Origin of the sequence: Guyparkeria halophila (assembly GCF_034479635.1) — a bacterium.
Lineage (GTDB): Bacteria > Pseudomonadota > Gammaproteobacteria > Halothiobacillales > Halothiobacillaceae > Guyparkeria > Guyparkeria halophila.
On the sequence record NZ_CP140153.1, the window covers coordinates 2003014 to 2060684 of the forward strand.

Below are 57671 nucleotides of genomic sequence, written 5' to 3' on the forward strand. Positions count from 1 at the left end.
AATCGGCACGTCGCGGGGCGCGGCCAACGGCGCGGCCAGTACGCGACCGACCGACTCGAGCACGGGCACCCGTTCGACCTCTGCCAGTGGCTCGATCCAGTCGGCCAACCGTTTGATGACGTCCTCGACGGATTCCACGCAACCTTCTCCTCAATCGAAATCGGCAAACCAGCGCCGACGGGCCGCCTCATCGCTCTCGCGAGCATCCACCCAGCGGGTGTTGCCCTCGGGATCGACCTCCTTCTTCCAGAACGGCGCGTGGGTCTTGAGATAGTCCATCACGAAGGTGCAGGCCTCGAGGGCATCGCCGCGGTGGGCGCTGGCGACCGCGACCAGCACGATCTGATCAGTGGGCCGGAGGTGACCGACGCGGTGAACGATGCTCACGCCGGCCAAGGGCCAACGCGATATCGCCTCATCGGCCACGCGTTCGAGCGCCCGCTCGGTCATGCCGGGATAATGTTCGAGGACGAGATCACTGACTTCCAGGTCGTCGTTGATGTCGCGCACGGTGCCGAGAAAACTGACGACCGCCCCGACATGGGCGCATTGCGAGCGCAATTCGCCGAGGACATTGCCGATGTCGAAATCGGCCTTTTGGACACGGATGGAACGGTACACGGTGAAGGTCACTGCCCTGCTGGATATTTCCAACAAACTATAACGACCCAGGTGCCTCGCGCCAAGGCTGACACAGCCGAAGCGCGCGCGGGCGCGTTCCTTCTAACACTCGGGTCCAGGCGAACCGATGGGGCTGATACCCCATTAAATGTTCGAACCCGCATCCAGTTGTTAATTAGAACCCGCTGATGTAGATTGCTGCCGGTTCAATTTTTTGATCGGGCCATCGACCAGAGAACCCGGTTCGGATTGACCCGGCTCGAAGAGCCATGAACAATAGCGGGTCATTGTCGACATCGGCGAGCCGCCGGCCTGTCCTCAAAAACACGCGTCTTTCGGTTGTCGGAGAACCGGGGGGCACGGAATGGATCGAACCTACGTTGATCCGACCAATTGCCTACGATGCAGGAGTGAGCAATGTCAGAAACCACACTTGATCAGACGCCGCAGAGCGATGCCCGCGAGGGCGTGGCTTCCAGCGACCGTCGCAAATTCCTCCGCAAGAGCGTCGCGCTCGCGGCAACCGGTGCTGCCGCTGCAGCCGCCGGCAATGCCTACGGCGACGTCGACCTGGAGACCGTCACCGAGCCGCTGGAGATCAACCCGACCCGGAATATTCTCGGTCGTGGCGTCGTGTCCGTTCCTTACGGCATGCCGTCCAAGTTCGAGAAGGACGTGGTGCGCCGCAACGTCAGCTGGCTGACCGCCGACACCGTCGCGTCGATCAGCTTCACCCCGTGGCAGGACCTCAACGGCATCATCACGCCGAACGGTCTGCACTTCGAGCGTCACCACGCTGGCGCCGTCGACATCGATCCGGAGACCCACCAGCTGGTCATCCACGGCATGGTCGACAAGCCGATGATCTTCTCCATGGACGATCTGAAGCGCATGCCGTCGCACACCGCGATCCACTTCCTCGAGTGCCCGGCCAACGGTGCAATGGAGTGGCGCGGCGTCCAGATGGATTCCATGCAGTTCACCCACGGCATGATGAGCTGCTCCGAGTGGACCGGCGTCAAGCTGACCGACCTGATGGAATACGTCGGCGTCGATCCGAAGTCGACCTGGCTGTACGCCGAAGGTGCCGACGGCTCGGCCCTGCAGCGCTCCATCCCGATGGAAGGCGCCAAGGACCAGTTCGGCGAGCCGATCCCGGCCGACAGCTGCGAGATGTACAAGGACGCAATGATTGCCTACGCCCAGAACGGCGAAGCGCTGCGTCCGGAAAACGGCTACCCGATCCGCTTCCTGCTCCCGGGCTGCGAAGCGAACATGTCGATCAAGTGGCTGCGCCGCATCAAGTTCGTCGACAAGCCGCTGGTCACCTATCAGGAAACTCGTCACTACATCGAGCCGCTGCCGGATGGCACCATCCGTCAGTTCTCGCTGGTCAACGAAGCCAACTCGGTCATCAACTACCCGTGCCCGGACTACCAGATGAAGGGCAAGGGTGCTTACGAGATCCGTGGCATCGCTTGGTCCGGTCGCGGCAAGGTCGCTCACGTCGACGTCTCCATTGATGGCGGCAAGAACTGGCAAGAGGCCGAGCTGGTCGAGCCCGTACTGAGCAAGTGCGTGACCAAGTTCAAGCTCCCGTTCGAGTGGAAGGGTGGCGAGCACCTGATCATGAGCCGCGTTACCGACGAGACCGGCTACGTTCAGCCGACTCTGATGCAGATGCGGAAGGTGCGTGGCTTTAACAGCATCTACCACAAGAACTCCATTCAGGCCTGGAAAATCGAGAAGACCGGCGAGGTGAAGAATGTCCAAATTGAAAACTTCTAAGTTCGGGCTGGGTCTCGCGGCCGGTGCCATGGCCCTTGGCCTGAGCACCGCCGGCATCGCAGCCGAGCACGCCAGTGGCTTCAACGGCATTGGTAAGAACATCACCGACAAGGCCATCGAGCCGTGGGACATCAGTGTGTTCTACGACGGCACCAACCTGCCGGAAGGTTCCGGTAGCGTTCAAGCGGGTCAAGATCCGTACGACGCGCAGTGCGCCATGTGCCACGGCGCGTTCGGTGAAGGGGCCGAGGGCTACCCGAAGATGGCCAGCGATCCGATGCCGGCATTCATCAAGTCCCTCAAGCAGGGCCTTGATGGCGTGGGCAACCGTGCGGTCAACAACGCCTGGGGCCACGCCCCGACGCTGTTCGACATGATCAAGCGCCACATGCCGTTTTACGCACCAGGCACCATGGGTGTTGACGAGTCCTACGCCGTCACCTGCTACGTGCTGAACCTGGGCATGATCGTCGACTCGGACTTCGTCTGCAGCGACGAGACGCTGGCCGATGTGGACATGCCGGCGCGTGATTACTACGTGACCGACACCCGCCCGGACGTCAAGAACGAGCGTTGCATGAGCGACTGCTATGACGCCGAGCCGAAGGTCGTTGGCGCCGTGGTTACCGGTGTAAGCCAGTAAGCAACAGGCACCAAACCTAGCGTTATCAAGCCCCGCTTCGGCGGGGCTTTTTTGTGCCTGTCCAAACCAGGATGATCTGCAGCCGGTGGCACACGACGACTGAGGCCAGCAGCCAGCGCCCTTGGACGAGAAGGTTGAGGAGCCCGCGGCCACACGAGCGCACATGACGACGCTCTGGCTGCCTGCCTTGTCGCCCTCCTTGTCGCCCTCCTTGCTGCCTCCCTTGTCTCCTTCCGGGGCGCCCCACCCCGAAACGCAAAAGACCCCGCCGAGGCGGGGTCTTTTGTTCAGCGCCGGTTGTCGAACCGGGCTTACTTCATGAAACCCAGGATCGCGTTGCGCACCGAGTCGAGATCGGCATCGATGGTCACCATCGTGGCCTTCTCGACGCCCGGCATCTCGCCGGTGCACTGGCCGATGGCCGTGTCCGGATCCTTGAGGCCGTTGCCGGTCAGCGTCAGGACGATACTCGAACCGTCCTGGATCTTGCCGGCCTCGAGATCGTTGATCAGGCCGGCCAGCGAGGCGGCCGAGGCCGGCTCGCAGAAGATACCCTCGTGCTGGGTCAGCATGCGCTGGGCGGCGAGGATCTCGGCGTCCGTGACCTCGGCGAACCAGCCACCGGATTCCTCCATCACCTTCCAGGCACGGTCCCAGCTCTGCGGGTGGCCGATGCGGATGGCCGTGGCGACCGTGTCCGGATCGTCGACCATCTCGCCGCGCATGAACGGTGCCGAGCCGGTCGCCTGGTAACCGACCATCTTGGGTCGATTACCGCCCGAGCCGCCGCCGGCGAACGGGCACTTGCCGTTGCAGTAGGCGCAGGATTCGGTCACGTGGTCTCCCGAGGTGGCCGAAAACTCGCAATAGCCGATCCAGTGCGCGGTGATGTTGCCCGCATTGCCTACCGGCAGGCAGTGGTAATCCGGCGCGCGCCCCAGCTCCTCGATGATCTCGAAGGCGGCGGTCTTCTGGCCCTGCAGGCGGTACGGGTTGACGGAGTTGACGATGGTGACCGGTGCCTCCTCGGCGACTTCCTTGACCAGGCGCATGCCGTCGTCGAAGTTGCCGCGGATCTGCAGGATGGTCGCCCCGTACATCATCGCCTGGGCCATCTTGCCCATCGCGATCTTGCCGTCGGGGATGATGACGAAGGCGGTGATCCCGGCGCGCGCCGCGTAGGCCGCGGCCGCTGCCGAGGTGTTGCCGGTCGAGGCGCAGATGATGGCCTTGGAGCCCTCTTCCACCGCCTTGGTCACCGCCATGGTCATGCCACGGTCCTTGAACGAGCCGGTGGGGTTGAGCCCCTCGTACTTGACGTAGATGTCCACCGAACGGCCCAACACCTTGGGCAGGTTGTGCAGCCGAATCAGCGGGGTGGCACCCTCGCCCAGGCTGATCAGACGGGTGTCGTCGGACAGCGGCAGGCGGTCACGGTACCGATCCAGCAGACCGGTGTAGCGGCTTTGATGCGTCATGGGAATCTCACTTGGAATGACGCGCCGCCCGACCGGACCCGATTATCCGGGCCACGGCCTGGCGGCGAGCAGATGATTTGCGGGCATTTTACCCTGCCTGCCGGCAACTGTCAGGGGGCGCGCCGGCGATGGATACCCCCGGCAACGCGAGGGCCGCCCGTCACCGGGGCGAGGCCAGCCCCGGGCCTGGTGGGAGACCTGCCCCTAGCCCACCTTGGTTCGGCAGAGCATCTGATCCTCGCCGCTGAGGATCTGCTTGAGGATCCGGCGCGCGTGGCGCATCGAGGTGGCAAGCGTCTTCTCGATTTCCTTCATCGAGACCGTCTCGCCGTCATGCACCCCGGCCGCCCAGTTGGCGACGACATTCAGGCTGGCGTAGTCGATGCCGGCCTCGCGTGCCAGCACCGCCTCGGGCATGCCAGTCATGCCGACCACGTCGCAACCGTCACGCTCCAGCCGCCGGATCTCGGCGGCCGTCTCGAGGCGCGGCCCCTGGGTGGCGCCATAGGTGCCCCCATCGATGATGGGCAGGTCCAGCGCCCGGCCGGCCGAAAGAAACGCCTCGCGCAGGGAGGCATCGTAGGGGTAGGTGAAGTCGACGTGGGTAACCGAGTCGAGGTCACCTTCATAGAAGGTCGACGGGCGCCCCCAGGTGTAATCAATCAGCTGGTCGGGCACCACCAGCGACCCCGGACCCATATCGGGATGAATCCCGCCGACGGCCGCCACGGCCAGGACGCGACTCACCTTGAGCTCGCGCAGCGCCCAGATATTCGCGCGGTAATTGACCTGGTGCGGCGGGATGCGGTGGTTGTAGCCATGCCGCGGCAGGAACACCACGTCGCACCCCTGCATCCGGCCGATGGTCACCGGCCCGGACGGCTCACCGAATGGCGTGGGAACCACCTGGTGACGCACCTCGTCGATCCCCTCGATCTGGGACAGCCCCGTCCCGCCGATGATTGCCAGATGCACGTCAGTCCTCCCGTCGATTCAAGTCACCCGCCGGCTCACTCCCCCTCGGGAAGGACATGAATGCCGGGCAGGTTGCGAAAGTAGCCATGGTAATCCATGCCCTCGCCGAAGATGTAGCGATCGGGCACCGACACACCGCAGAAGTCCGCGGTCAGCCCCGGCACCTTGCGATCATGCTGCTTGTCGGTCGCCACCGCGATCCACACGCGGGCCGCCCCCGCGTCGATGCACCATTCGCGTACCGCCGCCAGCGTGGTCCCCTCGTCGAGGATATCGTCGACCAGCAGCACCTCGCGCCCGGCCAGCTCGATGTCCGGTTGGGCGAGCCACTTGAGCGCCCCGCCGGTGGTCGCTCCCCGGTAGCGTGTGGCGTGCAGGTAGGAAAGCTCCAGCGGAAACGCCAATCGAGGCAGGAGTTGCCCGGCACTGATCAATCCGCCATTCATCACGGCAAGCACCACCGGCAGGTGCCCGGCGAGTCGCTGATTGATTTCCCCGGCCAGGCGCGCATAGGCCGTCTGCATGGCCTCGGCGGTGACCAGGCACTCGCAGCGCGCCAGCAAGGCATCAAGCTGATCGGACTGCTGGCGAAGGTTGTCGCTCACTTGCATGACGCTCTCCGGTGGACGGGGTTCAGGCCCGATCGGGAAACAGGTCCGGCTCGTCCACGCCCAGCCGTTCGATCCATCGCAGGGCCGCGGCGTAACGCGGCGAGTGCGTCAGCTTGGCTTCGCTCGGCACCGGGCCGTGCCCGAACATCCGGGCCAGCCGCGCCTCGCGCTGGGGACTGGCTGCAAACGCCAGCGACTGCTGCACCCGGTCGACCAGTTCGGGGTGGTTGCAGATCAGCGCCATGTCGACCCCGGCCGCCAGGCATTGCTCGACGCGCTCCTCGATCTCGCCAACGGCCGAGGCGGCCGCCATGGTGAGATCGTCGCTGAATACCGCCCCCTCGTAGCCCCACTGTTGACGCAGGATCTCGCGCACCCAGACCGGCGAGAAACCGGCCGGCCGCGCGTCCACTTCCGGGTAGACCACATGCGAGACCATCAGGCCGGGGATCAGGCGATCCGCCATCGCCCGGAACGGGCGCAGATCGGTCTTCTCGATGGTCGCGAGCGGGCGCGGATCGACCGGGTGGGCGATGTGCGAGTCGGCCGCGACCGCACCATGCCCGGGATAGTGCTTGCCCACGGCAGCCATGCCGGCATCCTGCATCCCGCCGGTCCAGGCGATCGCCAGCGCGATCACCGCCTCGGGGCGTTCGTCGAAGGCCCGGTCACCGATCACGCCGCTGATGCCGCGGTCGAGGTCGAGGACCGGGGCGAAGCTCAGGTCCACCCCGACCTCGCGCAGCTGCACCGCCATCAGCCAGCCCAGCGAGCGGGCCGCTTCCAGGCCGGCCTGACGATCCTCGTCGAAGAGATCGCCCAGACGCCCCATCGCCGGCAAGGCCACGAAGCCGTCACCCTTGAAACGCTGTACGCGCCCGCCTTCCTGGTCGACGGCGATCAGCAGGTGCGGCCGTCGCAGGGCCCGGATCTCGGCGATCAGCTCGGCAAGCGGCTCCCATCCTTCGAAATGACGGGCGAACAGGATCACCCCGCCCGTGGAAGGGTGCTGCAGTCGACGCCGGTCGGCCGGGGTGATTTCCGGGCCGGCCAGATCGATCATCAAGGGGCCGAGTGCGGTCATACCGGTTTCCTTCCGTGGGATGGGTCAGTGGTCACGCCGATTGCGCACGTTGCGCCAGCGTCGACTGCGGCCATTGTTGCCCAGCAAGGCCGCCTCGGCGAGTGCGCCGAGGTACACGTACAGGCCCAGCGCCACCAGCAGGGCCGCTGCGGCGAACACCATCAGGGTAGCCACCGTTCCCTGATCCGAGTAGCCCATCGACACCTTGAACATGGTCAACAGACCTTCGATCAGGATGGCAACCAGGATGGCCGCGACAAAGCGCGTCATGGTTCGTCTCACGGTGCTGTGGCGATGGACATCCTTCTCCATCAGCACCTCTTCCTCGAACACCGTCTTGGCCAGATCGAAGATGGCCATGGCCAATGTCAGGACGACGATCACCTCGAATGGCTTGAGTCGCAGCTCAGCCGCCCAGCCGGGTTCCATCAAGGCGTGGACCAACTCGCTCATGCTGCTGTAGAAAAGCACGCCGGCCACCATCAGCATCGCCGCGGCGAACAAACCGTAGAGCGCGCGAAAGAATGGCTCGATACGGCGACGCAGGGTGTCACCAAGCAGGAAGCTGATCATCGCCTCGAGGTCGACGTCGATGACCAGGTAACCCACCCGTCCCTGGTGTTCGATCTGCAGGGTCGCCGAGATGCACAGATCCCGCGAGGCGGAGGACAGATACGGCTCGGTCAGGTGGACGTACTCCCCCTCCTGGAAGAACTTGAAATACGGTCGTTGACTGCGATCGGTGCCCTTGCCTCGCCCCATTGCCCGATTGACATAGCCGGTCTCGTCAGCACCGTACTCGGCGACCTGAACCCCCTCCTCGTCCAGCAGGTAGACCAGATCGACAAAGGGATAGAGATCGATCAGCTTCTCGGTCACCGAATGCAGGGCCGCCTGGTCGGTGAGCAGCCGCGGCTCGCCGATCCCGGTGATGATCGATTCGATCAGTTCACGAATCGAGCGCGATTGCTCGTGATAGCGATCGATGGTGCTGATGTAATTGGCCGAATGCATGATGTCCTTGGCTGGCAAAGAAAATGGGTTGGGCGACGGCCCAGGCGGGCAGTTTAACCCGAGCGGACCGGCCATGTAGCGGGCAAAAAGAGGCGCCCACGAGGGGCGCCCAGGAAGGAGGAGTCAAAGAGCACCAAACGGGGCGCGCCGGAACCGATGAAGGACGACGCGTCGTGTTGGCAAACCACTAACAGCGAGAAGCATGCCAGCGGTTTGTGACGCGCGGATGGCAAGGGGCTATCCGCGCCATGACGCGGTTTCTCCGCGACGACCGGCCAAGACCGAGGGCCCGCCCAAACGGCCCCGGCGGCAAACATCTGCCCCTTCGCGGTGCAACGCGACCGACAACGCCCCAGCCTGGATCGGGGCTCAGCCCAGTTTGTCCGCGAAGAAATCGAGCGTCTTCGCCATCGAATCGCGGTCAGCGCTCTCGTCGTAGGAAAGCGGCAGGCCGAACTTCGCGGCCTTCTCGTCGGCACCCGGATTGGTGAAGGCATGACTGACCCCGGGATAGCGGGTGACCTGCACCTGGGCGCCGGCCTCGCGCATCTCGTCGGCGACGCGCTCGACCACCTGCGGGTCGGCCATCGGGTCATCCTCACCGGTGAAGATCCAGGTGGGCGTGTCGATGGTCCCGGCAATCGGTGCCAGGCCGCTGATGCCGGCATGGAAGGTCGCCAGCGCGTCGTGATGCACGCCCTGGCGGGCCATGCTCAAGCCCACCGAGCCGCCGAAGCAGTACCCGATCGCCGCAAGCCGCTCGGCATCGACGGCATCATGGCGCTTGATCGCCTCGATCGCGAGCCGATAACGGGTTTTCAACGCCTCGAAATCTGCCAGGGCCTGATTCATCAGCTCGGTGGCCTCGCCGGCGTCCTCGGTGACGCGGCCATCGCCATAGAGGTCGATGGCGAAACCGACATAACCGGCCTCGGCCATGTCGCGTGCGCGCTTTTCCATGTAGGCGGTCCGGCCCCAGAACTCCGGCACCACCAGCACCGCCGGTCGCGGTCCGGCGGCATTGGCATCATAGGCGACCAGGCCCTTCATGGTCAGGTCGTCGGAACGATACTCGAGTTCTTCGGTCTTGATTTCTGCAGCCATCTCTCTCTCCTTGTCCCCTGTGAACCGGTATGTCAGGCCGATCGGACTGTACCGCCACGCGCACCCAGGCCGGGGGCGTGACGTCGACTGAATCGGCAAACGTCCTGGCCGGAATCAGCCGGCCGCCTCAGCGGCCGGTTCCGGCGAGCGGGCGGCCTGGGCAGCCTGGGCGGCACGGGCCCGTCGCGACGAGCGTTGGTCGATCGCCTGCTTGAAGGCCACCAGCAACGCCAGGCCGATGAACGCCCCCGGCGGCATCAGGGCCAGCAGGAAGGTCATCTGCTCGGGGAGAATCCGCACGCCCCAGTCGATCGCGATCGGCCCGAACAGCTGATCCGCGCCATCGAGCAGGGTGCCGAAACCGATCAGCTCGCGCATGCCCCCCAGCACCACCAGCACCAGACCGAACCCCAGGCCCATCATCAGGCCGTCGAACAGCGACACCCCGAACCCGTGGCGCGAGGCAAAGCCTTCGGCCCGGGCAATGATGATGCAGTTGGTCACGATCAGCGGGATGAAGATGCCGAGCGTGTTGTAGAGCTCGTGGAAGTGGGCGTTCATGATCAGTTCGATGATGGTGACCACCGAGGCAATCACCATCACGTAGACCGGCAGGCGCACCTCGGCGCGGACCCAGTCACGGATCAGGGACACCACGCCGTTGGAGACCAACAGGGTCACCAGCGTGGCGATCGCCAGCCCGAGCGCGTTGACCGTGGTGTTGGAAATGGCGAGCAAGGGGCACAGGCCGAGCACCTGTACCAGCGCGGGGTTGTTCTTCCACAGCCCGTCGAGGGCCAGTTCGGATAGACGCGGGTCATTCATGCTCGTCTTCCTCTGCCGTTGTCGTCGGCGGCTCGTCGAACAGCAACGGGTGGTGGCGGTCGACGTACTCCAGCACGTCCTTGACCGCCCCCACCACGGCGCGGGGCGAGACCGTCGCGCCGGTGAACTGGTCGAAGATGCCGCCATCCTTCTTCACCGCCCAGTCCTCGGCCGGGGGATCACCCAACCGACGCCCGGAGAAACCCTGTATCCAGTCGGTCTTGTCCGCCTTGATCTTGTCACCGAGGCCCGGGGTCTCCCGCTGCTCGAGCACGCGCACGCCGGCGATTTCACCATCGATCGTCACGCCCACCAGCAAGCGGATATCGCCACTGTAACCGCGATGGGTGACCACCGGGATGGCCACCGCCACCACCTCGCCATCCTCGCGGGCACGAAACCCCAGTTGGCCGGCACGCATCGCCCGCTCGCGCTGCTCGACCGACAGCGTCGTCGGCAGCACGTCGTCCGCGGCCGGCCGGATCACCGGCTCACCCAGCTCGAGTGCCTCGGGATCGGGCAGCAGAAAGGCCTCCTCGGCCGGATTGTTGTCGTGCGTCTGGCCCTGCAGCACCGCCATGATCTGGCCGAGCAGCACGGCCTGGCGATTCATCTCTATCTGGTCGGCGGTCTTCTGCTGGGTATAGGCGACAAACCCCACGCCCAGACCGAAGAACATGGCCAACACCACCGCGGTGATCACCACGCGACGCAGTTCCAGGTTGATCACGTCAGCGGCCCTCCGTATCGGTACCGACGCGATCCTTGCGACCGAAGACCGGCGGCTGGGTGTAGTAATCGATCAAGGGGACGGCCAGGTTCATCAGCAGGATGGCAAAGGCCACCCCATCCGGGTAGTTGCCGAAACTGCGAATCAGCACCGCCAGCACGCCGATACCGAAGCCGAACACCAATCGCCCCCGCGGGGTGGTGGAGGCGGTGACCGGGTCCGTGGCGACAAACAGCGCCCCGAAAATCACCCCACCGGTGACCAGGTGGAACAGGGGGTCGGCAAAACGCTCCGGATCGATCCCCCACAGCAACGCGGCCGTCAGCAGCACCCCGGCCACCATCGCGACCGGGATATGCCATCGAATCGCGCCGCGATAGAACATCCAGGCGCCGCCCGCGAGAAAGGCCAGGTTGAGCCAGACCGACCACGCCCCGCCCTGCCAGATCGAGAGGCCCGCCCCGGTGACCTCACCGCCCTGGGTCACCACCATCCGCCATTGGTCCAGGGGAGTGGCCTGGCTCAGGGCGTCGAAGCCGGTGGCGCCCGGCAGCACGCCGAAGAAGGTCCATTGCGCGGCTTCGGCCAGCGTCAGGCTCGCCGCCCCGCCCTCGATCGGTGCGCCCCAGCGGGTCATCGCCTCGGGGAAGGAGACCAGCAGTACCACGTAGCCGACCATCGCCGGATTGAACAGGTTGTAGCCGATGCCGCCGTAAAGCTGCTTGGCGACGACCACCGCGAAGACCGCGCCCACCACCGGCAACCACCAGGGGGCCAGGTTGGGCAGGCACAGCGCGAGTATCCAGCCGGTAATCAAGACCGATCGATCACTCAGCGCCGGCTGGAACGGCCGCGCCCGCAGCCACAGCATCAGGGCCTCGGTCAGCCAGGCCGCGCCGACGGCCAGCGCCACGTTGAACAACACGCCCCAGCCCAACAGCCAAGTCGCCACGACAGTGCCGGGCACCAGCGCCCACAGCACCACCGTCATCACGTCGGCCACGTTGGAGCGGGCCTCGACGTGTGGCGAGGTCTGGACCGGAAACTTCATGACGACCCTCCCGGCCGTTCGGTGGATTCATCCGACGGGGGTGCGGCACCATCCGGCTCACCCGGCTCACCCGGCTCACCCGGCTCACCCTGGCCACGCGGCCCCTGCTGCACGCGCGCCTTGCGCTCCTTGGCCCGGGCGCGGGCGGCCTCGATACTCATCGAGGCGGCGGATTTGCCATCGTCGGCCGACGTCGTCGCGCTCTTGCGGCCCTCCCCGTTGGCGTTGGCGGGGGCGTCGGCCTCCTGGGCGTCCTTTTTTGCCGCCTTTTCCTGGGCGGCCTTGATGGCAGCACGCTTTTTCGCCAGCGCCGCCTCCCGTTCGGCCTTTTGGCGCTCGATACGCTCGTTGTGGAACTCGAACCGTCGCCGGGCGTGCTCGGCCTTGGCCTTCTCGCGCTCGGCCGACCAGATCTCGGTCTTGGCGTGGCGGAAATACTGCACCAGCGGAATGTGCGACGGGCAGACCGCCGAGCAGACCCCGCACTCGATGCAGTCGAACAGGTGATAGTCGTGGCTGCGCTCGAACTGCTGGGCGCGCGCGTACCAGTAGAGCTGCTGCGGCAGCAGGTCGGCCGGGCAGGCCTCCGAGCAGCGCGAACAGCGGATGCAGGGCTGCGGCGGTGGGGTCGGATCGCGATCGACCGGCCGCATGGCGAGCAGGCAGTTGGTCGCCTTGACCACCGGCACGGCATCCTCATGCAGGGCAAAGCCCATCATCGGCCCGCCCATCAGCAATCGGTCGACGCCCTGGGTATAACCGCCGGCCGCCTCGATCACCTTCGCCATCGGTGTACCGACACGTACCCGCAGATTGCGCGGCTCGGCCACCCCGCCGCCGGTGACGGTGACGACCCGCTCGGTCAGTGCGCGGCCCTCGACCACCGCATGCCAACTGTTGGCCACGGTGCCGACGTTCAGGCACAGCAACCGGTAATCGGTGACGTGCCGATTGCGCGGCACCTCGATGCCGGTGAGCGTACGGATCAGCTGCTTCTCGCCACCGGCCGGGTAGATGCTCGGCACCACCTTGATCTCGAAGCGTCGTTCGTCCTCGTCGGCCGCGAGCCGGTCGATCACCGCCTGCAGGGCCTCGATCGCCCGCGGCTTGTTGTCCTCGATCCCGATCAGGCACCGCGAGGCACCGACGGCATGCAGCATCATCTGCGCGCCTCGCAGGATGGGCTCGGGCGCCTCCTGCATCAGTCGGTCGTCACAGGAAATGAAGGGTTCGCATTCCGCGCCGTTGAGCACCAGCGTCTCGACCCCGCCGGGGTTGGCGGTGGCGAGCTTAACCGCGGTAGGGAACACCGCGCCACCCAGGCCGACGATGCCGGCCTCGCGCAGCCGTGCCCGGATCTCGACGGGGCTCCTGTTTTGGTAATCGGGCCAGGGCTCGAGCGGCTCGGCCTCGCGGTCCTCGCCGTCGGCGGCCAGCACGATGCTCTGCGCGGACAGGCCGCCCGGGTGCGGCAGGCCGCGCGGCTCGATCGCCTGGATCACGCCCGAGGTGGGCGCGTGGATGGCCGCGGAGATGAAATCGTCCGGGCGGGCCAGCAACTGGCCGCGACGGACGTGGTCACCGACCGCGACCACCGGGATGGCCGGCGCGCCGATATGCATGTGCAACGGCAGGACGTACTCGTCGACCAGCGGCATCTCGCCGATCGGGCGATCACAGGCCGGCGCCTTGTGATAATCGAGATCCAGCCCGCCGTGGAAGCCGTGCAGCCCCGGCGAGATCGTGGCGCGCGCCTCAGGCATTGGCCAGACCCTCGCCCAGGCCCTCGCTCCGGGCAGCCGCCCCACGCGTGGGCACCGGATGGGCGGATTCGGGCATCGGGAAACGGTAGGCCTCGACACCCTCCTCGATCGGCACCATGTCGATGCAGTCCACCGGGCAGGGCTCGACGCAGAGTTCGCAACCGGTGCACTCGTCCTCGATCACGGTGTGCATCTGCTTGGCCGCGCCCAGAATCGCATCGACCGGACACGCCTGGATGCACTTGGTGCAGCCGATGCAGACCTCCTCGTCGATGATCGCGAGCGTCTTGACCTCCTGGACCTCGAGCTCGTCGTCCAGCGGCTTGAAGTCGACCTCAAGCAGGTCGGCGAGATTGCGGATGGTCGACTCGCCACCGGGCGGGCAGCGGTTGATATCCGCATCGCCCTTGGCCATCGCCTCGGCATACGGCTTGCAGCCGGGGTAGCCGCACTGGCCGCATTGGGTCTGCGGCAACAGCTCGTCGATGCGCTCGGCGAGCGGGTTGCCCTCGACCCGGAAGAACTGCGCGGCCAGCCCCAGCAGCACACCGAAGAAGATCGCCAGCCCGACGGCAAGAAGAATCGCGAGCCACATCAGACGGTCACCATCCCGGCAAAGCCCATGAAACCGAGTGCCATCAGCCCGGCAGTGACCAGGGCGATCGGCACGCCGTCGAAGGCCGCCGGCACGTCGGCCGCGGCCAGTCGCTCACGCAGAGCGGAAAACAGGATCAGCACCATCGAGAAGCCCACCGAGGCGCCGAAACCGTACAGCGCCGACTCGACAAAGCTGTTGGCCTGCTGGACGTTGAGCAGCGCCACGCCCAGCACGGCGCAGTTGGTGGTAATCAGCGGCAGGTAGATGCCCAGCACGTTGTGCAGCAGCGGGCTGGTCTTTCGCACCATCATCTCGGTGAAGTTGACCACCACCGCGATCACCACGATGAACATGATCGTGCGCAGATAGCCCAGCCCCAGCGGCTCGAGCAGCCAGGCATGCGTGACGTAGCTCGCGATCGCCGAGAGTGTCAGCACGAAGGTGGTCGCCAACGACATGCCGATGGCGGTCTCGACCTTGTTCGATACCCCGAGAAACGGGCACAGGCCGAGGAACTTCACCAGCACGAAGTTGTTGACCAGGATGGTGCTGATCAGGATGAGGATGTATTCCGTCAAGGCCACCTACCGGAGTGATGCGAAACCGCGCCCGCGAGGCCGGCTCTAGGGAAACTCTGCACGAATCGGATACCGCTCTGCGCGCGAATGGTAGCAAGGATGTGCCGGCACCGACGAACCGGTATGTTCAATCATACCATTCGCCGGTTTCAACCCGGGACGTGCCCGCCAGCCGACGCGGTGACCGCAATCAGGAACCGATTGCCGGCCACTCGAACGCCTCGTCCGCCTTCCGGAGACGTTCGACCCACTCGGCGTGCGCGTCGGCGGCATCGGGCTCGGCGGCAATCACGCGCAGTCGCGGCCGATCGCTGCGGATCGTGCCCAGCGCCGCCTGCCCCCCGGTCGCCGTCTCGGCCGGGCTTTCGAACGTCAGGTCCCACTGTCCGCCGGTCAGGGCCAGATAGACGTCGGCAAGGATCTCGGAGTCCAGCAGTGCGCCGTGCAAGGTCCGGTCGGAGTTGTCGATCTGGTAGCGGCGGCACAGGGCATCGAGGCTGTTGCGCTGCCCCGGGTGCTTGTGCCGGGCGATGGCCAGCGAATCGGTGACGAGATCCACGTGCTCGGCCAGCGGCGGGAAGCCGGCGCGCTTGAGCTCGGCATCGAGAAAGCCGACGTCGAACGCCGCGTTGTGGATGATCAACTCGGCGCCGCGGACGTAATCGAGGAATTCCGCGGCCACCTCGGCGAAATGCGGCTTGTTCTCCAGAAAGTCGTTCGACAGGCCGTGCACGGCGAAGGCGCCAGCGTCGACCGCACGCTGGGGATTGAGGTACTGGTGATAGTTGCGATGCGTCAGACGACGCTCGACCAATTCGACCGCACCAATCTCGATCAACCGGTGGCCTTCCTCGACCGGCATGCCGGTGGTCTCGGTATCCAGGATGATCTGTCGCAGGGTCATGGCTTGTTCTCACGTTGGTACTGGTTCAGCCAGCGTTCCAGCGCGCTGGCGAAGGCCTGCTTGTCTTTCGGCCCCAGCGGCGGCGGACCGCCGGTGGCCACGCCCGACTCGCGCAGCGTCTGCATGAACTCGCGCTGGACCTGACGGCCACGAATGGATTCGTTGGAAAACGCCTCGCCGCGCGGACCGATGACGGCCACGCCCTTGGCGAGCGCGTCGGCGGCCAGCTCGATGTCCGCGGAGATCACCAGATCCCCCGCCTCGGCGGCCTCGACGATGGCATTGTCGGCGACATCGAAGCCCGGCGCCACCTGCATGAAACTCACCCGCTTGGAGCGCGGCACCGCCAGTGGGTGATTGGCCACCAGCACCACGTCCACGCCGACGCGGTCGGCGGCGCGGAAGAGCATCTGCTTGATGGGGACGGGGCAGGCGTCGGCGTCGACCCAGATGGTCATGTCGTTTTCCGTGGTGGGATGAGGTGGAGAGTTTCGCATGCCGAGTGCATGGCACGGAACGGGGCGCCGATCCGGACGGGGTGGAGGTTTTCGCACGCCAAGCTCGTGGAGAGGCACGGATTAGCCACCGTGCGTGGCGCGCGAGCCCCTTTTCTTGCTTGCCCAAGAAAAGGAGCGAAAAGAAGGGCACCCCGGCGCCCTGGCCCTACGGGCCTTCGAGCCCGGACAAGGTCCGGGCTCGAAGCCTTGCGACCGGCGGCTGCCTTCGGGGTCGGCTCGACGTGACGTCCTGTCACGGCGAGCCTCGGAGCGACTTCCCTGTCGCTCCGACCCCGAGCCATCCACCAGCCGCAAGGCAGGGCGCAAGGGGATTTGATGCCCATCCATCTGGTGGTATCGCAAACATGCCCAAGACAACTGGGAGACCCGGACTTCACACTGCTCGCGTTATCGAAGGGTCGAGCCCCTTGTGCCTTGCCTCGCGGGCGAGGGGTTGCAGGGTCTGGCCGGCATGGACGCCGGCCAGAGGTTCGCCGCGACAGGACGTCGCGTCGAACCGACCCGTCCGCAATCCCTCGTCCGCGAGGCTGATCGTCGCGGATATCATCCGGGACGATCAGGCCCGAAGGGCCAAGGCACCGGGGTGTCTTCTTTTCGTCGGTTTTCTTGGACAAGCAAGAAAATCGACTCGCACGCCGGGCACGGCGGCCAATCCGTGCCTCTCCACGAGCTTGGCGTGCGAAACCCCGACAAACTCAAACCATCGAATCGTCCGTCATATCCCGCTCCAACCGACGCGCCACATCCCCCGGCGACCCGGTCCGCCGCGCCAGCAGGTCGTAGGCAACCGGCACCACGAACAACGTCAGCACGGTCGCCAGGGCCACGCCGGCGAAGATGACGGTCCCGATCACCAACCGCGTCTCGGCCCCCGCGCCGCTGGAGGCGATTAATGGAATCGAGCCCGCCATGGTGGTGACCGCGGTCATCAGGATCGGGCGCAGGCGGGTGACGGCCGCCTCCTCGAGCGCTTCGGCGAACGCACGACCCTGATCGCGCAACTGGTTGGCAAACTCGACGATCAAAATCCCGTTCTTCGCCGCCAGCCCCACCAGCATCACCAGCCCGACCTGGCTGTAAATGTTGAGCGACAGCCCGGTGAGGTGCAGGCCCAGCAGCGCCCCGAGGATCGCCAGCGGCACGGTCAGCATGATCACGAACGGATGCACCAGGCTCTCGAACTGCGCGGCCAGCACCAGGAACACCACCAGCGCCCCGAGCACCAGCATGAACACGGTCGCCCCACCGGCCTCGCGGTAGTCGCGCGACTGGCCCTTGACGTCGGTCTGGGCCTCGGGCGGCAGGATCTCGTCGACCGTGTCCTCGAGGTAGGTCAACGCCTCGCCCAGCGGGTAGTCCTCGGCCAGGTCCGCCTCGATGGTGATCGCGCGGATGCGGTTGAAACGGTTGAGGGTCGCCGGTCCGGCAAAGTCGGTCAGGCTGACAAGGCTGCCGAGCGGGATCAGTTCGCCGCTGGTCGCCGAGCGCACGTAGATGTTGTCGATCGCGCTCGGGCTGCGCTGGTTCTCGCGCTCGCCCTCGAGGATCACGTCGTATTCCTCGCCATCATCGACGTAACGCGTCACCGTGCGCCCGCCCAGCAGCGTCTCGAGTGTGCGGCCGATCTCGGTCACGGTCACGCCCAGATCGGCGGCGCGATCGTAGTCGATCTCGACCTTGAGCTGCGGCTGGGTTTCCTTGTAGTCGGAATCCAGCCCGGTCAGCCGCGGATTGTCCTCGCGGATATGGGCAAGCAGCGTGTCGCGCCACTCGGCCAGCTCCTCGTACTCGCCGCCACCGAGGACGAACTGCACCGGTTTCTGCACCTGCTGACCGAAACCCTGACGCATCACCGGGAAGGCGCGCACCCCGGGCAGATCGGCGACCAGGGTGCGCACCTCGTCCATGATCGCCCAACCGGAGCGCCGGTTCGCCCAGTCATCGAGAATGATGATGCCAAAGCCGGTATTGAAGTTCTCGATGTTGCCCCAGCCGCGTGGCGCACGGATCAGGGCGCGCTCGACCTCGCCCGACTCGATCAGCGGACCCAGGCGCGCCTCGATCTCGTCCATGTAATCGAGCATGAAGTCGAAACTGGCCCCTTCGGGCCCGTTGACCACGATGAAGAACGCGCCGCGGTCCTCGGACGGGGTGTATTCGCGCGGCAGCTGGTCGGCCAGCCAGACGGTACCGGTCACCAGGCCGAAAAACAGCAGCACCACCAGCCAGCGCAGGCGCAAGGCCCCACGCAGCAGGACGCGATAACCCCGCCGACTGGCATCCAGCAGCGATTGCACCGTCGCGGCCAGTCGGCCGGACTGCTCAGGCCCGCCGAGGATCTTCGAGGCCATCATCGGCGTGAGCGTCAGGGCGAGGAAGCTCGATATCACCACGGCCGCGGCGAGCGTCAGCGCGAACTCGGAGAACAGCCGACCGATATCGCCCTCGAGAAAGGTCAGCGGCAGGAACACGGCCACCAGCACCAGGGTGGTGGCCACCACCGCAAACGCGATCTGCCGGGTGCCGCGAAAGGCGGCCACCAACGGCGTCTCGTCGTATTCCTGGATGCGGCGATTGACGTTCTCCAGCACCACGATGGCATCGTCGACGATCAGGCCGATCGCCAGCACCAGCGCCAGCAGCGTGAGCAGGTTGATGGTAAAACCGAACAGGTAGAGCGCGGCAAAGGTACCGACCAGGGCGATCGGCACGGTGATCGCCGGAATCAGGGTGCTGCGCAGGTTGCCCAGGAACAGGAAGATGGTCAGCACCACCAGTCCGATGGCGATGAACAGGGTCGAGACCACCTGGCGCACGGCATTCTCGACAAACACCGAGGTGTCGTAGCTCAGATTGAGCGTCATGCCGTCGGGCAAGGTGCCGAGCAGCCGCTCGCGCTCGGCCTTCGCGCCGCGGGCGATCTCCAACACGTTGGCGGTCGACTGCTTGATCATCCCGAGTCCCACGCGCGGCACGCCATTTTCGCGGAAGATGCTGCGGGTCTCGACCGCACCGACCTCCACCCGGGAGACATCCGCCAGCCGCACCAGGTGGCCGCCCTCGCCGCGCTTGATGACCAGATCACGGAAGTCGGCGGCGGTCTCGAAATTGCGCGGCAGGCGGACGATGAACTGGCGCTCGCGCGACTCGATCGCACCGGCCGGTAGTTCGACGTTCTCGGCCCGTAGCGCCGATTCGATATCGCCGACCGCCAGCCCATGGGCGGCCAGCGCCTGGCGGTCGAGCCAGACACGCATCGAGTAGGTCTGGCTGCCGGAGACCCGCACCCGGGCGACGCCGGGCAGCACCGAAAAGCGATCCACCAGGTAGCGCTCGGCGTAGTCGGTCAGTTCGGCGATCGAATACTCCTCGCCGGACAGCCCCAGCCAGAGCACCACCTCGCTGGAGGAGTCGGCCTTCTCCACCTCGGGCGGGTCGGCCTCCTCGGGCAGATTGTCGAGCGCGCCGTTGATGCGATCGCGCATGTCGTTCGCCGCCGCGTCCAGATCGCGCGACAGGGCGAACTCCACGGTGATCGACGAGCGGCCGTCCTCGCTCGACGAGGTAATCATCTCGATACCCTCGACGCCGGCGATGCGGTCCTCGATCACCTGGGTGATGCGCGTTTCCACCACCGAGGCCGAGGCACCGGGGTAACGGGTGTCGACACTGACCACCGGCGGGTCGATGTGCGGGTACTCCTGCAACGGCAGCCGATCGAGCGCGATCAGGCCGAAGGCGACCAGCAGCGCCGACAGCACACCGGCCAGTACCGGACGACGGATGGAAAGATCGGAAAGGATCACGGCCGGTTCTGCTCGGCATCGAGCGAGTCGCGATGACGCCGCAGGATCTCGCGGATCGGATTGTCCTCATCGGCGACATCCAGCACGCGCACGGCATCGCCATCACGTACCTTCTGGATGCCGTGTCGCACCAGCCGCTCGCCGGACTCGACCCCGGCAACCACCTCCACCCAACCGTCACGGCGCTCGCCGATCTCGACCTCACGGCGTTCGACCGTCATCGCCTCCCGCTCGATGACGAACAGATACTGGTGCTCGCCCTGCGGCAGCAGCACCGATTCGGGCACCGCCACCACCTCGCGCCGGTCACGCTCGAGGATGGTCTGCATCAACTGACCCGGGCGCAGGGCACCGTCGTCATTCTCGATCCGGGCGCGCAGCATGATGCTGCGGGTCGCCGGATCGATGCGGTTGTCGATCGCGGTAACCCGGCCGCTGAACCGCCGCCCCGGGTAGGCATCGGTACTGGCCGTGATGGTCTGGCCGCGCGATAGCGCGCCGAGGTGACGCGACGGCACGGTGAAATCCACGTCAACGATATCGAGCTTGTCGAGTCGGACCAGCGCCGTCCCCGGGCTGACCAGCATGCCGGGGCTGATATCGCGCAGACCCACCACGCCATCGAACGGTGCCTGCACGCGATGGGCCGCCAGGCGCGCCTGGGCGGCCTCGATGTCTGCCTGCGCCTGCTGCACCCGGGCTCGCGCATCCTCCAGCTCCGCCCGGGCACCCAGGTTGCGTTCCGCCAGACCCCGGGCACGCTCCAGGGCGTTGCGCTGCTCGACCAGACGCGCCTGCGCCGCGGCCAGTTCGGCCTGCTCCTCGAGATCCTCCAGGTGCACCAGCAGGTCGCCGGCCGCCACGCGCTGGCCGTCCTCGAAGTGCACAGCCCGGATGATCTCGGTCACCGTGGCCGACAGGGTCACCGACTCGTCGGCGCGCACCGTGCCCAGTGCCTCGAGCGGGTCCGACCAGGTCTGGCGCTCGGCATCCGAGGCGATCACGGCGGTCGCCGGGCGCTCGGACTGGGCGGAGACGGGCGTTGGCAGCCAGGCCAGTAGGCTCAGTAGGGCCAATAACGGCATCGATACGATGGCCACGAACAGGTGGGTCGGCGATACGTGTATCCGCCAACGAATCGGGCAGGACAGGGGCATGGGCGCACCGGGAAGGCATGTGGGTGGTCGAATGCAGCGTCCAGCATAGTACGCCGCGGCGCATGACGGGACGGTGATGCCGACGGCATTGCTATGATGCGCCCCCAATCGAGCAAACGAGTTGATCCGAGGCCTTCGATGCAGGTGGACGTGGTGATTATCGGCGCGGGCGCTGCCGGACTGATGTGTGCGGCGACGGCGGGCTATCGCGGCCGGCGGGTGCTGGTGCTCGACCATGCCCGCAAGGCGGGGCAGAAGATCCTGATGTCCGGCGGCGGGCGCTGCAATTTCACCAACCTCAACAGCACCCCGAACCAGTTCCTCTCGGCCAACCCGCGCTTCTGCATTTCCGCGCTCAAGCGCTACCCGCCGCAGGCCTTCCTCGAATTGGTCGAGCGCCACGGCATCGAGCACGTCGAGAAGGCAGCCGGCCAGCTGTTCTGTGCCGGCAAGGCGAAGGACATCGTCGACATGCTGCTTACCGAGTGCGAGTGGGCGGGCGCCGAGGTGCAGATGAAGACGGCAGTGAAGGCGCTCGAGGCGATCGACGGCGGCTACCGGGTTACCACCGCCGACGATACGATCAGCGCCGATTCCGTGGTGATCGCAACCGGCGGCCTGTCGATCCCGACCATGGGCGCGACCCCGTTTGGCTACGAGATCGCCCGCCAGTTCGGTCTCGAGGTGCTGCCCACGCGCGCCGGACTGGTGCCCTTCACGCTGCACCCCGACCTCAAGGAACGCCTCGCCCCGCTGGCCGGCATGAGCATTCCCGTCGCGGCCACGGCCGGTGGTATGCGCTTCGAGGAGCCATTGCTGTTCACCCACCGTGGCCTGTCCGGTCCGGCCATGCTGCAGATCTCGAGTTTCTGGCAACCCGGCGAGCCGCTGGTGATCGACCTGCTGCCCGGCCGCGACGTGGCGGCGGATCTGACCGAACGCCGCGCGGCCCGCCCGCAGGGCACCGTGCTCCAATACCTCGACGACCATCTGCCGCGTCGGCTGGGTCGAGTGCTCTGCGACTGGCATGGCTGGTCGCGTCCCCTGCAGGAATACCCGCAGAGCGGGTTGCAGGCGGTGGCCGAGGCCCTGCAGCAATGGACCATCCACCCGGCCGGCACCGAGGGCTATCGCACCGCCGAGGTCACCCTCGGCGGGGTCGACACCCGGGAACTGTCGTCGCAGACAATGGAAGCCCAGCGGCAACCGGGGCTGTTCTTCATCGGCGAGGTGGTCGACGTGACCGGCCACCTCGGCGGCCACAATTTCCAGTGGGCCTGGGCCTCGGGCGTCGCCGCCGGCCAATCTGTCTAAGCGGGACATCGGGGCTAGAATCCGGGGATAAACATCCCTGACTACCCATCCCTTGGGGTGTCGTATCGCGGGATTGCCCCACAGGAGTGACATGGACGACCTCACCAGCCAGTTGATCAACGACAACCAAACCCTCTGGCATCTGGGCGCCGCCATGCTCCTCGGCGCCCTGATCGGCCTGGAACGCGGCTGGTCCAAGCGCAAGGAAGAGGCCGGCTCACGCATCGCGGGCATCCGCACGCATGCCCTGGTGGGTCTGCTCGGCGGCCTGGCCGCCTTGCTCTCCGAGACACTCACCAGTTGGGCCTTCCCCACGCTGCTGCTCGCGACCACCGCGATCGCGCTGGTCGCCTGGCGCACCCGCGCCGAGTCCGTGCGCAACGTCAGCATCACCGACAGCGTCGGCCTGCTGATCGTCTTCTGTCTCGGGGCGATCGCCCTGGCCGTGGACCTCGTCATCGCCACCGCGGTGGCCGTGGTCACCGCCATGATCCTCGACAACCGGGAGGAGATCCACGGCCTGCTGCACAAGCTGGAGGCGCGCGAACTCGACGCGGCCTTCAAGCTGCTCCTGATCACCGTGGTGATGCTCCCCATCCTGCCCAACCAGGGTTTCGGGCCCGGGGGCGTGCTCAACCCCTACGAGATCTGGTGGATGGTCGTGCTGATCGCCTCGATCTCCTTCGTGGGGTATTTCGCCATCCGCATGGGCGGGGCCGAGAAGGGCATCCTGTTCACCAGCCTGTTCGCCGGCCTGAGCTCGTCGACGGCGCTGACACTGCACTTCTCCCGCCAGTCACGCGTCACCGGCGAACTCAGCCCGCTGCTCGCCGTCGGCATCCTGATCGCCTGCGGCACGATGTTCCCCCGGGTGTTGCTGGTCGCCACCATGATCCATCCGCCGATGTTCACCGGCCTGCTGCTGCCCGTCTTGGTCATGAGCCTGCTGATCTACGTGCCGGCCTTCTTCATGTGGCGCCGGGCACGCCGGGGCAGCGACATCGAACAGCCCGAGCTCAAGCAAAATCCGCTCGACCTCACTTCCGCCCTGCTGTTCGGCTTGTTGCTGACGATCATCATGCTGGCCGGTGAATGGCTGCAAGGCTGGCTTGGCGATGCCGGCATCTACCTGCTGGCCGCCTCCTCGGGCGTGGCCGACGTCGACGCGATCAATCTTTCGCTGACTCGAATGGCGGAGGAATCCATCACCGTGCAGACCGCCGTGGTGGGGATCATCATCGCCTCGGCGGCCAACAACCTGGTCAAGACCGGCATGGCCGTCGTCATCGGCACGCGCACGCTGGGGCTCTGGGTGGCCGGACCGATGATCGTCTCTCTGGCCGCCGGACTGGTCACCGCCTGGCTGGTCTGATCAACCGGCCCTGAACCGCCCGCGATCCCACCATGCCAGCATCGCCGGCGTGAACAGCAGGGTCAGCGGGGTGGCCACCAGCAGGCCGCCGGCAATCGCCGTGGATAGTTGCACCCAATACTGGGTCGAGGGCGCGCCGATGGAGAACTCGCGGCCGAAGAAATCGATGGTCAGGCCGAAGATCATCGGCATCAGCCCCAGCACCGTGGTGACGGTGGTCAGCAAGACGGGGCGCAGGCGCTGCGCGCCGGTACGCAAGGCGGCGTCGACCGGCTCGATCCCGTCGCGGCGCAGCTGGTTGTAGGTATCGATCAACACGATGTTGTTGTTGACCACCACCCCGGCCAGCGCGATCACGCCGATGCCGCTCATTACCACGGAAAACGGCTCGGCCCGCAGCAACAGGCCCAGCAGCACCCCGCTGGTGGAGAACACGATCGCGGTGAGCACCAGCAGGGCCTGGTAGACACTGTTGAACTGGGTCACCAGGATCAGCACCATCAGCATGATCGCGGTGAGGAACGCCATGGCCAGGAACCGGCCGGCCTCGGCCTGATCCTCCTGTTGCCCCCGCACCGAGAGCTCGACTGTTTCGGGCATCGGGTGGGCGGCCAACCAGTCCTGCAGGGCCCGCACCCGCTCGTCGACCAGCTGCCCGGCGGCGACATCGGCCTCGATCGAGAGGGTCCGGCGGCCGTCGACGCGGTGGATCACCCCGGTCTTGGGGGCGGGCACGAACTCGACGAAATTGCGCACCGGCACCAGACCGACCTGGGTGGGTACCCGCAGGTTCACCAACTGGGCGAGATTGCGCTCATCGAAGGGAAACCGCACCCGGATATCGACCTCCTCGTCGGCATCCTCGGGGCGATAACCGCCCAACGCCAGACCGCGGGTGAGCATCTGCACGGCCCGACCGAGCAGATTGACGTCGGCGCCGAAACGCGCCGCCTCGCGATGATCCACCTCGATGCGCATCTCGATCCCCGGCAGCGGGCGGTTGTCCTCGATATCGACGAACCCGCCCACCTCGGCCATGCCGCGACGCAGGTGCTCGACCGCCTCGACCAGCGGCTCGACGCCGTCACCCCCATCCGTGGCGGAGGCCTCCAGCACCACGGGCTTGCCGGCGCTGGGTCCGCCGGACTCGGTCAGAAACTGCAACTTAACGCCGGGCAGGTCGGCCAGCTCCTCGCGCAGGTCGGCGAGGATCTCGGCGGCCGGTGGACGCCGCTGCCAGTCGACCAGCTCGAGCTGGATCACGCCGATCACATCCTCGGCATAGTCCTGGGTCAGCCGCGTCTGCGGGGAGGCGATACTGCGCGCATAGACGCTCTCGAAGGCCGGGTGATCGTACAGGCGTGCCTCGACCCGGCGGACCATCTCGTCGACCTCCCAGACCGACAGGTCGCCACGCGCCTGAATCTGGATCTGGGCGAAGCTCGGTTCGACGTCCGGGAAGAAATCCACCCCGCGCCCCAGCTCGCCGTAGGCGACATAGAGCGCGGCGGTGAATAGCGCCACCGCGGCCAGGGTCTGACCGGGGCGGGCGACCGCCCAGCGCAACAGGCCAACGTACCGGGCCGTGCCGCCATCCAGTTCCTCGAAGCGGCCCGCCTCGGCGGCCTGAATGTGGCGCACCTGTTCGGGGCGACTGGCCCCCTGCCCGCGCGAGATGATCGCCGCGAGCACCGGGATGAATACCAGCGCCATGAGCAGCGACATCAACAGCGTGACGATCACGGTGGCCGGCAGGTAGAACATGAACTCGCCCACCGTCCCCGGCCAGAAGAGCATGGGAAAGAACACCGCCAGCGTGGTGGCCACCGAGGCGACGATCGGCCAGGCCATGCGCTGCGCTGCCGCGAGATAGGCGGCCCGGCCGCGGTCTTCGGCGAGATACCGGTCGGCCTGCTCGATCACCACGATCGCCCCGTCGACCAGCATGCCCACCACCAGGATCAGGGCGAACAGCACCACGATATTGAGCGTGAAACCCATCAGGTACAGGACTAGCACCCCGCCGAGGAAGGCACCGGGAATGGCCAGCCCCACCAGCCAGGACGAACGTCCGCCCAGGGCGAAGACGATGGTGAGCATCACCAGCAGGATGGCGGTGAGGACGTTGTTCTCCAGATCGCCGAGCAGGTCGTCGATCTCCTCGGCACTGTCCTGCAGGTAGCGCACCTGGATGCCGCCCGGCCAGTCGGCCTGCTCGGCCTCGATCACCGCGCGGGCGGCGGCGACGGTTTCGAGGATATTGGCCCCGGCCCGCTTGCGGATTTCCAGCGACACCGCCGGCTCGCCATCGATCCGGGCAAACCCCTCCGGGTCCTTGAAGGTGCGACGTGCCTCGGCGACCTCCTCGAAGGTCACCACGGTGCCCTCGAAGGCGATCACCGGCAGCTCGAGCACGTCGCTGACCGATTCGATCACCCCCGGCACCTTGATGTTCAGCCGCCCGGCCCCGGAATCGAGCGCCCCCGCCGCCACCAGCTGGTTGTTGCGCTCGATCGCGGTGACCAGGTCGTTGAACGGCAGGCGATAGGTCTCCAGCGTGCGCGGGTCGACCAGCACCTCGAGCAGGTCCTCGCGATCGCCGCCGATCTCGACCTCGAGCACGCCGGGCAGTGCCTCGATCCGGTCGCGCAACTCGCGGGCGCGCTGCACCAGCGTGCGCTCGGGTGCCGAACCCGACAACGAGGCGATCAGCACCGGGAACATCGACAGGTCGACCTCGGTGACCACCGGCTCCTCGACACCGGGCGGCAGGTCGGGCCGCACCAGGTCCACCTCCTCGCGCACGTCGGCCAGCGCCCGGCGATTGTCGTAGCCGGGATCGAAATCCAGCCGGACCAGGGCAAAGCCCTCCCCGGCGCTGGCGCGCATTTCATCGAGCCCCTCGATCCCGGCCAGTTCCCGTTCCAGGGGGCGGACCAGGAGGCGCTCACTGTCTTCCGGCGAGATGCCCGGGTAGGCGACGGTGACGAAGAAGATCGGCACGTCGACGTCCGGCGCGGCCTCCTTGGCGATCTGCACGTAAGCCGTCCCGCCGGCCGCCAGCAATGCCAGCAGGACCAGGAGGACGCTGCGCGAGCGGGAGAACAGCGCGGCGAGCAATCCGTTCACCGCTCACCCTCCCCCGTGGGCGCCAACTCCCCCTGTGGAACCACCTCGATGGCATCGCCGTCGCGCACGAACCCCTGACCCAGCGAGATCAGGCGCACCGATTCCTCCAGGCCGGTCACCCAGACCTGCTCGGCATCGGCGCGGATCGGCGTGACCGGCACGAAACGGGCCCTGATCTCGCCCGCCTTCCCTTCCACGGCCACCTTGACGCCCAGCTCGCCCGATTCGTTCTGCGAGATCAGCGCCGGGGAAATGGCATGCGCGCGCACCTCGTCGACGGGTATCTCGACCGTGACGCTGGTGCCCGACGGCAGGTTCCGATCCGGGTTGGCCACCGCCACGCGGGCCCGGAAGGTTCGTGTCTGCGCATCGGCCACGGTCGACACGTACCGCACCGTGCCCTCCCGGACCTGGCCATCCAGGAAGGTTACCCGGGCGGCCTGCCCCGCCTCGATTTCGTGAATGCGGTGCTGCGGGATGCGCACCACGGCGCGCAGCGGGTTGTTCTCGACGATTTCGGCAACCGGCTCGCCCACCGCGACCACGTCACCGACGCGGGCGATCTGCCGATTGAGCACACCGGCGATCGGGGTCGGGATTTGTGTCTGGGCGATATCGAGCTCGATGGCGGCCACCTGGGCCCGCGCAGCCTCGAGTTCGGCACGGGCACGCTCGGCCGCCAGGCGCGCCTGAAAGCCCTGATCGGCCAGTCGGCTTGCCGCGTCAAAATCACCCTGGGCGCGCCGCTCGGCCGCCTTCGCCTGCCTCAGCCGGGCGGGCCGGTCATCCAGCTCCAGCCGGGCGAGCAATTGCCCGGCCTCGACCACCGCGCCTTCCTCGACCAGGGTCGCGGCGACCTCGCCTCCCGTCTTGGCCCGCACGCTGACCACCTGCTCGGGCTCGGCCTGGCCCTGGAGTTGCAGCACCCGCTCGACCGATTCGGCCTGACTGGTGGTCAGGCCGACCTTGACCGCGGCGCTGCGCTCGGGCGTCTCCACCTCGCGGGCATCCTTATCGCCGCTCAGCACCCAGCCAAGCAGCAACAGGGCAAGCAACAGCAGGATCAATCGACCCGCGTTGCGGGAGAACCAAGACGTCATCGAAAACCTTTCCTGTCAGTGGCGTTCGTTTGAGTGACTGCGCAAAGGTGCAGACACGGTCACATCCCATGGTAGCGATTCCCGTGACGGGTGCTCAGCCCACCCCGGTCGCCAACCGACGGGCGATGGCCTTGTAGAGCTCCATCAGCGCGAACGATCCCACCCCGACCGCGAGGATCAGCAGGCCGTCGGCGAGCGGCACGGATTCGGTAGCGAACACCCCCTGCATTGCCGGCAGGTAGGTCACCAGCAATTGCGCCAGCGTGACGGCGATCACCGCCAGCCAGACGGGACGCGTGCCGCGGATCAGGTCGAGGCTGAGCGATGAGCCGTGCAGGTTGCGGATGAAGAACAGCTGGAAGATCTCGAGCACCACCAGGGTGTTCATCGCCATCGTGCGGGCCAGTTCCAGTGAATAGCCCTGCGCGATCGCGTGGTGGTAGACACCGAAGACCGCGCCGAGAAAGACCACCGCCACCAGCGCGATATAGAGCAGCCAGCCGCCGGTGAGGATCGGCTCGTTGCGCGGTCGGGGCGGGCGGCTCATCACGCCGGATTCGCTCGGTTCGAAGGCGAGTGCGAGCCCGAGCGTCGTCGCGGTGACCAAGTTGATCCAGAGGATCTGGATCGGGGTGACCGGCAGGGTCAGCCCGGCCAGCAGGGCGACGACGATGGTCAGCGCCTCGCCGGCGTTGGTGGGCAAGGTCCAGCTGATCACCTTCTTGATGTTGTCGTAGACGGTCCGTCCCTCGCGGACGGCCGCCACGATCGAGGCGAAGTTGTCGTCGGCCAGCACCAGGTCGGCGGCCTCCTTGGCCGCCTCGCTGCCCTTGCGCCCCATCGCGATACCCGCATCGGCACGTTTGAGCGCCGGCGCATCGTTCACCCCGTCGCCGGTCATCGCCACGCTCTGGCCCAGCGCCTGCAGGGCCTTGACCAGGCGCAGCTTGTGCTCGGGACTGGTGCGGGCGAACACGTCCACCTCGGCGACGCGCTCGGTCAGTTCATCATCCGAGAGACGCTCGATCTCCGCGCCGGTCAGGGACCGATCGGGCCGCGCCAGCCCGACCCGGGCGGCAATCGCGCGGGCCGTGCCGGCGTGATCGCCGGTGATCATCTTGACGCGAATGCCGGCCCGTCGGCACTCGGCCACCGCCTCGATCGCCTCGGGGCGCGGCGGATCGGACAGGCCCACCAGCCCCAGCAGGATCAGCCCATTGCCCACCTCGGAGCGCTCGAGCACGGTCTGGGATGGCTCGACCGGACGATAAGCCAGAGCCAGTACCCGCTGGCCCTCGCCGGCCAGCGCCTCGGCCCGTTCGGCCCAGAACGCGTGGTCCAGCGGTTCGCCCTCGTCCTGGCCCTCGCGGCTTTCTTGCCGATCGCACATCGCCAGCACCGCCTCGGGCGCCCCCTTGACCGAGATCACCGCGTGGCCCTCGTGATCGTGATCGAGTGTGGCCATGAAGCGATGCGCGGCATCGAAGGGGATCGCGTCATCACGGTGCCAGTGCGAGCGCACCTCTCTCAGGTCCAACCCGGCCCGCCCGGCCATGGCGAGCAGGGCCCCTTCCATCGGGTCGCCCTCGACCCGCCAGCCATCGGCCTCGCTGCGCAGGTGGGCATCGTTGCAGAGCAGCCCCGTACGAGCCAATCGATCCATCGACGCCGGCACCGACGAGCCGGCCGGTTGCTCGGCAAGCAAAAGCTCGCCGGTGGGCGAATAGCCCTCGCCCGTGATCGTCAACGTCGTCTCGGTGAGCGCCACCTCGGTGACCGCCATTTCGTTGCGGGTCAGCGTGCCGGTCTTGTCGGTACAGATCACCGACACCGAGCCGATCGTCTCGATGGCCGGCAGGCGACGGACGATCGCCTGACGGCGGGCCATCGCCTGCACCCCGACGGCCAGGGTGATGGTCAGCACGGCCGGCAGACCTTCCGGGATGGCCGCGACGGACAAGCCGACCACGACCATGAAGGTCTCCTCGAAGGCCATTCCCCGCCACCAGACGCCCAGCGCGAGGATCAGGCCGGCGCCCAGGAGAATCACGGCCGTCAGCCAGCGACCGAAACGGTCCATCTGCTCGAGCAACGGCGTGGTCAGGATCTGCACGCCGGCGATCAATCCCGAGATCCGGCCCAACTCGGTATGGGTACCGGTAGCCGTAATCACGCCGCGGGCCGCCCCTCGGGTCACCAGGGTGCCGCTGTAGGCCATCGAGCGCCGGTCGCCCAGCGGGGTCTCGGACTCGACCGGCTCGGTCGTCTTTTCCTCGGCGAGCGATTCGCCGGTCAGCACCGCCTCGTCGACGTGCAGGTCGTGGACCTCGAGCAGGCGCAGGTCGGCCGGCACCCGGTCACCGGCCTCGAGCAGCACGATGTCGCCCGGTACCAGTTCATCGCCGGGAACCGACTGGCGCTGGCCATCACGCACCACGGCCGCCTTGAGGGCGAGCATGTGGCGGATGGCATCCATGGCCTGTTCGGCGCGGCCTTCCTGTACGAAACCGATCACCGCGTTGGCGAGCACCACCGCCAGGATGACGGCGGTATCGATACCGTGACCCAGCAAGGCCGCGACGGTCGCCGCGCCCAGCAGGACATAGATGAGGATATTGTGGAACTGGCGCAGCAGGCGGCGCCAGGCAGGTGGACGCGGGGCCTCGGGCAGGCGATTGGCCCCGAAGCGCTCGCGGCGCTCAGTCACCTCCGCGGCCGTCAGGCCCTCGGGGCGACTCCCGATCTTGGCCAATACCGCTTCGGACGGCTTGGCGTGCCAGTGCGGGCGTGACGTGGACTGCTCGCTCATTTCCACCCTCCTTGAAGCAATCCACACCGCCGCCCCCATCGTCTCGAGGAGGCTTGCCGCGATCGAGCGCGAACGCGCCGCATTGTCAGCCGGCGGCCGCCTCGTCCATGGCGCGGTTGGCGAGCTGGTCGGCCCGCTCGTTTTCCGGGTGGCCGACGTGCCCGCGGGTCCAGTGCCAGTGAACATGGTGGCGGCCCGCCGCCTGCTCGAGACGTTTCCAGAGATCGGCGTTCTTGACCGGCTTGCCGGCCGCCGTGCGCCAATTGCGCCGACGCCAGTTGTGGATCCACTCGGTGATCCCCTGGCGCACGTATTGCGAATCGGTGGTCAAGTGCACCTCGCAGGGTTCCTTGAGCGCCTCGAGTGCCTCGATCGCCGCGGTCAGTTCCATGCGGTTGTTGGTCGTCTCGGTGTCCGCGCCCCAGAGGTCGCGCTCATGTTCGCCGAAGCGCAGTACCGCCCCCCAGCCACCGGGGCCGGGATTGCCGCGGCAGCCGCCGTCGGTCCAGGCATGTACCACCTTGCGGCTTGTCGGGGCGTCGTTCGAGGCGTGATCCATGTTTGGTGACTTATCGCTGAAGAATGGAGGAATGGCGACGCAGTCCGGCGACCTCACCGCGTACCGGCTGACCGACCAGTGAGGCCAGACGAAAGGCGGGCTTGGGCCGACTGGGACGCACCACCCGCCGGGTGGCGTCGATCAGATACAGACCATTGAGGAACCAGGCCCACTCGGCGCTCAACCGCCGGAACCGCTCGCCGCGCCGATAGGCATTTTCGCGACACCAGGGCATCACGCCGCCGATCGGCTCGATTGCATCGATGCGGTAGCCCAGCACGCGCAGCCAGTCGACCACGCGCCAGGTCGGATGATGATGGCCGAACGCCAGGGGGGCATGACAACCCGGCCAGAAGCGCGAGCGCAGGTGCAGCAGGCTGGCCGGGTTGACGCCCACCAGCATCAGGCGGCCCTCGGGACGCAGACTGCGGTCGATCTCGCGCAGTATCTCGTGCGGATTGCGCCGGTCCTCGAGCACGTGCAGCGCGATCACCAGGTCGGCCGCCTCGCTCTCGATCGGCAGGGCATCGAGTTCAACCGGCAGCAGGCCATTGGCGCGGCCGCCGGGCGGACCGGCCAGCACGCGGTGATCGATGCGCAACTGCCGGCCCCAGCCGAAGCGCCGCTCGAATTCCAGCCCGGTCTCACCCAGCACCAATGCGTGGTAACCGAAGGCGGTCTGGGCTCGATGCGCCAGCAATTCGGCCAGGTTGTCGGCCACCAGGCGGCCGACCGGGCCTCGATACCAGTCGGCCGCGGCCACGCTGGCGGGTAGCGCACTGTCCCTGGCTGGACTGGCTGGGTTCTGACTCACGGCGTCCTCGTGCAGGTTTTCCTCAGGCCACCTCGCGCTCGCCCGGCGACCAGCGCACCACCCGCCGGGCGGCGAGCATCAGCGCAAACGCGAGCAGGCTGGCGAGCGTCATCGCGGCGAAGGCCATATCGGGCTCCACTCTACCCCAGAGCAGACCGGCGAGGTACAGGCCAAGCGCCGCGCCACCGCCATAACTGGCCGCCGACAGGATCGCCTGGCCGCGGGCGTGGGCACGGCCCGGAAACTGGTGGTCGATCACCCAGATGCCCACGGCGTGGGTCATGCCGAAACTGGCCGCGTGCAGCAACTGGGCGAACAGCAACCAACCAAGCACATCGGCCTGGTAGCCGATCAGCAGCCAGCGCAGCGCCATCAGGCCGATCGCCGTCAGCAACAGGAACAGGGGCGCGAAGCGGTTGCGCAGGCCCGGCAGCAGGAAGAACAGCACGATTTCGGCGACCACGCCCAGTGCCCACAACAGACCGATGGCCGTGGCCGAGTAGCCCAGATCGGCCAGGTGCACGGAGAAAAAGGCGTAGTAGACGCCGTGGGAAAGGTTGATCAGGAACGAGCCGGCAAAGAAGCCCAGCATGGCCGGCTCCCTGAGCCGGTCTCGAATCGAGACCGGGCGCGCGCCGGTCTCGCGCGGCACGCCGGGCTCGGGCACCCGCCACAGCACCCCGGCCAGGGCGACCAGCGCCACGGCCATCAGCCAGGGCACGGCGACCAGGCCGATGCGGTCGATCATCGCGCCCAGGCCGACCGAGGCAACGATGAAACCGATCGAGCCCCAGGCACGCAGCGCGGGGTAGCGCTCGGGGGCCGGGCCGGTCAGGCGCAGCGCGGCGACGTCCAGCTGCGAGAGCAGTGGCTGCCAGAAGAAACCGAAGGCCACCAGCAGCACCATCCAGCCCACCAGTCCGGCATCGATGCCGGCGAGCAGGGCGAGCCCGACGGCCAGCACGGCGCTGACCAGGGCCGTGGCGATCAGCCAGACGATCACCCGGCCGCTGTGGTCGACCACCCAGCCGAGCAGCGGCGGGGCGACGAGTTTGGCGGCCATCACCATGGCGAGCATCGCGCCGACCGTGTCGGGCGCGAAGCCCTGCTCGATCAGATAGGGGCTGAAATAGGGCAGGTAGATCCCCAGCCCGAGGAAGAAGGCGAAGTACCCGAGCCGGATCGGGTTGAGGCGCGCGACCCCGCCCTGGCCTGCCGGGGTCGTGCTCATCGTCCGGGTGTCGAGCCGTCCCCGGCCGGGATGACCGGCGTGTCGGTGGTCAGATCACCGCACTGCCCGCGCTGGCGCAGGGCGTGATCCATCAGGGTCAGGGCCAGCATCGCCTCGGCGATCGGCGTGGCCCGGATACCGACGCAGGGGTCGTGACGCCCGGTGGTGACCACCTCGGTCGACTCGCCGCGCATGTCGACGCTCTGCCCCGACAGGCGGATGCTCGAGGTCGGCTTCAAGGCCAGGTGGGCGACGATGTCCTGGCCGCTGGATATCCCGCCGAGCACGCCGCCGGCATGGTTGGAACGAAAGCCGTCCGGCGTGATCTCGTCGCGAAATGCCGTGCCGCGAGCCGCCACGCAGTCGAAGCCGTCACCGATTTCCACGCCCTTGACCGCGTTGATGCCCATCAGGCCATGCGCGATGTCGGCATCCAGGCGATCGAACACCGGCTCGCCCCAGCCCGGCGGGCAGCCTTCCGCCCGCACGGTGACCTTGGCACCGACCGAATCGCCCGAGCGGCGCAGGTCATCCATGAAGGTCTCGAGCTCGGCCACCTGATCGGCGCAGGGCCAGAAGAACGGGTTCTCGCCCACCGCCGTCCAGTCGAAGCAGCCGTCCTGCAGGACGATGGGACCGAGCTGGGAAAGGTGCCCGCGCACGCTCACCCCGTGCTTTTCGGCCAACCATTTCTTCGCGATCGCGCCGGCGGCCACCCGCATGGCGGTCTCGCGCGCCGATGAGCGCCCGCCGCCACGGTAGTCGCGCACGCCGTACTTCTGCCGGTAGCTGTAATCGGCATGGCCCGGGCGGAACTGCTCGGCGATCTTGGAGTAGTCCTTGGAGCGCTGGTCGACGTTCTCGATCAAAAGCCCGATCGGCGTGCCGGTGGTCTCGCCCTCGAACACCCCCGAGAGGATGCGCACCTGGTCGGGTTCACGCCGCTGGGTGGTGTGCCGAGAGGTGCCCGGCCGACGGCGATCGAGATCGATCTGCAGGTCCTCCTCGGAGAGTTTCAGGCCCGGCGGGCAACCATCGACGATCGCGCCGAGTGCCGCTCCGTGGGATTCGCCAAAGGTCGTGACCCGAAACAGGGTGCCGAAGGTGTTGCCTGCCATACGTGTTGATCCCAAAAACTGGCCGTTCCAAAAATTGCCGCTGCCGTGATCACGACGAGCGATTGCGCCTCGCCGGGGCGAGCCGCGGGGGCATGCTAAAATGCGTGACCCGCCGCCGACGGCAAATGCCGTTTCGGCGACGTCGAGCCGGCGGACACGCCTGAGCCGAAAGACTGCAGAGTATACCTGTCCGATCCGGACACTTCCCAAGACCAGCCGTCCATGCCCATCGAGCTCATCTCCATCATCGACCGGCAGGCCCGAGCCCGCCCGGACGCCCGCGCACTGGGCGACCGGCAGCAATGGCTGGACTACGCCCAGCTGGCCGGCCGACTCCAGGCCGCACGAGGCGCGCTGCGAGGTCTCGGTCTGGTCGCGGGCGACCGCGTGGTGGTCTGGGCGGGCAAGTCGGTCGACACGGTCGTCTGGCTGCTCGCCATGCTCGCCGAGGACATCGTGCCGGCCCCGGCCCACCCGGGTCTCAAGCCCGAGCAGGTCGACCACCAGCTCGCCCGCTGCGGGGCCCGTGGCCTGCTCGCCGACCGTGCGCGAGTCAAACAATACGCACAAACTGCCGTCGAGGACGACTGGGGTTGGTGGCCTGCCGATGCGATTGCCCAGGGGCGGGCCCCGCAGGCGCTGGCCGCCCCCGAGGCGACCTCGCCGCCCACCACGCCGATCGACGAGGGGCAGGCAGACGCCGACCGTCTGGCCATGCTGTTCTTCACCTCCGGCAGCACCGGCCTGCCCAAGGGCGTGATGATCAGCGAGGGCAACCTCGATACCGGTACCCGCCTGGTGGCCGACTACCTCGGCCTGCGGGAAAGCGATGTGGTTGCCGCCGTGCTGCCGCTGGCGTTCGACTATGGCTTCTCGCAGATCACGACGGGACTGGCGTGCGGCGCGGCGGTCTATCTCGACGACTACCTGCTGCCCGCGGACCTCAAGCGCCCGCTGCTGCGCCAGCAAGCGACGGTGTTCGCCGGCACGCCGGGGCTCTTGGTCCCGCTCTCCCGGCAACCCTGGCTCGGCGATGCCCCGGCCCTGCGCGTGCTGACCAATTCCGGCGGCGCCCTGCCGGTCGCAGCCGTTCACCGGTTGCGCGAGGCGTGTCCGACGGCGGAACTGTTCCTGATGTACGGTCTGACCGAGGCCTTCCGCGCCAGCTTCCTGCCGCCCGGTGAGGTCGACGTCCACCCGGATGCCATCGGTTACCCATTGGCGGAGACCACCATCGGACTGGTCGATGCAGACGGCCGCCTGCTCGGGCCGGGCGAAACCGGTGAGCTGGTGCAGGGCGGCCCGCTGGTCGCACAGGGCTACATCAACGATCCCAAGGCCACCACGCAACGCTTCCGTCCCCCGCCGTCCGGCTGGCCGGACGAGACGGCCGAACGCGTGGTCTTCAGCGGCGACCGCGTGCGCATGGACGAGGCGGGTCGCCTGTATTTCGAGGGTCGGCTCGACGCGCAGATCAAGGTGGCCGGCTTTCGCATCAGTCCCGAGGAGATCGAGGCGGTGGCGACCACCGCGCCGGGCGTCGAGGAGGCGGTCGCCGTGGGCGAGCCCGATCCGGAGAGCGGCAACCAGCGATTGATCCTGCACGTGGCGCCAGGGCAAGCGGATCTCGAGGCGCTGCGCCATCATCTGCGCGCCCACCTGGCCCCCTATCAGCAGCCGGCGGCGATCACGGCCCACGCCGCCCTGCCCCGCTCGGCCAACGGCAAGTTCGACCGCCGGGCCCTGACCGCGACGGAGACAACCTGATCATGGCCCAGCACGACACACCCGATTCGGCCACCGGCGAGGCCATTCTCGAGCGCACCCTCGGACCGCTGGCCGATTGCTGGGGCCGGGAAAACGGTTACCTGTCGATCGACGGCCAGCCGCTCTCGGCCCGACTGCCGCAGACCCCCGCCTACCTCTACAGCCGCCGCTGTCTCGACATGGCGGTCGCCACACTGCGCGCGGCACTGCCCGAATCCATCGGCATCCACTACGCCATCAAGGCCAACCCGTTCCCGCCGGTGGTGCGCCACCTGGCCGGCCTGGTCGATGGCTTCGACTGCGCCTCGCTCGACGAGATGCGGCTGGCCGACGAGGCGGCCGCCCCCGAACAGAAACGCTCGATCGCCGGACCGGCCAAATCACGTGCCGAGCACCGCTACGCGATCGAGGCCGGCATCACCATCAACGCCGAGTCGGTCAGCGAGCTCGAACGGATCATGGTCGTGGCCCGTACCTCGGGCCGACGTGCCCGGGTCGCCCTGCGGGTCAACCCGCCCTTCGCACTCAAGGGCTCGGGCATGCACATGGGTGGCGGCGCCCGCCCGTTCGGCATCGACTGCGAGGTAATCCCCTCCTTGCTCGACCAGCGCGAGACGCTGGCCGAGGGCGGCATCGACCTGGTGGGGCTGCACCTGTTCGCCGGATCGCAGAGCCTGGATGCCGAGGCCATCGCCGCCGCCCTGGATGGCTGGACCGAGCTGCTGCGCGAGTGGCAGCAGACCACCGGATTCACCCCGGCGGAACTGATCATCGGACCGGGCCTGGGCGTGGCCTATCATCCAGGCGATCAACCCCTGGATCTCGCTGCGTTGGCGCCGGCCTTCGCCCGCCTCGACGAGCAGCTGGCCGCGCTGGGTCAGCATGGCGGCATACGCATCGAGACGCGACTGGAAATGGGGCGCTTCCTGGTCGCCGGCGCCGGCATCTACCTGACTCGGGTGGTCGATCGCAAGATCTCGCGCGGCACCACGTATCTCCTCTGCGATGGCGGCATGCATCACCACCTGGCACTGTCCGGCAACCTCGGTGCCGTGTTGCGACGCAATTGGCCCGTGGTCGCCGTCGATCGTCTCGACGACGAGGCCGATGACACCGTCGACATCGCCGGACCGTTGTGCACGCCGCTGGACGTGCTGGGCAAGCACCAGCCCCTGCCGTCACTTGCGCCCGGGGACTGGCTGGGCGTGCTGCAGTCGGGTGCCTACGGGGCTTCCGCCTCGCCAACCGGCTTTCTTTCCCGCGAGCCGGCGATCGAATACTTGATCTGACCGATCCGCTGGCCAACACTCGCCCCAGCCTCCTCTCTGCCAAACGCTACCCACATGCCGAACACCCCCTCCCCCATCGCGGCCGACACGTCGATAGCACGGCCCGATCCCGGCCTGCACTTTCGCCGTTTCCTGCTGATCAATGCCGTGCTGCTGCTGATCTCGCTGGTGGCGAACCTGGTCATCGAGCGCCCGCTATTTTCCCTGGTGCATGCCCTGATGCTGGCCGCGGTGGCGATGACCTGGGGCGTGGCCTTGCGCTGGGGCTGGCGAGTGGCCAAGCGCTGGTATCTGGCGGCATTGATGCCCTACCTGATCAGCTTTGCCTTCATCGGGGAGATCGAAAGCTTCGACATCCTCTGGATGCTGCTCTTCCCACCCATCGCGGCCTTCCTGGTGGAACGCCCACGCAGCCTGATCTTGTGGGATGCGACCTTCCTCGCGCTGGTGGCAGGCGTCTACACCCTGCACTGGGCGCGGCTCTACCCGCTGATGTACACGGATATCGCGCTGGGTGCGCAACTGACCGCGCTGTTTTTCCTGGCGGTGATCAGTTGGTTCATGCAGGGCTACAAGGCGCAGCTGGCCGACGTCCAGCGCGCCTTTCGCCAGCAGCTCGAACACCAGGTCGATGACGGGCTGGCGCAGATCCGTGGCCTGAACCGGGAACTCGAATCGACCCAGACCGACCTGGTGCGCCTGCTGGGCGAGCTCTGCGAGGCCCGCTCGGAGGAGACCGGCAATCATGTCGCCCGGGTGGCCGCCTATGCCCGGCACCTGGCGACACTGGCCGGTCTGCCGGCTCATCACGTCACCTCGATCCACCAGGCCGCCCCGCTGCACGACGTGGGCAAGATCGCGATCCCCGACCGCATCCTCAACAAGCCCGGCCGCCTAACCGACGAGGAGTTCCGCGAGATGCAGGCGCACACGCACCTCGGTCACGGCATTCTCAAGGCCTCGGGCCGCCCGTTGCTGCAGGCCGCGGCCACCATCGCCCACGAGCATCACGAGCACTGGAACGGTAACGGCTACCCGCGAGGACTGTCGGGCACCGGCATCTCGATCGAGGGGCGCCTGGTGGCGATTGCCGACGTGTTCGATGCCCTGTCATTCAAGCGAGCCTACAAGCCGGCCTGGGCAGACGAGCGCATCCGCAACCTGTTCACTACCGAGCGCGGCCGGCAGTTCGATCCCGACCTGACCGACCTGTTCCTGGATCATTACGCGGATTTCGTTGCCTTGCGAGACCGCACCGGCTGAGGTGTCCGCCGTCCACGAGCCCGGTCAGGGCAGCAGACGACGCACCGGGGCAAACGAACGGCGGTGGATTGGACTGGGACCGAGTTCGACCAGGGCGGCAAGGTGCGCCGGAGTGGGATAGCCCTTGTGGCGGGCCAGGCCGTAACCGGGGTGCTCGGCATCCAGCGCGACAATCTGGCGATCCCGGGTCACCTTGGCGAGGATCGAGGCGGCGGCGATCGACGGATCCAAGGCATCCCCACCCACCAGCGCCCGGCCCAGCACCGGCAGCTCGGGGCAGCGGTTGCCATCGATGTGCGCCCGGTCGAGGGCATGGCCGTCATCAAGCAGGGCGAGCACCGCGCGGCGCATGGCCAGCATCGAGGCGTGCAGGATATTAAGCTCGTCGATCTCGGCCACGCTCGCCTCGGCGATCGCCCAGCCGGCGGCCCGCTCGCGGATCTCGTCGAACAGGGCCTCGCGGCGACGTTCGGTCAGCTTCTTGGAATCATCCAGCAGGCGGATCGGACGGGCAGGGTCGAGGATCACCGCGGCGGCGACCACCGGGCCGGCCAGCGGCCCACGGCCGGCCTCGTCCACGCCGCAGTAGCAGCCCGCATGGTCCAGATCGTCAAACAAGTCGGCTTGCGGCATACTCGCGCCCATTCGTTGTTACCACCTCTGTTTCGGAGGGCTGCTTGGATTCCCAGACCGATATCCTGCCCCATGCTCAGGCTCAGGCTCAGGCCCATACTCAGGCCCAGGCCCAGGGCAAGGCCCCGTCGCACCCGCGCCTCCTGATCGCCGCCGGCGAGGCCTCCGGCGACATGTACGCCGCCGAACTGATGCCGCGCCTGGTCGAGCGCCTGCCCGGCCTGACGGCCTTCGGTCTGGGCGGGGCTCAGTCGCGGGCCGCCGGCATCGAGACGATCGTCGACATGGACCAGGTCTCGGTGATGGGCCTGGTCGAGGTGCTGCGCCACTACGGCCAGCTGCGCGCGGCCATGCACATCCTCATCGAGGCGCTCGATCGCGAGCGGCCCGATCTGGTCATCGTGATCGACTTCCAGGAGTTCAACCAGCGTCTGGCCAAGGCCGCCAAGGCGCGCGGCATCCCGGTGCTGTTCTTCGTCGCGCCGCAGGTCTGGGCCTGGCGAGCGGGCCGCGCGAAACACTTCGATCGCTATGCCGATCACCTGGCGGTGCTGTTCGACTTCGAGGTGGCGCTGTTCGCCCAACACGGCCTGCCCACCACCCACGTCGGCCACCCCTTGATCGAGCTGATCGACCGCGAGGCACCCGACCGGGCCGACGCCCGCCATGCCCTGTCGCTGCCCGACGACATCCCGGTCGTGGGTCTGCTGCCGGGCAGCCGCCGCGGCGAGATCGAGCGCCTGCTGCCGCCGTTCATCGCCACGGCCGAGCGCCTGATCGGGGCCGATCCCGACCGCCGCTTCATCATGCCGCGGGCCGACTCCATCGATGCCGACTGGCTCAATGCGCAAATGGCGGCCTGCACCCCCTCGACAGCACTGCGCGATCGACTGATCGTCACCACCGGCGGTGCCCGCCGCGTCATGGCCGCCAGCGACGCGCTGCTGATCACCAGCGGCACCGCCACGCTCGAGGCGGCCCTGATCGGCACGCCGATGGTAATCGCCTATCGCAGCAATCGCCTGACCTATGCCCTGGCACGACACCTGGTGCGCATCGAGCATATCGGCCTGCCCAACATCATCCTCGGTCGCGAGGCCGTCCCGGAGCGACTGCAGGAGGCCGTCACGCCCGAGCGGCTGGCCGAGGACGTCGAGCGATTGCTCTCGCCGGACGGCGCGGCCGCTCAGCGCGCGGCATTGCGGGAAATCAGGGCGCGACTGGGCCAGCAAGGCGCGTTCGAGCGGCTGGCTGACCTGGCCAGCGGCATGATCGAGGCCTGACTCAGGCCTCGCCCGTCAGCCGTTTCGGGTCCAGCAGCTCGGCGAGTGTCGCCTCGTCGAGATCGGTCATCTCGCGCGCCACGTCGATCACCGCCCGACCCTCGGCGTAGGCCCGTTTGGCGATCGCCGCCCCGGCCTCGTAGCCGATCACCGGGTTCAACGCCGTCACCAGGATCGGGTTGGCCGCGAGATCGCGTTCGATCCGTTCGCGGTTGACGGTAAACCCGGCAATGGCCTTGTCGGCCAGCAGGCGCGAGGCATTGCTGCCCAAGGTGATCATCTCGTCGAGGTTGGCGGCGACCACCGGGAACATGACGTTAAGTTCGAAATTGCCCGACTGGGCCGCCATGGCAACGGCATGATCCAGCCCCTGGATCTGTACCGCCACCATGGCGACCGATTCGGGCACCACCGGGTTGACCTTGCCCGGCATGATCGAGCTGCCCGGCTGCAATGCCGGCAGGCTTATTTCGCCCAGCCCGGCCAGCGGACCGCTGTTCATCCAGCGCAGGTCGTTGGCGAGCTTGTGCAGGAATACCGCCACCCCACGCAGGGCCGAGCTCAACGCCAGCGAGTCGTCCTGCACGCTCATGCCGGCGGCCGGATGGGCCAGGCGGCCGAAGGGCCGATCGCGCTCGAGATCACGGTTGAGTGCATCGATGGCGGCGTCGGCAAAGCCGGCCGGCGCGTTCAGGCCGGTGCCGACGGCGGTGCCGCCCAATGGCAAGGCAAGATTGCGGTCACGCGCCTGCTCGAGTGCGACGCGCCAACCACGCAACTGCTCGACGAACCCGTCCAGCACCTGGTCGAAGCGGATCGGGGTCGCATCCATCAGGTGCGTCCGGCCGGTCTTGACCACGTCGCGCAATTCGCTTGCCCGGCCCAGCAGGATCGTCTCCAGGTGGGCCAGCGCGGGCAGCAGGTCGTGCTCGACCCGTAGCACCGACATCACGCGGATCGCGCTGGGCACCACGTCGTTGGAGCTCTGGCTCATGTTGACGTGGTCGTTGGGGTGCACCCCGGCACCATCGCCGGCGAGATGGGCGATCACCTCGTTGACGTTCATGTTGCTCGAGGTGCCCGAGCCGGTCTGGTAGACGTCGATGGGGAAGGCATCACGGAACTGCCCGTCGGCCAGCCCGGCCACCAGCCGATCCACCACGGCCACGATCGCCTCCCCACGGGCCGCCTCCATGGTGCCGAGGGCCTGGTTGCCACGCGCGCAGGCCGCCTTCAACCGACAGAGGGCATCGATGAAGGCCACCGGCATGGGCCGGCCGCTGATCGGGAAGTTGTCGACCGCCCGTTGGGTTTGCGGGCCGTAGAGGGCATCAGCCGGCAAGCGCACCTCGCCCAGGCTGTCATGCTCGATGCGTTCGGCGGAGTTGGTGGCAGTCATGGCGTCGATGGGGAGGGATCGGGTTGGGACAAGATAGCGCGGGCCGCCTGATGCGCCCACGCCGCCAGATTCAGGGGATCAGCGGGTAATGCCGCGCTCGCTCTCGCGAATGAAGTCGAGCATCTCGCTGAGCGCCGGTTCGGTTTCGGCAGCCTGCTCGAACTCGGTCCACACCAGGTCATCGCCCTGACGCTTGACCAGTTGCCGAAAGCAGCGATTGAGCAGCGTGATGGTCTCCGGCGAGAAACCACGCCGCTTGAGCCCTTCCTTGTTCAGACCAATGGCCCGGGCGCGGGCCCCATCAGCCATCACGAACGGCACCACGTCCTTGGACACCTTGGAAAAGCCCCCGATGAAGGCATGCGCCCCGATGTGACAGAACTGGTGCGCGACGGCGAACCCGCCGAAGATGGCGTGCTCGCCCACCTCGACGTGGCCCGCGAGCGACGCGGCGTTGGCCAGGATGACGTGGTCACCCACTAGGCAATCGTGGGCCACATGGGCGTAGGCCATCACCAGGATGTCCGAACCCAGCCGCGTCAGTCCGCCCCCACCGGCGGTACCCCGGTGGATGGTGGAGAACTCGCGAATGCGGTTGCGATCGCCGATCTCGAGAAAGGTGCGCTCGCCGGCGAACTTGAGATCCTGGGGCACCTCGCCCACGACCGCATGGCTGAAGATGTGGTTATCCGCGCCGATCCGGCACGGCCCCTTGATCACCGCATGCGACTCGATGACCGTGTTGGCACCAATCTCGACCTCGCCTTCGATGATCGTAAAGGGGCCGACCTGCACGCTCTCGTGCAGACGGGCCTCGTCACTGATGATCGCGCTCGGATGAATCACTCGATCACTTCCTTGGCCACACACTTGACCGTGGCACGCGCGGCCAGCTCGTCGCCCACATGCGCCGTGCAGTTGAAAATGCCCATGCCACGGGCCATGCGCTTGATATCGACCCGGATGGTGAGCTGATCGCCCGGCTCGACCATGCGGCGGAACGTCACGTCGTCCAGGCCGACCAGCATGTAGAGCGCATTGTCCTTCGGCTTGCCACCGTTGGAACGGAACGCGAGCACGCCGGTGGCCTGCGCCATTGCCTCGGTGATCAGCACGCCGGGCATGATCGGCCGGACCGGGAAATGCCCCTGGAAAAACGGCTCGTTGAAGGTCACGTTCTTGATCGCGACCAGGTACTCATTGGGCTGCCAGTCAACCACCCGGTCGATCAACAGGAACGGGTATCGGTGCGGCAGGAGGTTCATGATCTCCTGCACCATCATGGTGTTGTCTTCGCTCACGAGTCTTCCTCAGGCGTGGGCTTGTCGCCGAGCCGTTTTTCAAGTTGTTTCACCCGGCGCACAAGCCGGTCGAGTTGTTTGAATCGCGCCGCATTGCGATGCCAGCGTTCGTTCGTGTCCAGTGGCGTACCGGCCGAATAGACGCCCGGCCGGTGGATCGAGCGGGTCACCATCGACATGCCGGTGATGTGCACGTTGTCGGCCAGCGTGAGGTGCCCGGCGAGGCCGACCCCCCCGCCCAGGGTGCAGTGACGACCGACCTCGCTCGAGCCGGCCAGACCGGCGCAACCGGCGACCGCCGAATGCTCGCCGATGCGCACGTTGTGCGCGATCTGAATCAGGTTGTCGAGCTTGACCCCATCGGCAATCACCGTGTCGTCGAGTGCCCCGCGATCGATGGTGGTGTTCGCACCGATATCGACGTCGTTGCCGATCACGACGCGCCCCACCTGGGGTACCCGTCGCCAGACGCCGTTGTCCTGCGCCAGACCAAACCCGTCGGAACCGATCACGACCCCGGGCTGGATCACGCAGCGTGCCCCGATCAGGCTATCGTCGAGCACGGTCACCCGCGCCAGCAGCCGAGTGGCCTCGCCGATCACCACGTTCGAGCCGACCACACAGCCCGGGCCGATCACGACCTTGGGGCCGATACGGGCGCCGGCGCCGATGCTGACCTGGGCGTCGATGCGCGCGCTGGGATCGATGGTCGCGCTCTCGTCGACCACCGCGGAGGCGTGCACGCCCGCGGGCCTGGCCGGCAACGCATACAGACGCTCGAGCACCCGGGCGAAGGCCAACCTCGGCTGGTCGACGACCAGGCAGCAGACGCCCCGGGGCAAGTGCTGGCGACCGGCCTCGTTGGTCAGCACCAGGCCGGCCCGAGTCGAGGTGGCCAGATCCGCGCTGCGTCGGTCGCCATCGTAGTAGCTGACCTGCTCGGCGGTGGCACAGGCCAACGAGGCCGCCCCCGTGATGCGGGTGGCGGCCTCGTCGGGGGCCACATCAATCGCCCCATCCATGCCTTGGGCGTCGAGCCAGTCGGCGATCTCGCCGACGGTCGCGCTCGTGCTGGCCGAAATACTCACCGTGTGTCAGGCCCCGGCCGGATCAGCGGCCCATCTGCTCGAGACGGTCGAGCACATCCTTGGTCAGCTCGACCCGATCGGCCGAGTAGACCACGCCCTCGGAAAGCACGAGGTCATAGCCCTGCTCCCGCGCCACTTCGCGGATGGCATCGAGCACCAGGCGCTGCAACTTGCCGAGCTCCTCGTTCTTGCGCAGGTTCAGGTCGTCACGGAAGTTGCTTTGCTGGCGTTGCAGGTCGCGCAGCTTGCGATTGAGCTCGCGCTCGAGATTGCCGCGATCGCCCTCGTTCATGGTCACGCCGTCACGATTGAGGCGATTTTCCATCTCCTGAACTTCCTGGCGAAGGACGCGCAATTCCTCCTCGCGGGCGGAGAACTCCTGTTCGAGCTTCTGCTTGGCCTGCTCGGCCTGGGGCGCCTGCTCGAGCAGGACCGAGGAATTGACGAAGCCGATCTTGATGTCGGCTGCCTGCACCGTCAGCGGCGCCATCAGCGCGATCGTGAGTAAGGCGAATCGTTGAAGCAAGCGAATCACGCGGTCATCTCCTGAAACGTCATGGCCCGATGTGGACCGAACGGGCGCCGCCGGTCGGCGACCCCCACTCCTGCATGGCGGCACATTATGCCACAGCCCGTCAGAACGAGGCGCCGATCGAGAACTGGAAGCTCTGCGTCCGGTCTTCCGGCTCGTCGTTGAGCGGCTGGGCAAAACTGAACATCAGCGGGCCGACCGGCGAGATCCAGCTCAGGCCCACGCCCACCGACTGGCGCAGCGAATCGGCCTCAAAGTTCTCGAGGTCGCGGTAGGCATTACCGACATCCCAGAACAGCGACATGCGTACCGAGTCGCGCTGCTCGGTCAGGAACGGCAGCGGCGAATAGATGGCCAACCCGCCATTGAGCTTGAAGGTGCCGCCCATGGGGTCGTCGTTGTTGTCGCGCGGACCGAGCGAGTAGTCCTCGTAACCACGCACCGAACGGATACCGCCGGTGAAATAGTTCAGGAACGGCGGCACGCCGTCGTAATACTGGCTCACCCCGGCGTAATCGTTCTGGGTATCGCCGTAGGACTTGATCTGACCGACATTGCCGTGCGCCTGCAGGGTGAACAGGTCGGTCAGCGGCAGGTAGAACTCACCGTCGTACTCGCCCTTGACGTAAGTCAGGTCACTGCCCGGCACGGCCACCGTCGCCGACAGGCTATGGTACTGGCCTGCAGTCGGGAACATGTGCCGGTTGCGCGAATCGTAGCGCCAGGACGGCCGGATCGTGAAGGTGTAGAACTGCTCACCATCAAAGCCCGGGCCGGGGTTGTCGCCATCGGTTTCACCGGTTACCCAGCTGGGCGAACGCGTCGTGGCCTTGATCTCCTGACTCTCGACGCCAAAGGCGATCGAACCGTAGGTCAGCTCCGAGAGCGGCACGCCGAAGTTGATATTGCCGCCGAACGAATCGACCAGGTAGCGCGACAGCGACAGCTCGGTGCCGTCCTGCTTCTGGTAGAACAGCCCGAAGCCCTGGCTGACACCGTTGACCGTGAAGTAGGGGTCACGGTAGTTGAACTGGTAATACTCGCGGTACGAGCTGCGCTCGACGTTGAAGCCCACTTCCTTGCCGGTGCCAAGGAAGTTCGGCTGGTTGAGACCGACGTTGAACAACACGCCCTCGGCCTGGGAGAAGCCCACGCCGGCGGTGAGCGAGCCGGACAGCTGCTCGGTGATGTCGTACTCGACGTCGACCTGGTCCGGCGCCTCGGGCACCGGCTTGATCTGCTGCTCGACCGACTGCACCGACGGCAGCCGCTCGAGGCGCTGCTTGGAGCGGTCGAGCTTGTCGCCGGCGTACCAGCTGCCCTCCATCTGCCGCATTTCGCGACGATAGACGACCTCGTTGGTGTTGTAGTTCCCCTTGAACTCGATCTCGCGCACGCTGACACGACGGCCCGGCTCGAGGTTGAAGTCGACCACCACGGTCTTCTCGGCCTCATCGATGTCCGGGCGCGGCTCGACCCGTGCGAAGGCGTAGCCGTAGTCGCCCATGCGGCGACCGATGGCATCACTGGTATCGACGACCTGGCGGCGGTTGAAGTACTCACCCACCTCGACCTGCGTCAACTCCTTGAGGGTCTCTTCGTTGAGCAGCATGTTGCCGCTGTAGGTGACGTCGGTGACGGTATAACGCTCACCCTCGGTGATGTTGACCACCACCTCGATATCCTTCTTGTCCGGCGTGATGGTCACCTGGGTGGAGTCCACCGCGAACTTGAGGTAACCGCGATCGAGGTAGAACGAGCGCAGCCGCTCGATATCCGCCGACAGCTTCTGCTTGGAATACTGGTCGGCGTTCGACCAGAAACGCCACCAGGAAACCGGGCCGAGCTCGAACTGATCGAGCAGGTCGTCCTCGTCGAAGTCCTCGTTGCCGATGATGCGCACGCGGCGAATGGACGCCGGCTTGCCCTCGTAGATCTCGATATTGACGAAGACGCGGTTGTCCTCGAGCTCCTCGACCTCGGTCTCGATCTGCACACCGTACTGACCCAGGCTGTAGTAAACGCGCTGCAGTTCGGTCTGCATCTTGTCCAGCGCCCGCTGGTCGAGCACGCGCCCCTGAACCAGGCCGATCGACTTCAAGGCTTCCTGCAGCTTTTCGGTTTCGACCTTGTCGTTGCCGTTGACCTCCAATGCCGTGATGGTCGGGCGCTCCTGCAGCCGGATCAGCAGCGCATCGTCCGGACCGCGGCCCACCTGGACATCCTTGAAAAAGCCGGTGTCGTACAACGCCTCGACCACGCGTGTACTGTCACCGGCCTGGAAGTCGTCGCCGACCTCGTAGGGGATGTAGGTGAACACCGTCCCCGGGGAGATGGTCCGCAGCCCCTCGACCCGGATGTCGGTGATTTCGAATGCCTGTGCCAGCGATGGCAAGAGAAGCAGCGCGGCAAGCGCCAGGGAGGTGCAGCGTTGGGTGATGGTCATGCCGAAAGGCTTTCCTGGTCAGGCGGATGGATTGGAACTCGGGAATCCGGCCGAGGCACGGTCGATAGGCCGGCCCGGCACTAGGGTAAATCCGGGGTATTGTGGCCCAAGCGGGGCTAGTGCATCAACCGCGCGATGTCGTTGTAGAAGACCACCACCATCAGCAGCCCAAGCAGCAGGATGCCCAGGCGGGCGAAGACTTCCTCGAATGCGGCCCCCACCGGAGAGCCCTTGACCGCCTCGATGGCGTAGAGAAGCAGGTGCCCACCATCGAGCATCGGAATCGGCAGCAGATTGAGGATCGCCAGCGAGAGGCTGACCAGGGCAAGAAAGCCGAGGAAGGTCGACAGGCCCAGCAACAGGCTCTTGCCGGCGTACTCGGCAATCGCAACCGGCCCCGACAGGTTGGCGATGCTCGCCTCACCCGTCAGCAGCCGCTGGAAAACCGTCAGCGTCAGGGTGGTCATCTCCCAGCTGCGCTCGAGCGCCAGCCCCATGGCCTCGACCGGCCCGGCCCGCTCCAGCAGGAACATCGACTCGGCCGCCTCGGTGTCGAGCGGGTACGCGGCCAGGGCGACCCCGATTCGTCCCACGGTCTCGCCCTCCACCTCAGTCGGTCGGGGCGTGACGACCACGTCCTCCCGCCCGGCATCCGTCTCGATGGTCAGTCGGGTCTCCTCACCCGCTCGTGACCCGATCGCCTCGATCAGTGCCCAGGGATCCCGATATTCCCGCCCGTCGATCGCGACGATCCGCGCGCCGGCCTCGAGCCCGGCGGCCATGGCGGGCGAATCGGGTTGCACCTCGGCGATCTCGGCGTAAGCCGGCGCCCGCCAGAGGGCAAACCCGACCCGCTCGAGAATATCCGTGGGCTGCTGGCCGATCTCCCCGCCCAGCGGGTCGAGTTCGCGCAGGTCGAGCGTCATATCCTGGCGGCCGCCGTCGCGCTCGATCGTGATCGGCAACGCCTGCTGCCCGATCGCGCCGTTGAGCAGCGACAAGCGCAGATCCGACAGGGTCATCACCGGGTCACCATCCACGGCGCGGATGATGTCGCCCTCCTGCAGCCCTGCCGCGGCGAGGCGCGATTCGGCACCCAGGTCACCCACCTTGGGCAACACACCCTGGGTGCCCACCATGAACATCAGCCACCAGAACACCAGGGCGAGCACGAGGTTGGCGGCCGGGCCGGCGGCCACCACGGCGGCGCGCACCTTCAGCGACTGGCGGTTGAAGGCCCGGTGTCGCTCGGCCGGGTCGACCGCCCCCTCGCGCTCGTCGAGCATGCGCACGTACCCGCCCAGCGGCAGCATGCCGACCCGATATTCGATCGCTTCGGGGCCGCGACGGGTGGAAAAGATCGCCCGGCCAAAACCCAGCGAGAAGGTCAACACCCGCACCCCCAGGCGGCGCGCCACCCAGAAATGACCGTACTCGTGGAAGGCCACCAGGATGCCGATTGTCAGCAGAAAGCCGACCACGCTGAGCAGAATATCCATCGATCAGCCCCCAAGCGCCGTAGCGCTGCCGCGCGCGTCACACCATGACGCGGCCCAGGCCCGCACCTCCCGATCGGCGGCCAGCACCGCCTCGATGGTCTCCGGCGCACCGGCAGCCGCGTTGCCGGCGAAGTGCGTCATGGCCGCCTGGAGCGCGGCCGGAATGTCCATGAAGCCGATTCGACGCTCCAGGAAGGCGGCGACCGCCACTTCGTTGGCGGCATTCATCACCAGGGGCATGCCCCCACCGGCGGCCAGGGCCTCGAAGGCGAGACGCAGGGCGGGAAACCGCTCGGGGTCCGGCGATTCGAAATGCAGCCCGGCGAGCGCACCGAAATCCAGCGGCGCCACGCCCGACTCGATCCGCTCGGGCCAGGCCAGGGCGTGGGCAATGGGGGTGCGCATGTCTGGCTCGCCCAGCTCGGCGATGACCGAGCCGTCGACGAATCGCACCATCGAATGGATCACCGACTCGGGGTGAACCAGCACCTCGATGCGCTCGGCCGACACACCGAACAACCGGGCCGCCTCGATCACCTCGAGGCCCTTGTTCATCATGGTGGCCGAATCGACCGAGATCTTGCGCCCCATCGACCAGTTCGGGTGAGCGCAGGCCTGGTCGGGGGTGATGCCGGCGAAGTCGGCCAGCGGTCGCTCTCGGAACGGCCCACCCGAGGCGGTCAGCACCAACCGTTCGATCTCGTTGCTGTCGCCCACCAGCCCGGCACGCCCCACCACGGCGGCCTGATCGGCAGGCAGGCACTGGAAGATGGCGTTGTGCTCGCTGTCGATCGGCAACAGCGTCGCCCCGGCACGCCGCGCCACGTCCAGCATCAGCTCCCCGGCGGCCACCAGGGATTCCTTGTTGGCGAGCAACACCCGCTTGCCGGCGGCCAGGGCATTCCACGTCGACCCCAGGCCCGCGGTGCCCACGACCGCGGCCACCACGGTGTCGAGCGCCGGATCACCGGCCAGCTCGTCCACCGCCGCCTGTCCCACCACCACGGCCGGTCGCTGGGCGGCCGGCAGGCTCGCCAGTCGCTCCTCGAGCGCGGCACGCCGGCCGGCATCGACCAGACCGACCGTCGCCGGGCGGAACCGCTTGATCTGTTCGAACAGGGGGTCGACTCGCGAATGGGCCACGAGCACGTCGACGGAAAACCGCTCCGGATGACGGGCGAGCACGTCCAGCGTGCTTGCCCCAATGCTGCCGGTCGAGCCAAAGATACCGATGCGGGTCCGTGCCACCTCAGCCTCCCAGCAGCTGCATTTGCCACAACCCCAGCCACCACAGCGGCATGGCGGCGAACTGGCCGTCGAGACGATCGAGCACCCCGCCGTGTCCCGGCAGGATCCGACCGCTGTCCTTGGCGCCCGCCTCGCGCTTGAGACGGGACTCCTCGAGATCGCCACCCACCGAGGCCAGCGCCACCAGCACGCACCACAGGGCTAGCAGCCAGCTCGGCGTGGCGAGGAACAGTGGCAGCACCGCCCCGATCGCGGCCAGTACGGCAACACCGGCCAACCCCCCGAGGACGCCCTCGATCGACTTGCCCGGACTGATCATCGGCGCCAGTTTGCGCCGACCGAAGGCCCGGCCGGCGAAATACGCGAGCGAGTCGGCGACGACGACCACGAGGATGCCGAACACCAGCAACCATTCACCGTCGGGCGCCGCGTGCACCTCGACCAGCGCGAGCCAGAACAGGGGAAGGATAATCAGGCCGACGCCACGACGCAGCCAGAACGGACGGTTGGCCGGACGCTCACGGCGATGGCGTAGCTGCGCGGCGAACAACGCCAGCCACACCGCGGCCACCACCGCCATCAACCAGACCAGTTGCCCGGACGGCCAAAGCGCCTGCCAGCCGATGGCGAGAGCGATAGTCGCCACCACCCAGGGCCAGATCTGGCAGGGGGCCAGTCCGCAGAGACGGAACCACTCCACCGCCGCCCAGGCGACCACCACCAGGGTCACCCCGGCAAAGACGCGATCGGGGGCAAGGAGGATGACGGCCAGCGAGACCAGGCCGGCGATCGTCCCCGTCAATAGACGCAACGGCGTACCGGTCATGGGTTTGCCTCGTTGGACTCGACGCGGCCGAAGCGGCGGTTCCGCCCGGCGAACCAGCCCAGGGCCCGATCGAACTCGGCCTCGTCGAACAGCGGCCAGAGCACGTCGGTGAAATACAGCTCGGCGTAGGCGGCCTGCCAGAGCAGGAAATTGCTCAGGCGCCGCTCGCCGCCGGTACGAATGAACAGATCGACAGGCGATTGCCCCGCGGTCGCCAGTCCGGCCTCGAAGGCCGATCGCAGTGTCTCGGGGTCATCGAGGGGCAGCGAGGATTCGGCGTGACGCTCGGCCAGCTGCCGGGCGGCCTGCAGGATGTCCCACTGGCCACCATAACTCACGGCAATCTGGAGCTGGAGACGTTCGTTACCGGCCGTACGCGCCTCGGCGGCCTTCATGAGCGCCTGGACCGAGGCATCCAGCCGTGACCGTTCGCCGATGAAGCTCAGGCGCACGCCATTCTGGTCGAGTTCGTCGAGCTCCTTCTCGAGCGCGTTGATGAACAGCTTCATCAGCGCGTCGACCTCGTCGGCCGGACGTTTCCAGTTTTCGGAGGAGAAGGCGAACAGCGTGAGGAGGGGAACGCCACGGCGCATGGCCGCGCGGATGGTGGCGCGCACCGCGCGCCGGCCCCGCTGATGACCGACGGTGCGAGGCAGGTGACGCGCACGCGCCCACCGGCCATTGCCATCCATGACGATCGCCACATGGCGTGGCAGACGGGCCGGATCGATGTCGGCCACCGGCTCGGGATCGTGGCTACGCCCCCGCACGTCGCCTCAGACTTCCATCAGCTCTTTTTCTTTATCCGCCACGATCTGGTCCACCTCGGCGACCCGTTCGTCGGTCACCTTCTGGACGGTGTCCTGACCACGACGTTCCTCGTCCTCGGAAATCTCCTTTTCCTTGAGAAAGCCCTTGAGGTCGTTGTTGGCGTCCCGACGGATATTGCGGATGGCGATCTTGGCGTTCTCACCCTCGTTGCGCACCACCTTGCCCAGCTCGCGACGACGCTCCTCGGTGAGCGGCGGCATCGGAATGCGGATCACGGTCCCGGCGCTTGACGGGTTGAGGCCCAGATCGGAGGTCATGATCGCCTTCTCGATCTTGCCCACCATGTCCTTCTCCCACGGGGTGACCGACAGGGTGCGCGCGTCCTCGGCCGACAGCTTGGCGACCTGGGAAAGCGGCACCTGGCTGCCGTAGTACTCCACGTGGATATGGTCGAGCACGCTGACGTGCGCCCGGCCGGTGCGGATCTTGGAAAGCTCGCTCTTGAGCGCCTCGATACTCTTGTTCATGCGCGAGCGGGCGTCTTTGACGATATCGTCAATCATTCTTCTCGTTCTCCGCTGTCACCAGGGTTCCCACGGACTCGCCGGCCACGGCGCGCACCAGGTTCCCCGGCTCATTGATGTCAACCACCATCAGCGGCATCTGCTGATCGCGACACATCACGATCGCGGTAGCGTCCATGACGCCCAGCCGCTGGTCGAGCACGGCATTGTACGTCAAATGATCGTAGCGTTCTGCACTCGCATCCAGGGTCGGATCGGCACTGTAGACACCGTCCACCTTGGTCGCCTTGATCATCAGGTCCGCCTTGAGCTCGACCGCGCGCAGGCTCGCGCCGGAGTCGGTGGTGAAGAACGGATTGCCGGTCCCGCCGACCAGCACGACCACCCGCCCCTTCTCCAGGTGGCGCATGGCGCGACGACGGATGTAGTCCTCGCACACCGCATGGATGGACACCGCCGACATGACCCGCACCTTGAGATCCCGCCGCTCGAGTACGTCCTGCATGGCCAGCCCGTTCATCACGGTGGCCAGCATGCCCATCTGGTCGCCGGTCACCCGATCCATGCCCGCGCCGGCCAGGCCCTCGCCGCGGAAGATATTGCCACCACCGACGACCACGGCCACCTCGATACCCTGGTCCATGAGGGCCTGGATGTCGTCACCGAGGCGATTGATCACGGCCGGGTCGATCCCGAATGACTGATCACCCATCAGCGCCTCGCCACTGAGTTTGAGCAGAACACGTCGATAACGGGGAGAGCCGGCAGCTTGCATATCGTTCACCTGTGGGCTGTGAGCTTGCGTGGGACGGACCACTCGCGTCGGGGCGCGGCGGCGTCGGACATTCCTGCATAAACCCCGTCGGGTGGCGCCGGCTCGCGTGGAACCGGGTGGCGAGGCTTAGGCGGAAATTCCGCGATTCAAAAAAAAGCCGGGGCATGCCCGGCTTTTCGGCAAGGGGATCAGCCCCCTTTGACCTGCGCCATCACTTCGGCGGCGAAGTCGCCTTCCTCTTTCTCGATGCCTTCGCCGACCTCCATGCGCTCGAAGCGAACCACCTTGGCGCCCTCATTCTTGAGGAGCTGGCCGACGGTCTGGTCGGGATCCTTGACGAACGGCTGGCCGACCAGGGTGATCTCGGCGAGGAACTTGCGGATACGGCCGCCAATCATCTTCTCGACGATCTCCGGCGGCTTGCCGGACTCGGCAGCCTGGGCACGGAAGATCTCGCGCTCCTTCTCGACGGTGGCCTCGTCGACCTGCGACTCGTCGACGCAGCTCGGCTTGGTCGCGGCCACGTGCATGGCCAGATCGCGCGCCAGCTGTTCGCTGCCACCCTCGAGCTCGACCAGCACGCCGATGCGCTCGCCGTGACGGTAGGCGCCGATCACGCCGCTGGTTGCCATGCGCACGAAACGACGCATCTGGATGTTCTCGCCCAGCTTGGCGACCAATGCCTTGCGGCGATCGTCGGCCTTTTCACCGTCGACGTCCAACGCGCTGACCGCGTCCATGTCGGCCGGATCATCGGCCAGGATCTTCTCGGCGACGTTCTGTGCAAAACCGGCGAAGTCGTCACCCTTGGAGACGAAATCGGTCTCGGAGTTGATCTCGACCATCGCGGCGCTCTTGCGGTCGTCGCTGATCGCGATGGTGACCTGACCTTCGGCGGCAACGCGGCCAGCCTTCTTGTCGGCCTTGGCCAGACCGCTCTTGCGCATCTGCTCGATCGCGGCCTCGATGTCGCCGTCGGTCTCGACCAGTGCCTTCTTGCACTCCATCATGCCCGAGCCGGTGCGCTCGCGGAGCTCTTTGACCAGAGAGGCGGTAATTGCCATGAGCTGTCTTCTCCCGAATCTGTCTTGTACAAAAACAACGGGTCAGGCGACCCGTTGTTCAGAAAATCTGCGGCAGGGCGACCGAAACGGCCGCCCCACTACGAGCGGCGATTACTTGGCCGCTTCTTCCTCGTCAGCCACCTCGACGAAGTCCGACTCGCTGACACTGGTCGCGCCCTTGGCGTCCAGCACGGCATCGGCCACGGCGGTGGTGTACAGCTGGATGGCGCGGATGGCGTCATCGTTACCCGGGATGACGTAGTCGACGCCCTGGGCGCTGTTGTTGGTATCGACCACGGCGACCACCGGAATGCCGAGCTTCTTGGCTTCCTTGATGGCGATGTCTTCGTGACCGACGTCGATGACAAACAGGGCGTCCGGGAGGCGCTCCATGTCCTGGATACCGCCGATCGAGCGCTCGAGCTTGGCGCGCTCACGGGTGGTCTCGAGGGCTTCCTTCTTGACGAGCTTCGCCAGGCTGCCGTCTTCTTCCATCTGCTTGAGCGCCTTGAGGCGGCGGATGGAAGCACGCACGGTGCGGAAGTTGGTCATCATGCCGCCGAGCCAACGGTGGTTGACGTACGGCATGCCGCAGCGCTTGGCTTCCTGCTCGACCAGATCGCGGGCCGAACGCTTGGTGCCGACGAACATGATCTTGCCGCCGTTACCTGCCAGCTTGCCGACATAGTTCAAGGCATCCTCGAACATCGGCAGCGTCTTTTCCAGGTTGACGATGTGGATCCGGTTGCGCTGACCGAAGATGTAGGGCGCCATGCCCGGGTTCCAGTATCGAGTTTGGTGACCGAAGTGGACACCGGCCTCGATCATCTGACGCATCGTGATTTTAGCCATTGGTAACTACCTGATTATGTTGGGTTAGGCCTCCGCCACATCTGACAGCGCAACCCCGGCCGAACCGTTGGGCACCCCGCGCTGCCATCTTGATGGGCGTGTGGAATTTCCGGGACAACGTGAGCAAGTCACGGCCCGGCGCGCGGATTATACGGGAGAACGCCCCAATACGGAACCGCCGAAGTCACCCTCGGCAACCGGCGCGCGAACCGGACGCCTCGACAGGGACGATCGGTCAGGCTGCCGCGTGGCGGCGCACGACCTCGGCCAGCCCCTCGGCGACCTCGCGCACCTGGTCTCGGGACTCCCCCTCGACCATCACGCGGATCAAGGGCTCGGTTCCGGACGGGCGCAGCAACACGCGTCCCCGCCCGGCCAGCTCACGCTCGGCCGCCGCCACGGCGTCGACGACCACCGGGTCCTCCAGCGAGACGGGTCGCTCGATGCGCACGTTGACCAGCGTCTGCGGCAATACGGTCATCGGCTCGAGCAGTTCGGTCAACGAACGCTCACGGCGCGCCATCTCCGCCAGCACTTGCAGCGCGGCGACGATGCCATCGCCCGTCGTGTGGCGATCCAGGCACAGCAAATGCCCCGACGACTCGCCACCCAGCAGCCACTGTTCGCGCCGGAGCGCCTCGTGGACATAGCGATCGCCCACCTTGGCACGCAGAAACGGTCGCTCCAGCGCCTCGATCGCCTGTTCGAGGCCCAGGTTGCTCATCAGGGTGCCGACCACCCCGCCGGCATAGCCTTGCTCGATCCGGCCGGCCGCGATCACGTACAGCAGCTCGTCGCCATCGCGGATCATGCCGTCGGCATCCACCATCACCACCCGGTCGCCATCGCCGTCGAAGGCGATACCGAGGTCCGCGCCCGACTCCCGCACGGCAGCCTGCAACGCGTCGGGATGGGTCGAACCGCACCCTTCGTTGATGTTGAAGCCATCGGGTGCCGCCCCCATCACCTCGACCTCCGCGCCCAGCTCGGTAAACACGCGCGGGGCAACCTGGTAGGTGGCGCCGTGCGCGCAGTCGACCACGATGCGCAGACCGGCGAGGCTCATGCCGATCGGCACGGTGCTCTTGCAAAACTCGATATAGCGACCGGCCGCGTCGCTGATGCGTTCGGCCTTGCCCAAATGGCGGTTGTCGATCACCTCGAGGTCCTGATCGAGCATGGCCTGGATTTCGTCTTCGACGGTGTCCGGCAGCTTCTCCCCATGCGCGGAGAAGAACTTCACGCCGTTGTCGTCGAATGGGTTGTGGGAGGCACTGATCACCACACCGGCGGAGGCACGCAAGGTGCGCGTCAGGTAGGCGATGGCCGGCGTCGGCATCGGGCCAAGCAGGCGCACGTCCACACCCGCCGCCGAAAAACCGGACTCCAGGGCCGATTCGAACATGTAACCCGACACACGGGTGTCCTTGCCGATCAGCACCCGGCGCCGGCCGTGATCACCCAGCACCTTGCCGGCGGCCCAGCCCAGCTTGAGCACGAACTCCGGGGTCATGGGGTATCGCCCCACCGCACCCCGCACACCATCGGTTCCAAACACCCTGCTCACAGCCGTTTCCCCTTGACTATTGATTCTCGAACGCTCGCCGAGGCCCAACCCACCCCGAATACCGAACGCAAAGACGCCGGCATGATAGCCGGCGTCCACACTGCGTCCACCCCCACTCAACCGAATTGGACGATTGAGTGGCGGCGACGAATCACTCCTGCTCGACGACCTCGTCCTTGCCGATGGTGGCCACATAGGCGGCGAGGTTGTTGATGTCCGCGTCGGACAGGTGAGTGGCCTGCGGAATCATGGCGTAGGAGTACTGGCCCATTTCGGTGCCCTTGCGGTACACCTTCAGCAGGGAGGCGACCTGGGAAGCGGGCAGGCCCTTGAGCTTCGGCGCGTTCATCAGGTGACCACCCTCGCCCTGCTCGCCGTGGCAGATGGCGCAGGAGGAGTACAGCGCCTGACCGCGCTCGACGTCGGCCTTGGCGATTGCGCCGCTCTCGGCAGCCGGCTCGGCGGCGGCCTGATCACCGCCCTCACCACCAGCGGAACCACCGAACTCGTCGGCGATGTAGGCAGCCAGATCGTCGATGTCTTCATCGGACAGGTTCGAGGCGTTCGGCGCCATGGTGCCGTAACGATCGCCCAGGCCGACGCTCTTGAGGTAATCCTGGTCACCGTCGCGGTAGGCGGCCAGCTTCTTGGCAGTGCCTTCCTGGTCCAGGCCGGTCAGCTTCGGGAACGCCCCGCCCTGACCGCCGCCATCGGCGCCGTGGCAGGCTGCACAGGAGGCATATTTTTCCTTGCCCGCGGCGACGTCGCCGACGGCATGAGCCAGCATCGGGGCCGCGAGGGCACCACTGGCGGCAAGAGCAATGAGTGAACGACGCATCTGTTTCATGAT

General features: G+C 66.9%; 50 protein-coding genes (1 of these 50 running past the window's edge). 8 read left to right on the top strand and 42 right to left on the bottom strand.

Annotation, left to right across the window (positions count from 1 at the left end):
• On the bottom strand, positions 1 to 138 hold the beginning of the coding sequence (locus SR882_RS09050; RefSeq protein WP_322520923.1) for a molybdopterin molybdotransferase MoeA. 1056 nt of this gene lie to the left of the window's left edge; 138 of the gene's 1194 nt are visible here — the first part of the coding sequence; the start codon lies at positions 136 to 138; the stop codon falls past the left edge of the window.
• A gap of 12 nt (positions 139 to 150) precedes the next feature.
• Positions 151 to 633 carry a molybdopterin synthase catalytic subunit MoaE gene (gene moaE / locus SR882_RS09055; protein WP_322520924.1) on the bottom strand — a complete coding sequence of 161 codons (483 nt, stop codon included), beginning with the start codon at positions 631 to 633 and terminating at the stop codon, positions 151 to 153.
• 405 nt (positions 634 to 1038) lie between these two features.
• On the opposite strand from moaE, the gene soxC reads away from it, so the two are divergent.
• Both soxC and SR882_RS09065 read left to right on the top strand, forming a co-directional pair.
• Positions 1039 to 2409, top strand: coding sequence for a sulfite dehydrogenase (gene soxC, locus SR882_RS09060; RefSeq protein WP_322520925.1), 1371 nt, complete (start codon positions 1039 to 1041; stop codon positions 2407 to 2409).
• On the top strand, positions 2387 to 3052 hold the full coding sequence (locus tag SR882_RS09065; RefSeq protein WP_322520926.1) for a c-type cytochrome: 666 nt from the start codon (positions 2387 to 2389) through the stop codon (positions 3050 to 3052). The genes soxC and SR882_RS09065 overlap by 23 nt, the downstream gene beginning before the upstream one ends.
• Before the next feature lie 311 nt (positions 3053 to 3363).
• On the opposite strand, the gene thrC is transcribed toward SR882_RS09065, so the two are convergent.
• The 16 genes from thrC to SR882_RS09145 form a co-directional block, all read right to left on the bottom strand.
• A complete protein-coding gene (gene thrC, locus SR882_RS09070; protein ID WP_322520927.1) occupies positions 3364 to 4530 on the bottom strand; it encodes a threonine synthase in 1167 nt (388 codons plus the stop codon).
• A 204-nt stretch (positions 4531 to 4734) separates the two neighbouring features.
• Positions 4735 to 5505 carry an S-methyl-5'-thioinosine phosphorylase gene (locus SR882_RS09075; protein WP_322520928.1) on the bottom strand — a complete coding sequence of 257 codons (771 nt, stop codon included), beginning with the start codon at positions 5503 to 5505 and terminating at the stop codon, positions 4735 to 4737.
• A gap of 35 nt (positions 5506 to 5540) precedes the next feature.
• Positions 5541 to 6116 carry a hypoxanthine-guanine phosphoribosyltransferase gene (locus tag SR882_RS09080; protein WP_322520929.1) on the bottom strand — a complete coding sequence of 192 codons (576 nt, stop codon included), beginning with the start codon at positions 6114 to 6116 and terminating at the stop codon, positions 5541 to 5543.
• A 22-nt stretch (positions 6117 to 6138) separates the two neighbouring features.
• Positions 6139 to 7200, bottom strand: a complete 1062-nt coding sequence (gene nagZ, locus SR882_RS09085) for a beta-N-acetylhexosaminidase (protein WP_322520930.1) — start codon at positions 7198 to 7200, stop codon at positions 6139 to 6141.
• A gap of 24 nt (positions 7201 to 7224) precedes the next feature.
• Complete coding sequence (locus SR882_RS09090) at positions 7225 to 8214, bottom strand: PDC sensor domain-containing protein (protein ID WP_322520931.1); 990 nt, start codon at positions 8212 to 8214, stop codon at positions 7225 to 7227.
• Between the two features lie 369 nt (positions 8215 to 8583).
• On the bottom strand, positions 8584 to 9318 hold the full coding sequence (locus SR882_RS09095) for a dienelactone hydrolase family protein (RefSeq protein ID WP_322520932.1): 735 nt from the start codon (positions 9316 to 9318) through the stop codon (positions 8584 to 8586).
• Between the two features lie 114 nt (positions 9319 to 9432).
• Complete coding sequence (locus SR882_RS09100; protein ID WP_322520933.1) at positions 9433 to 10143, bottom strand: electron transport complex subunit E; 711 nt, start codon at positions 10141 to 10143, stop codon at positions 9433 to 9435.
• Positions 10136 to 10873 (bottom strand): RnfABCDGE type electron transport complex subunit G, encoded by a 738-nt coding sequence (locus SR882_RS09105; RefSeq protein ID WP_322520934.1) that lies wholly within the window; start codon positions 10871 to 10873, stop codon positions 10136 to 10138. Before SR882_RS09105 ends, SR882_RS09100 begins: the two co-directional genes overlap by 8 nt.
• 1 nt (position 10874) lies before the next feature.
• Positions 10875 to 11924 (bottom strand): RnfABCDGE type electron transport complex subunit D, encoded by a 1050-nt coding sequence (locus SR882_RS09110; protein WP_322520935.1) that lies wholly within the window; start codon positions 11922 to 11924, stop codon positions 10875 to 10877.
• Complete coding sequence (gene rsxC / locus SR882_RS09115) at positions 11921 to 13687, bottom strand: electron transport complex subunit RsxC (RefSeq protein WP_322520936.1); 1767 nt, start codon at positions 13685 to 13687, stop codon at positions 11921 to 11923. The genes SR882_RS09110 and rsxC overlap by 4 nt, the downstream gene beginning before the upstream one ends.
• Positions 13680 to 14282 (bottom strand): electron transport complex subunit RsxB, encoded by a 603-nt coding sequence (gene rsxB, locus SR882_RS09120; protein WP_322520937.1) that lies wholly within the window; start codon positions 14280 to 14282, stop codon positions 13680 to 13682. Before rsxB ends, rsxC begins: the two co-directional genes overlap by 8 nt.
• Positions 14282 to 14863: an electron transport complex subunit RsxA gene (gene rsxA / locus SR882_RS09125; RefSeq protein ID WP_322520938.1), complete on the bottom strand. Its 582-nt coding sequence runs from the start codon at positions 14861 to 14863 to the stop codon at positions 14282 to 14284. Before rsxA ends, rsxB begins: the two co-directional genes overlap by 1 nt.
• 190 nt (positions 14864 to 15053) lie before the next feature.
• A complete protein-coding gene (gene dnaQ, locus SR882_RS09130) occupies positions 15054 to 15761 on the bottom strand; it encodes a DNA polymerase III subunit epsilon (RefSeq protein WP_407653371.1) in 708 nt (235 codons plus the stop codon).
• 2 nt (positions 15762 to 15763) lie between these two features.
• Entirely contained in the window at positions 15764 to 16225 is a 462-nt protein-coding gene (locus tag SR882_RS09135) for a YaiI/YqxD family protein (RefSeq protein WP_322520940.1), read from the bottom strand.
• Positions 16226 to 16980: 755 nt separating this feature from the next.
• Entirely contained in the window at positions 16981 to 20091 is a 3111-nt protein-coding gene (locus tag SR882_RS09140) for an efflux RND transporter permease subunit (protein ID WP_322520941.1), read from the bottom strand.
• On the bottom strand, positions 20088 to 21191 hold the full coding sequence (locus SR882_RS09145; protein WP_322520942.1) for an efflux RND transporter periplasmic adaptor subunit: 1104 nt from the start codon (positions 21189 to 21191) through the stop codon (positions 20088 to 20090). Before SR882_RS09145 ends, SR882_RS09140 begins: the two co-directional genes overlap by 4 nt.
• Before the next feature lie 195 nt (positions 21192 to 21386).
• Here SR882_RS09145 and SR882_RS09150 point away from each other — a divergent pair, with 195 nt between their 5' ends.
• Together SR882_RS09150 and SR882_RS09155 are read left to right on the top strand one after the other, a co-directional pair.
• On the top strand, positions 21387 to 22562 hold the full coding sequence (locus tag SR882_RS09150; protein ID WP_322520943.1) for a BaiN/RdsA family NAD(P)/FAD-dependent oxidoreductase: 1176 nt from the start codon (positions 21387 to 21389) through the stop codon (positions 22560 to 22562).
• 91 nt (positions 22563 to 22653) lie between these two features.
• Entirely contained in the window at positions 22654 to 23934 is a 1281-nt protein-coding gene (locus tag SR882_RS09155) for an MgtC/SapB family protein (protein ID WP_322520944.1), read from the top strand.
• Here SR882_RS09155 and SR882_RS09160 read toward each other — a convergent pair whose 3' ends face one another.
• The 7 genes from SR882_RS09160 to aroC form a co-directional block, all read right to left on the bottom strand.
• Positions 23935 to 27063, bottom strand: coding sequence for an efflux RND transporter permease subunit (locus tag SR882_RS09160; RefSeq protein WP_322520945.1), 3129 nt, complete (start codon positions 27061 to 27063; stop codon positions 23935 to 23937). It lies immediately after the preceding gene.
• Positions 27060 to 28163: an efflux RND transporter periplasmic adaptor subunit gene (locus tag SR882_RS09165; RefSeq protein ID WP_322520946.1), complete on the bottom strand. Its 1104-nt coding sequence runs from the start codon at positions 28161 to 28163 to the stop codon at positions 27060 to 27062. Before SR882_RS09165 ends, SR882_RS09160 begins: the two co-directional genes overlap by 4 nt.
• A 94-nt stretch (positions 28164 to 28257) precedes the next feature.
• Positions 28258 to 30972 carry a cation-transporting P-type ATPase gene (locus SR882_RS09170; protein ID WP_322520947.1) on the bottom strand — a complete coding sequence of 905 codons (2715 nt, stop codon included), beginning with the start codon at positions 30970 to 30972 and terminating at the stop codon, positions 28258 to 28260.
• An 85-nt stretch (positions 30973 to 31057) separates the two neighbouring features.
• Entirely contained in the window at positions 31058 to 31531 is a 474-nt protein-coding gene (gene rnhA, locus SR882_RS09175; protein WP_322520948.1) for a ribonuclease HI, read from the bottom strand.
• Positions 31532 to 31541: 10 nt separating this feature from the next.
• Positions 31542 to 32345, bottom strand: a complete 804-nt coding sequence (locus SR882_RS09180) for a methyltransferase domain-containing protein (RefSeq protein ID WP_322520949.1) — start codon at positions 32343 to 32345, stop codon at positions 31542 to 31544.
• A 22-nt stretch (positions 32346 to 32367) separates the two neighbouring features.
• Positions 32368 to 33576 carry an MFS transporter gene (locus tag SR882_RS09185; RefSeq protein ID WP_322520950.1) on the bottom strand — a complete coding sequence of 403 codons (1209 nt, stop codon included), beginning with the start codon at positions 33574 to 33576 and terminating at the stop codon, positions 32368 to 32370.
• Positions 33573 to 34694, bottom strand: coding sequence for a chorismate synthase (aroC, locus tag SR882_RS09190; RefSeq protein ID WP_322520951.1), 1122 nt, complete (start codon positions 34692 to 34694; stop codon positions 33573 to 33575). The genes SR882_RS09185 and aroC overlap by 4 nt, the downstream gene beginning before the upstream one ends.
• 222 nt (positions 34695 to 34916) lie before the next feature.
• On the opposite strand from aroC, the gene SR882_RS09195 reads away from it, so the two are divergent.
• The 3 genes from SR882_RS09195 to SR882_RS09205 are packed head-to-tail and all read left to right on the top strand — an operon-like array spanning position 34917 to position 39013.
• Positions 34917 to 36461, top strand: coding sequence for an AMP-binding protein (locus SR882_RS09195; protein WP_322520952.1), 1545 nt, complete (start codon positions 34917 to 34919; stop codon positions 36459 to 36461).
• A gap of 2 nt (positions 36462 to 36463) precedes the next feature.
• Entirely contained in the window at positions 36464 to 37750 is a 1287-nt protein-coding gene (locus SR882_RS09200) for a type III PLP-dependent enzyme domain-containing protein (RefSeq protein WP_322520953.1), read from the top strand.
• A gap of 54 nt (positions 37751 to 37804) precedes the next feature.
• Positions 37805 to 39013 carry an HD-GYP domain-containing protein gene (locus tag SR882_RS09205; RefSeq protein ID WP_322520954.1) on the top strand — a complete coding sequence of 403 codons (1209 nt, stop codon included), beginning with the start codon at positions 37805 to 37807 and terminating at the stop codon, positions 39011 to 39013.
• 24 nt (positions 39014 to 39037) lie between these two features.
• Here SR882_RS09205 and rnhB read toward each other — a convergent pair whose 3' ends face one another.
• Positions 39038 to 39646: a ribonuclease HII gene (rnhB, locus tag SR882_RS09210; RefSeq protein ID WP_322520955.1), complete on the bottom strand. Its 609-nt coding sequence runs from the start codon at positions 39644 to 39646 to the stop codon at positions 39038 to 39040.
• A gap of 44 nt (positions 39647 to 39690) precedes the next feature.
• Here rnhB and lpxB point away from each other — a divergent pair, with 44 nt between their 5' ends.
• Positions 39691 to 40929, top strand: a complete 1239-nt coding sequence (gene lpxB, locus SR882_RS09215) for a lipid-A-disaccharide synthase (protein ID WP_322520956.1) — start codon at positions 39691 to 39693, stop codon at positions 40927 to 40929.
• Position 40930: 1 nt separating this feature from the next.
• Here the strand turns inward: lpxB and SR882_RS09220 are convergent, their stop codons facing one another.
• The 16 genes from SR882_RS09220 to SR882_RS09295 all read right to left on the bottom strand — a co-directional run bounded on the left by SR882_RS09220 (position 40931) and on the right by SR882_RS09295 (position 57668).
• A complete protein-coding gene (locus SR882_RS09220; RefSeq protein WP_322520957.1) occupies positions 40931 to 42328 on the bottom strand; it encodes a class II fumarate hydratase in 1398 nt (465 codons plus the stop codon).
• A 78-nt stretch (positions 42329 to 42406) separates the two neighbouring features.
• Positions 42407 to 43174 (bottom strand): acyl-ACP--UDP-N-acetylglucosamine O-acyltransferase, encoded by a 768-nt coding sequence (gene lpxA / locus SR882_RS09225; protein ID WP_322520958.1) that lies wholly within the window; start codon positions 43172 to 43174, stop codon positions 42407 to 42409.
• Positions 43171 to 43611, bottom strand: a complete 441-nt coding sequence (fabZ, locus tag SR882_RS09230; RefSeq protein ID WP_322522411.1) for a 3-hydroxyacyl-ACP dehydratase FabZ — start codon at positions 43609 to 43611, stop codon at positions 43171 to 43173. Before fabZ ends, lpxA begins: the two co-directional genes overlap by 4 nt.
• A 14-nt stretch (positions 43612 to 43625) precedes the next feature.
• On the bottom strand, positions 43626 to 44717 hold the full coding sequence (gene lpxD / locus SR882_RS09235; RefSeq protein WP_322520959.1) for a UDP-3-O-(3-hydroxymyristoyl)glucosamine N-acyltransferase: 1092 nt from the start codon (positions 44715 to 44717) through the stop codon (positions 43626 to 43628).
• A gap of 22 nt (positions 44718 to 44739) precedes the next feature.
• A complete protein-coding gene (locus tag SR882_RS09240; protein ID WP_322520960.1) occupies positions 44740 to 45252 on the bottom strand; it encodes an OmpH family outer membrane protein in 513 nt (170 codons plus the stop codon).
• 100 nt (positions 45253 to 45352) lie between these two features.
• Entirely contained in the window at positions 45353 to 47695 is a 2343-nt protein-coding gene (gene bamA / locus SR882_RS09245) for an outer membrane protein assembly factor BamA (protein ID WP_322520961.1), read from the bottom strand.
• A 116-nt stretch (positions 47696 to 47811) separates the two neighbouring features.
• Positions 47812 to 49194 (bottom strand): RIP metalloprotease RseP, encoded by a 1383-nt coding sequence (gene rseP / locus SR882_RS09250; RefSeq protein WP_322520962.1) that lies wholly within the window; start codon positions 49192 to 49194, stop codon positions 47812 to 47814.
• Between the two features lie 3 nt (positions 49195 to 49197).
• Positions 49198 to 50442 carry a 1-deoxy-D-xylulose-5-phosphate reductoisomerase gene (dxr, locus tag SR882_RS09255; RefSeq protein WP_322520963.1) on the bottom strand — a complete coding sequence of 415 codons (1245 nt, stop codon included), beginning with the start codon at positions 50440 to 50442 and terminating at the stop codon, positions 49198 to 49200.
• A 1-nt stretch (position 50443) separates the two neighbouring features.
• Positions 50444 to 51268, bottom strand: a complete 825-nt coding sequence (locus SR882_RS09260; RefSeq protein WP_322520964.1) for a phosphatidate cytidylyltransferase — start codon at positions 51266 to 51268, stop codon at positions 50444 to 50446.
• Positions 51265 to 52038, bottom strand: a complete 774-nt coding sequence (uppS, locus tag SR882_RS09265) for a polyprenyl diphosphate synthase (protein ID WP_322520965.1) — start codon at positions 52036 to 52038, stop codon at positions 51265 to 51267. Before uppS ends, SR882_RS09260 begins: the two co-directional genes overlap by 4 nt.
• 6 nt (positions 52039 to 52044) lie before the next feature.
• Positions 52045 to 52602: a ribosome recycling factor gene (frr, locus tag SR882_RS09270; RefSeq protein ID WP_322520966.1), complete on the bottom strand. Its 558-nt coding sequence runs from the start codon at positions 52600 to 52602 to the stop codon at positions 52045 to 52047.
• The gene (gene pyrH / locus SR882_RS09275; RefSeq protein ID WP_322520967.1) at positions 52595 to 53338 is read right to left on the bottom strand and encodes a UMP kinase; all 744 of its coding nucleotides are present in this window, start codon (positions 53336 to 53338) and stop codon (positions 52595 to 52597) included. The genes frr and pyrH overlap by 8 nt, the downstream gene beginning before the upstream one ends.
• Positions 53339 to 53526: 188 nt before the next feature.
• Entirely contained in the window at positions 53527 to 54402 is an 876-nt protein-coding gene (tsf, locus tag SR882_RS09280) for a translation elongation factor Ts (RefSeq protein WP_322520968.1), read from the bottom strand.
• A gap of 111 nt (positions 54403 to 54513) precedes the next feature.
• Entirely contained in the window at positions 54514 to 55254 is a 741-nt protein-coding gene (gene rpsB / locus SR882_RS09285) for a 30S ribosomal protein S2 (RefSeq protein WP_322520969.1), read from the bottom strand.
• Between the two features lie 235 nt (positions 55255 to 55489).
• Complete coding sequence (gene glmM, locus SR882_RS09290; RefSeq protein ID WP_322520970.1) at positions 55490 to 56821, bottom strand: phosphoglucosamine mutase; 1332 nt, start codon at positions 56819 to 56821, stop codon at positions 55490 to 55492.
• Between the two features lie 151 nt (positions 56822 to 56972).
• Complete coding sequence (locus SR882_RS09295; RefSeq protein ID WP_322520971.1) at positions 56973 to 57668, bottom strand: c-type cytochrome; 696 nt, start codon at positions 57666 to 57668, stop codon at positions 56973 to 56975.
• Positions 57669 to 57671 lie beyond the last annotated feature (3 nt).

Coding starts and splice junctions, on each gene's coding strand:
- fabZ (WP_322522411.1), bottom strand. CDS start 43,611: ATGATGGTGCAGGAGATCATGAACCTCCTGCCGCACCGATACCCGTTC.
- SR882_RS09200 (WP_322520953.1), top strand. CDS start 36,464: ATGGCCCAGCACGACACACCCGATTCGGCCACCGGCGAGGCCATTCTC.
- SR882_RS09170 (WP_322520947.1), bottom strand. CDS start 30,972: ATGAGCGAGCAGTCCACGTCACGCCCGCACTGGCACGCCAAGCCGTCC.
- rpsB (WP_322520969.1), bottom strand. CDS start 55,254: ATGGCTAAAATCACGATGCGTCAGATGATCGAGGCCGGTGTCCACTTC.
- SR882_RS09155 (WP_322520944.1), top strand. CDS start 22,654: ATGGACGACCTCACCAGCCAGTTGATCAACGACAACCAAACCCTCTGG.
- SR882_RS09150 (WP_322520943.1), top strand. CDS start 21,387: ATGCAGGTGGACGTGGTGATTATCGGCGCGGGCGCTGCCGGACTGATG.
- SR882_RS09185 (WP_322520950.1), bottom strand. CDS start 33,576: ATGAGCACGACCCCGGCAGGCCAGGGCGGGGTCGCGCGCCTCAACCCG.
- SR882_RS09220 (WP_322520957.1), bottom strand. CDS start 42,328: ATGACTGCCACCAACTCCGCCGAACGCATCGAGCATGACAGCCTGGGC.
- SR882_RS09110 (WP_322520935.1), bottom strand. CDS start 11,924: ATGAAGTTTCCGGTCCAGACCTCGCCACACGTCGAGGCCCGCTCCAAC.
- SR882_RS09100 (WP_322520933.1), bottom strand. CDS start 10,143: ATGAATGACCCGCGTCTATCCGAACTGGCCCTCGACGGGCTGTGGAAG.
- soxC (WP_322520925.1), top strand. CDS start 1,039: ATGTCAGAAACCACACTTGATCAGACGCCGCAGAGCGATGCCCGCGAG.
- SR882_RS09195 (WP_322520952.1), top strand. CDS start 34,917: ATGCCCATCGAGCTCATCTCCATCATCGACCGGCAGGCCCGAGCCCGC.
- SR882_RS09135 (WP_322520940.1), bottom strand. CDS start 16,225: ATGACCATCTGGGTCGACGCCGACGCCTGCCCCGTCCCCATCAAGCAG.
- SR882_RS09090 (WP_322520931.1), bottom strand. CDS start 8,214: ATGCATTCGGCCAATTACATCAGCACCATCGATCGCTATCACGAGCAA.
- frr (WP_322520966.1), bottom strand. CDS start 52,602: ATGATTGACGATATCGTCAAAGACGCCCGCTCGCGCATGAACAAGAGT.
- bamA (WP_322520961.1), bottom strand. CDS start 47,695: ATGACCATCACCCAACGCTGCACCTCCCTGGCGCTTGCCGCGCTGCTT.
- tsf (WP_322520968.1), bottom strand. CDS start 54,402: ATGGCAATTACCGCCTCTCTGGTCAAAGAGCTCCGCGAGCGCACCGGC.
- rsxB (WP_322520937.1), bottom strand. CDS start 14,282: ATGTGGCTCGCGATTCTTCTTGCCGTCGGGCTGGCGATCTTCTTCGGT.
- SR882_RS09295 (WP_322520971.1), bottom strand. CDS start 57,668: ATGAAACAGATGCGTCGTTCACTCATTGCTCTTGCCGCCAGTGGTGCC.
- rnhB (WP_322520955.1), bottom strand. CDS start 39,646: ATGCCGCAAGCCGACTTGTTTGACGATCTGGACCATGCGGGCTGCTAC.
- rnhA (WP_322520948.1), bottom strand. CDS start 31,531: ATGGATCACGCCTCGAACGACGCCCCGACAAGCCGCAAGGTGGTACAT.
- nagZ (WP_322520930.1), bottom strand. CDS start 7,200: ATGACCGCACTCGGCCCCTTGATGATCGATCTGGCCGGCCCGGAAATC.
- rseP (WP_322520962.1), bottom strand. CDS start 49,194: ATGGATATTCTGCTCAGCGTGGTCGGCTTTCTGCTGACAATCGGCATC.
- SR882_RS09260 (WP_322520964.1), bottom strand. CDS start 51,268: ATGACCGGTACGCCGTTGCGTCTATTGACGGGGACGATCGCCGGCCTG.
- aroC (WP_322520951.1), bottom strand. CDS start 34,694: ATGGCAGGCAACACCTTCGGCACCCTGTTTCGGGTCACGACCTTTGGC.
- SR882_RS09095 (WP_322520932.1), bottom strand. CDS start 9,318: ATGGCTGCAGAAATCAAGACCGAAGAACTCGAGTATCGTTCCGACGAC.
- thrC (WP_322520927.1), bottom strand. CDS start 4,530: ATGACGCATCAAAGCCGCTACACCGGTCTGCTGGATCGGTACCGTGAC.
- SR882_RS09080 (WP_322520929.1), bottom strand. CDS start 6,116: ATGCAAGTGAGCGACAACCTTCGCCAGCAGTCCGATCAGCTTGATGCC.
- SR882_RS09205 (WP_322520954.1), top strand. CDS start 37,805: ATGCCGAACACCCCCTCCCCCATCGCGGCCGACACGTCGATAGCACGG.
- SR882_RS09065 (WP_322520926.1), top strand. CDS start 2,387: ATGTCCAAATTGAAAACTTCTAAGTTCGGGCTGGGTCTCGCGGCCGGT.
- rsxC (WP_322520936.1), bottom strand. CDS start 13,687: ATGCCTGAGGCGCGCGCCACGATCTCGCCGGGGCTGCACGGCTTCCAC.
- SR882_RS09165 (WP_322520946.1), bottom strand. CDS start 28,163: ATGACGTCTTGGTTCTCCCGCAACGCGGGTCGATTGATCCTGCTGTTG.
- pyrH (WP_322520967.1), bottom strand. CDS start 53,338: ATGCAAGCTGCCGGCTCTCCCCGTTATCGACGTGTTCTGCTCAAACTC.